54 protein-coding genes, 2 tRNA genes and 1 pseudogene (2 of these 57 running past the window's edge) are annotated in these 54,674 nt (G+C 65.3%); 31 read left to right on the forward strand and 26 right to left on the reverse strand.

Annotated elements, in window-relative coordinates:
• The 4 genes and pseudogenes from I6F21_RS16240 to adhP form a co-directional block, all read left to right on the forward strand.
• Positions 1-1,478, forward strand: the 3' portion of a protein-coding gene (locus I6F21_RS16240) for a molybdopterin-binding/glycosyltransferase family 2 protein (protein WP_225139791.1). The gene continues 127 nt to the left of window position 1, outside the view; the window shows 1,478 of its 1,605 coding nt (coding positions 128-1,605); its start codon lies beyond the left edge, outside the window; the stop codon is at positions 1,476-1,478.
• Between the two features lie 203 nt (positions 1,479-1,681).
• Positions 1,682-2,071 (forward strand): DUF4189 domain-containing protein, encoded by a 390-nt coding sequence (locus I6F21_RS16245; protein WP_057029515.1) that lies wholly within the window; start codon positions 1,682-1,684, stop codon positions 2,069-2,071.
• Positions 2,072-2,137: 66 nt separating this feature from the next.
• Positions 2,138-2,548 carry a DUF2000 family protein gene (locus tag I6F21_RS16250; protein ID WP_057029516.1) on the forward strand — a complete coding sequence of 137 codons (411 nt, stop codon included), beginning with the start codon at positions 2,138-2,140 and terminating at the stop codon, positions 2,546-2,548.
• 139 nt (positions 2,549-2,687) lie between these two features.
• A pseudogene (adhP, locus tag I6F21_RS16255) lies at positions 2,688-3,712 on the forward strand (alcohol dehydrogenase AdhP).
• A gap of 67 nt (positions 3,713-3,779) precedes the next feature.
• Here the strand turns inward: adhP and I6F21_RS16260 are convergent.
• Genes I6F21_RS16260 through I6F21_RS16270 form a run of 3 tightly spaced genes read right to left on the reverse strand, consistent with a single transcriptional unit; the run spans position 3,780 to position 5,002 of the window.
• Positions 3,780-4,193, reverse strand: a complete 414-nt coding sequence (locus I6F21_RS16260; protein ID WP_036012827.1) for a GFA family protein — start codon at positions 4,191-4,193, stop codon at positions 3,780-3,782.
• Positions 4,194-4,208: 15 nt separating this feature from the next.
• Entirely contained in the window at positions 4,209-4,670 is a 462-nt protein-coding gene (locus I6F21_RS16265; protein ID WP_036027779.1) for an SRPBCC domain-containing protein, read from the reverse strand.
• Entirely contained in the window at positions 4,667-5,002 is a 336-nt protein-coding gene (locus I6F21_RS16270; RefSeq protein ID WP_036012825.1) for a metalloregulator ArsR/SmtB family transcription factor, read from the reverse strand. The genes I6F21_RS16265 and I6F21_RS16270 overlap by 4 nt, the downstream gene beginning before the upstream one ends.
• A gap of 108 nt (positions 5,003-5,110) precedes the next feature.
• On the opposite strand from I6F21_RS16270, the gene I6F21_RS16275 reads away from it, so the two are divergent.
• The 6 genes from I6F21_RS16275 to I6F21_RS16300 all read left to right on the forward strand — a co-directional run bounded on the left by I6F21_RS16275 (position 5,111) and on the right by I6F21_RS16300 (position 11,099).
• The gene (locus tag I6F21_RS16275) at positions 5,111-5,806 is read left to right on the forward strand and encodes a TetR/AcrR family transcriptional regulator (protein WP_225124775.1); all 696 of its coding nucleotides are present in this window, start codon (positions 5,111-5,113) and stop codon (positions 5,804-5,806) included.
• Positions 5,803-6,606 carry an efflux RND transporter periplasmic adaptor subunit gene (locus I6F21_RS16280; protein WP_036027776.1) on the forward strand — a complete coding sequence of 268 codons (804 nt, stop codon included), beginning with the start codon at positions 5,803-5,805 and terminating at the stop codon, positions 6,604-6,606. Before I6F21_RS16275 ends, I6F21_RS16280 begins: the two co-directional genes overlap by 4 nt.
• Complete coding sequence (locus tag I6F21_RS16285) at positions 6,603-7,535, forward strand: ABC transporter ATP-binding protein (protein WP_036027774.1); 933 nt, start codon at positions 6,603-6,605, stop codon at positions 7,533-7,535. Before I6F21_RS16280 ends, I6F21_RS16285 begins: the two co-directional genes overlap by 4 nt.
• Positions 7,532-8,695 (forward strand): ABC transporter permease, encoded by a 1,164-nt coding sequence (locus tag I6F21_RS16290; protein WP_036027772.1) that lies wholly within the window; start codon positions 7,532-7,534, stop codon positions 8,693-8,695. Before I6F21_RS16285 ends, I6F21_RS16290 begins: the two co-directional genes overlap by 4 nt.
• A gap of 29 nt (positions 8,696-8,724) precedes the next feature.
• Positions 8,725-10,032, forward strand: a complete 1,308-nt coding sequence (locus I6F21_RS16295) for an adenylate/guanylate cyclase domain-containing protein (protein ID WP_036027770.1) — start codon at positions 8,725-8,727, stop codon at positions 10,030-10,032.
• Between the two features lie 152 nt (positions 10,033-10,184).
• Positions 10,185-11,099 (forward strand): PhzF family phenazine biosynthesis protein, encoded by a 915-nt coding sequence (locus I6F21_RS16300; RefSeq protein WP_036027795.1) that lies wholly within the window; start codon positions 10,185-10,187, stop codon positions 11,097-11,099.
• A gap of 139 nt (positions 11,100-11,238) precedes the next feature.
• Here I6F21_RS16300 and I6F21_RS16305 read toward each other — a convergent pair whose 3' ends face one another.
• Positions 11,239-11,694, reverse strand: coding sequence for a DUF488 domain-containing protein (locus I6F21_RS16305; protein WP_036027769.1), 456 nt, complete (start codon positions 11,692-11,694; stop codon positions 11,239-11,241).
• Positions 11,695-11,701: 7 nt separating this feature from the next.
• Positions 11,702-12,538: a DUF72 domain-containing protein gene (locus I6F21_RS16310; RefSeq protein ID WP_085972302.1), complete on the reverse strand. Its 837-nt coding sequence runs from the start codon at positions 12,536-12,538 to the stop codon at positions 11,702-11,704.
• A 98-nt stretch (positions 12,539-12,636) separates the two neighbouring features.
• Here I6F21_RS16310 and I6F21_RS16315 point away from each other — a divergent pair, with 98 nt between their 5' ends.
• The 4 genes from I6F21_RS16315 to I6F21_RS16330 all read left to right on the forward strand — a co-directional run bounded on the left by I6F21_RS16315 (position 12,637) and on the right by I6F21_RS16330 (position 16,231).
• Complete coding sequence (locus I6F21_RS16315; RefSeq protein WP_225139792.1) at positions 12,637-13,017, forward strand: hypothetical protein; 381 nt, start codon at positions 12,637-12,639, stop codon at positions 13,015-13,017.
• Between the two features lie 135 nt (positions 13,018-13,152).
• Positions 13,153-13,353: a hypothetical protein gene (locus I6F21_RS16320; protein WP_036027765.1), complete on the forward strand. Its 201-nt coding sequence runs from the start codon at positions 13,153-13,155 to the stop codon at positions 13,351-13,353.
• A 241-nt stretch (positions 13,354-13,594) separates the two neighbouring features.
• Positions 13,595-14,722, forward strand: coding sequence for a glycosyltransferase family 2 protein (locus I6F21_RS16325; RefSeq protein WP_036027763.1), 1,128 nt, complete (start codon positions 13,595-13,597; stop codon positions 14,720-14,722).
• A gap of 6 nt (positions 14,723-14,728) precedes the next feature.
• Entirely contained in the window at positions 14,729-16,231 is a 1,503-nt protein-coding gene (locus tag I6F21_RS16330; RefSeq protein WP_036027762.1) for a glycosyltransferase family 39 protein, read from the forward strand.
• A 4-nt stretch (positions 16,232-16,235) separates the two neighbouring features.
• Here I6F21_RS16330 and I6F21_RS16335 read toward each other — a convergent pair whose 3' ends face one another.
• Entirely contained in the window at positions 16,236-18,125 is a 1,890-nt protein-coding gene (locus I6F21_RS16335; protein ID WP_225124783.1) for an adenylate/guanylate cyclase domain-containing protein, read from the reverse strand.
• A gap of 56 nt (positions 18,126-18,181) precedes the next feature.
• Positions 18,182-18,706: a FecR family protein gene (locus I6F21_RS16340; RefSeq protein WP_036012807.1), complete on the reverse strand. Its 525-nt coding sequence runs from the start codon at positions 18,704-18,706 to the stop codon at positions 18,182-18,184.
• A gap of 658 nt (positions 18,707-19,364) precedes the next feature.
• Between I6F21_RS16340 and I6F21_RS16345 the strand changes: the two genes are divergently transcribed.
• Positions 19,365-20,444, forward strand: a complete 1,080-nt coding sequence (locus tag I6F21_RS16345; RefSeq protein ID WP_225139793.1) for a tlde1 domain-containing protein — start codon at positions 19,365-19,367, stop codon at positions 20,442-20,444.
• Between the two features lie 7 nt (positions 20,445-20,451).
• Here I6F21_RS16345 and I6F21_RS16350 read toward each other — a convergent pair whose 3' ends face one another.
• Positions 20,452-21,081: a glutathione binding-like protein gene (locus tag I6F21_RS16350; RefSeq protein ID WP_225114395.1), complete on the reverse strand. Its 630-nt coding sequence runs from the start codon at positions 21,079-21,081 to the stop codon at positions 20,452-20,454.
• 13 nt (positions 21,082-21,094) lie between these two features.
• The gene (locus tag I6F21_RS16355) at positions 21,095-21,688 is read right to left on the reverse strand and encodes a cysteine hydrolase family protein (protein ID WP_036012801.1); all 594 of its coding nucleotides are present in this window, start codon (positions 21,686-21,688) and stop codon (positions 21,095-21,097) included.
• Positions 21,689-21,815: 127 nt separating this feature from the next.
• Between I6F21_RS16355 and I6F21_RS16360 the strand changes: the two genes are divergently transcribed.
• The 6 genes from I6F21_RS16360 to I6F21_RS16385 all read left to right on the forward strand — a co-directional run bounded on the left by I6F21_RS16360 (position 21,816) and on the right by I6F21_RS16385 (position 25,757).
• On the forward strand, positions 21,816-22,655 hold the full coding sequence (locus tag I6F21_RS16360) for a LysR family transcriptional regulator (RefSeq protein ID WP_225139950.1): 840 nt from the start codon (positions 21,816-21,818) through the stop codon (positions 22,653-22,655).
• Between the two features lie 196 nt (positions 22,656-22,851).
• Positions 22,852-22,921: transfer RNA gene (locus I6F21_RS16365), tRNA-Phe, on the forward strand.
• Between the two features lie 4 nt (positions 22,922-22,925).
• Positions 22,926-22,991: transfer RNA gene (locus I6F21_RS16370), tRNA-Lys, on the forward strand.
• Positions 22,992-23,329: 338 nt separating this feature from the next.
• The gene (locus I6F21_RS16375; protein ID WP_225139794.1) at positions 23,330-24,493 is read left to right on the forward strand and encodes a slipin family protein; all 1,164 of its coding nucleotides are present in this window, start codon (positions 23,330-23,332) and stop codon (positions 24,491-24,493) included.
• Positions 24,494-24,653: 160 nt separating this feature from the next.
• Positions 24,654-25,400, forward strand: a complete 747-nt coding sequence (lepB, locus tag I6F21_RS16380; protein ID WP_225139795.1) for a signal peptidase I — start codon at positions 24,654-24,656, stop codon at positions 25,398-25,400.
• 69 nt (positions 25,401-25,469) lie between these two features.
• On the forward strand, positions 25,470-25,757 hold the full coding sequence (locus I6F21_RS16385; protein WP_225139796.1) for a GIY-YIG nuclease family protein: 288 nt from the start codon (positions 25,470-25,472) through the stop codon (positions 25,755-25,757).
• Between the two features lie 236 nt (positions 25,758-25,993).
• Here I6F21_RS16385 and groL read toward each other — a convergent pair whose 3' ends face one another.
• The gene (groL, locus tag I6F21_RS16390) at positions 25,994-27,634 is read right to left on the reverse strand and encodes a chaperonin GroEL (RefSeq protein ID WP_057029537.1); all 1,641 of its coding nucleotides are present in this window, start codon (positions 27,632-27,634) and stop codon (positions 25,994-25,996) included.
• A 46-nt stretch (positions 27,635-27,680) separates the two neighbouring features.
• Positions 27,681-27,995 (reverse strand): co-chaperone GroES, encoded by a 315-nt coding sequence (locus I6F21_RS16395; RefSeq protein ID WP_025037205.1) that lies wholly within the window; start codon positions 27,993-27,995, stop codon positions 27,681-27,683.
• A 376-nt stretch (positions 27,996-28,371) separates the two neighbouring features.
• Here I6F21_RS16395 and I6F21_RS16400 point away from each other — a divergent pair, with 376 nt between their 5' ends.
• A complete protein-coding gene (locus I6F21_RS16400; protein ID WP_036015394.1) occupies positions 28,372-28,659 on the forward strand; it encodes an usg protein in 288 nt (95 codons plus the stop codon).
• A 134-nt stretch (positions 28,660-28,793) separates the two neighbouring features.
• Here I6F21_RS16400 and I6F21_RS16405 read toward each other — a convergent pair whose 3' ends face one another.
• The gene (locus I6F21_RS16405; protein WP_225139797.1) at positions 28,794-30,923 is read right to left on the reverse strand and encodes a tetratricopeptide repeat protein; all 2,130 of its coding nucleotides are present in this window, start codon (positions 30,921-30,923) and stop codon (positions 28,794-28,796) included.
• 291 nt (positions 30,924-31,214) lie between these two features.
• On the opposite strand from I6F21_RS16405, the gene I6F21_RS16410 reads away from it, so the two are divergent.
• Together I6F21_RS16410 and I6F21_RS16415 are read left to right on the forward strand one after the other, a co-directional pair.
• Positions 31,215-31,742, forward strand: coding sequence for a cupin domain-containing protein (locus tag I6F21_RS16410; protein ID WP_225139798.1), 528 nt, complete (start codon positions 31,215-31,217; stop codon positions 31,740-31,742).
• A 151-nt stretch (positions 31,743-31,893) separates the two neighbouring features.
• Entirely contained in the window at positions 31,894-33,093 is a 1,200-nt protein-coding gene (locus I6F21_RS16415) for a rhomboid family intramembrane serine protease (RefSeq protein WP_225139799.1), read from the forward strand.
• Between the two features lie 120 nt (positions 33,094-33,213).
• Here I6F21_RS16415 and I6F21_RS16420 read toward each other — a convergent pair whose 3' ends face one another.
• Entirely contained in the window at positions 33,214-34,464 is a 1,251-nt protein-coding gene (locus tag I6F21_RS16420; RefSeq protein ID WP_225183340.1) for a nucleoside transporter C-terminal domain-containing protein, read from the reverse strand.
• A 160-nt stretch (positions 34,465-34,624) separates the two neighbouring features.
• Here I6F21_RS16420 and I6F21_RS16425 point away from each other — a divergent pair, with 160 nt between their 5' ends.
• Positions 34,625-35,863 (forward strand): MFS transporter, encoded by a 1,239-nt coding sequence (locus I6F21_RS16425; RefSeq protein WP_225183345.1) that lies wholly within the window; start codon positions 34,625-34,627, stop codon positions 35,861-35,863.
• 241 nt (positions 35,864-36,104) lie between these two features.
• Here I6F21_RS16425 and I6F21_RS16430 read toward each other — a convergent pair whose 3' ends face one another.
• The 6 genes from I6F21_RS16430 to I6F21_RS16455 form a co-directional block, all read right to left on the reverse strand.
• Positions 36,105-36,863, reverse strand: coding sequence for an SDR family oxidoreductase (locus I6F21_RS16430; RefSeq protein ID WP_008563019.1), 759 nt, complete (start codon positions 36,861-36,863; stop codon positions 36,105-36,107).
• Positions 36,864-36,889: 26 nt separating this feature from the next.
• Entirely contained in the window at positions 36,890-37,648 is a 759-nt protein-coding gene (locus tag I6F21_RS16435; protein ID WP_036015360.1) for a proteasome-type protease, read from the reverse strand.
• Positions 37,649-37,840: 192 nt separating this feature from the next.
• Positions 37,841-38,248 carry a carboxymuconolactone decarboxylase family protein gene (locus tag I6F21_RS16440; protein ID WP_109143279.1) on the reverse strand — a complete coding sequence of 136 codons (408 nt, stop codon included), beginning with the start codon at positions 38,246-38,248 and terminating at the stop codon, positions 37,841-37,843.
• Positions 38,249-38,314: 66 nt separating this feature from the next.
• The gene (locus tag I6F21_RS16445) at positions 38,315-39,163 is read right to left on the reverse strand and encodes a transglutaminase family protein (protein ID WP_036015358.1); all 849 of its coding nucleotides are present in this window, start codon (positions 39,161-39,163) and stop codon (positions 38,315-38,317) included.
• Between the two features lie 197 nt (positions 39,164-39,360).
• Positions 39,361-40,305 carry an alpha-E domain-containing protein gene (locus I6F21_RS16450; protein WP_036015356.1) on the reverse strand — a complete coding sequence of 315 codons (945 nt, stop codon included), beginning with the start codon at positions 40,303-40,305 and terminating at the stop codon, positions 39,361-39,363.
• Between the two features lie 4 nt (positions 40,306-40,309).
• Positions 40,310-41,728 (reverse strand): circularly permuted type 2 ATP-grasp protein, encoded by a 1,419-nt coding sequence (locus tag I6F21_RS16455; protein WP_225183341.1) that lies wholly within the window; start codon positions 41,726-41,728, stop codon positions 40,310-40,312.
• A gap of 278 nt (positions 41,729-42,006) precedes the next feature.
• Between I6F21_RS16455 and I6F21_RS16460 the strand changes: the two genes are divergently transcribed.
• The 3 genes from I6F21_RS16460 to I6F21_RS16470 are packed head-to-tail and all read left to right on the forward strand — an operon-like array spanning position 42,007 to position 43,994.
• Positions 42,007-42,744, forward strand: coding sequence for a molybdopterin-binding protein (locus tag I6F21_RS16460; RefSeq protein ID WP_225139801.1), 738 nt, complete (start codon positions 42,007-42,009; stop codon positions 42,742-42,744).
• A gap of 36 nt (positions 42,745-42,780) precedes the next feature.
• Complete coding sequence (gpt, locus tag I6F21_RS16465; protein WP_036015348.1) at positions 42,781-43,308, forward strand: xanthine phosphoribosyltransferase; 528 nt, start codon at positions 42,781-42,783, stop codon at positions 43,306-43,308.
• A 23-nt stretch (positions 43,309-43,331) separates the two neighbouring features.
• A complete protein-coding gene (locus I6F21_RS16470; RefSeq protein ID WP_225132682.1) occupies positions 43,332-43,994 on the forward strand; it encodes a hypothetical protein in 663 nt (220 codons plus the stop codon).
• A 25-nt stretch (positions 43,995-44,019) separates the two neighbouring features.
• Here I6F21_RS16470 and I6F21_RS16475 read toward each other — a convergent pair whose 3' ends face one another.
• Entirely contained in the window at positions 44,020-45,042 is a 1,023-nt protein-coding gene (locus tag I6F21_RS16475) for a methionine synthase (RefSeq protein ID WP_225139802.1), read from the reverse strand.
• A gap of 118 nt (positions 45,043-45,160) precedes the next feature.
• On the opposite strand from I6F21_RS16475, the gene I6F21_RS16480 reads away from it, so the two are divergent.
• The 3 genes from I6F21_RS16480 (at position 45,161) to I6F21_RS16490 (ending at position 47,571) form a co-directional block, all read left to right on the forward strand.
• Complete coding sequence (locus I6F21_RS16480) at positions 45,161-45,862, forward strand: glutathione S-transferase N-terminal domain-containing protein (protein ID WP_225139803.1); 702 nt, start codon at positions 45,161-45,163, stop codon at positions 45,860-45,862.
• Between the two features lie 126 nt (positions 45,863-45,988).
• On the forward strand, positions 45,989-46,597 hold the full coding sequence (locus I6F21_RS16485) for a 2-hydroxychromene-2-carboxylate isomerase (protein WP_225139804.1): 609 nt from the start codon (positions 45,989-45,991) through the stop codon (positions 46,595-46,597).
• A complete protein-coding gene (locus tag I6F21_RS16490) occupies positions 46,597-47,571 on the forward strand; it encodes an NADPH:quinone oxidoreductase family protein (protein WP_225139805.1) in 975 nt (324 codons plus the stop codon). Before I6F21_RS16485 ends, I6F21_RS16490 begins: the two co-directional genes overlap by 1 nt.
• Here I6F21_RS16490 and I6F21_RS16495 read toward each other — a convergent pair.
• The 6 genes from I6F21_RS16495 to I6F21_RS16520 all read right to left on the reverse strand — a co-directional run.
• On the reverse strand, positions 47,560-48,012 hold the full coding sequence (locus tag I6F21_RS16495) for a hypothetical protein (protein WP_156447196.1): 453 nt from the start codon (positions 48,010-48,012) through the stop codon (positions 47,560-47,562). The two genes, I6F21_RS16490 and I6F21_RS16495, sit on opposite strands and share 12 nt — an antisense overlap.
• Before the next feature lie 131 nt (positions 48,013-48,143).
• Entirely contained in the window at positions 48,144-49,034 is an 891-nt protein-coding gene (locus tag I6F21_RS16500) for a crotonase/enoyl-CoA hydratase family protein (RefSeq protein ID WP_057029550.1), read from the reverse strand.
• 162 nt (positions 49,035-49,196) lie between these two features.
• Entirely contained in the window at positions 49,197-50,615 is a 1,419-nt protein-coding gene (locus I6F21_RS16505) for an amidase (protein ID WP_225139806.1), read from the reverse strand.
• A complete protein-coding gene (locus I6F21_RS16510) occupies positions 50,608-51,780 on the reverse strand; it encodes a M20 aminoacylase family protein (RefSeq protein WP_036015333.1) in 1,173 nt (390 codons plus the stop codon). The genes I6F21_RS16505 and I6F21_RS16510 overlap by 8 nt, the downstream gene beginning before the upstream one ends.
• Positions 51,781-51,794: 14 nt before the next feature.
• Positions 51,795-53,300, reverse strand: coding sequence for a M81 family metallopeptidase (locus tag I6F21_RS16515; RefSeq protein ID WP_225139807.1), 1,506 nt, complete (start codon positions 53,298-53,300; stop codon positions 51,795-51,797).
• Between the two features lie 234 nt (positions 53,301-53,534).
• On the reverse strand, positions 53,535-54,674 hold the 3' portion of the coding sequence (locus tag I6F21_RS16520) for a dipeptide ABC transporter ATP-binding protein (protein ID WP_225139808.1). Its footprint extends 510 nt past the window's final position; only the last 1,140 of its 1,650 coding nucleotides appear in the window; its start codon lies off the right edge, out of view; its stop codon occupies positions 53,535-53,537.

Raw genomic sequence — 54,674 nt, forward strand, 5'->3', positions numbered from 1 at the left:
GCGCCGGCATCAAGGACATCGTCGTGGTGCGCATGGAGGCGGGCGACGTCTCCGAGGACGTTGCCGCCGCCAGCATCGCGCTCGCCATCGGCGGCGAGGGCATCCATGTCGAGCGCGCTTTCACCGGCCGTGCCAATCTGTTCGCCGCGCGAGCGGGCGTGCTGGTGATCGATCGCGCCGCGGTCGACCGCATCAACAACATCGACGAAGCCATCACCTTTGCCACGCTCGCCGCCTACAAGCCGGTGGTCGAGGGCGAGATGGTCGGAACCGTCAAGATCATCCCGTTCGGCGTCGAGGCGAGTTTGCGCGATGCCGCGGTGAAGGCGGCGGGCAAGGACGTGCTGAAGGTCGCGCCTTACGTGATCAAGCGCGTCGGCGTGGTCTCGACGCTGCTGCCGGGCCTGTCCACCAAGGTGATCGACAAGACGCTGCGCGTCACTGCCGAACGGCTGGCGCCAGCCGGCGCCAGCATCATCGCCGAGCGCCGGGTCCCGCACGAGGAGCAGGCGCTGTCGGCCGCGATCAAGGAATTGCTCGGCCTCGGCGCCGAGCTCGTGATCGTTTTCGGTGCATCCGCGATCGCTGACCGCCGCGACGTGATTCCGGCGGCCGTCACCGGAATCGGCGGCGAGATCGAGCATTTCGGCATGCCGGTCGACCCCGGAAATCTCCTGCTGATCGCCCGCGCCGGCGAGGTGCCGGTGATGGGCGCGCCGGGCTGCGCGCGCTCGCCGGTCGAGAACGGTTTTGACTGGGTCTTGATGCGGCTTCTCGCCGGCATCAAGGTGACGCGGTCCGAGCTGATGGGCATGGGCGTCGGCGGCCTCTTGATGGAGATCGTGACGCGGCCGCAGCCGCGCGCCAAGCCGGAGACCGAGGGCAACAGCCAGGTCGCGGCCATCGTGCTCGCGGCGGGACGCTCGACCCGGATGGGCGGGCCGAACAAGCTGCTCGCCAAGCTCGACGGCAAGAAGCTGGTGCGCCTCGCGACCGAGCAGGCGCTGGCCTCCAGGGCATCCGAGGTGATCGTCGTCACCGGCCACCAGGCCGAGCTCATCGAGCAGGCGCTGCAAGGCCTGAAGGTGACATTCGTCCGCAATCCGGACTTCGCCGGCGGCATCGCCAGCTCGGTGAAGGCCGGGATCGCGGCCGTGCCCGAGACCTGCGATGGCGCCGTCGTGTGTCTCGGCGACATGCCGCTGATCGACGCCGGCCTGATCGACCGGCTCATCGACAGTTTTGCGCCCGACCGCGGCAATCTCATCGTCGTTCCCGTCAGCGAGGGCCGGCGCGGCAACCCCGTGCTGTGGTCGCGCCGCTTCTTCAGGGAGCTGATGACGCTCGACGGCGACATCGGCGCGCGGCACTTGATCGCCAAGCACACCGAAGCGGTCGCCGAAGTGCCCGTCGACGGCGAGAGCGCCTTCCTGGACATCGACACGCCGCAGGCGCTGGAGGCGGCACGGCGGGGCTGAAGGTGCGTAGGGCAGATTAGCCGAAGGCGTAATCCGCCGCTGTGTTTCTCCGCGGAAACAAAAGAGGCGGATTACGCTTCGCTAATCCGCCCTACGGGACTACGGCATCCTGCAAGCCTGCCGATTTCAACCCCCCGTTCACCATCTGGAAACGACCGCCGCTTAGAGTTGCCGCCACCTGCCTTGGGGGGAGGGGTTTTTCCATGGCTTCGAACGTCGTCGCGCGCCGTTGCGCGATGTTTTTCCTTGCGCTGTCCGTTTTTGCATCCGGCGCGCGCCATATGACAGAAGCCCAGGCCGCCGGCGCTTTCGCGGTCGGCAAGTGCGGCGCTTATGGCCAGGCCTATGATTATGGCCACGAGGACGAGGCTCGCGCCGCCGCGCAGAAGCAGTGCAAGGGCGATTGCACCACCATGACGATGAAGCGCGCCTGCGCTGCGATGTCGGTCGATATGACCAATCCCTGCGGCGCCTACGGCTATGCCGTCAAGCCGAATATTTCCGCCTCGCTCAACGCCGCTACGCGCGAATGCTACAAATACGGCGGCAAGGAATGCGTGATCCGCGCCTGGGCCTGTGACGCCAAGGGGTGATTTTCTCTTGCTGTCGTGATCGGGCGTTGCGTAGCATCGCCTAGGGAATGACAGTGGAAGGCATACATGCAGTTCGACACCAAGATCGCGGTCGTGATCCGTACCGATCTTCAAGCCTGGCAGAAGCTGAACGTAGCCTCCTTCCTCACCAGCGGCATCGCCGCGGCCTTTCCGGAATGCATCGGCGAAGCCTATGAGGACGCCTCGGGCACGAAGTATCATGCACTGATCGGCCAACCGATCCTGATCTATGGCGCCGACGGTCCGGCGCTGTCGCGCGCGCTGGACCGCGCGCTCGCCCGCAACGTCAAGGCGGCGGTCTATACCGAAGACATGTTCAAGACGACACATGATGCCGCCAACCGCGAGGCGGTGAGGGCGGTTGCGCGTAGCGACCTCAATCTCGTCGGCATTGCGATGCGCGCCGAGCGGAAGGTGATCGACAAGATCGTCGACGGTCTCAAGTTCCATAGTTGACAGATCGAGAGCACCGCGCGGCGTCATCGGGGTGTCATGATGGACCCGCCCTTGCGCAAACATTGTGCTTTTTGACTCTCCTCAAGGGTGCGCCGGGCGGCGTCGCTATTCTGCTTCACAAAGCACAAGGAGCAGACCGATGCCGACCATGAAAGCCGCAATCGTCAAGCAATTCGGCAAGCCGCTGGTGATCGAGGACGTGCCGGTGCCGCAGCCCGGTCCGGGCGAGGTTCTGGTCAAGGTCAAGGCCTGCGGCGTCTGTCACACCGATCTGCACGCCGCCTCCGGCGACTGGCCGGTGAAGCCGGTGCCGCCCTTCATCCCCGGCCATGAAGCCGCCGGCATCGTCGCCGCGCTCGGGCCCGGCGTGAAGAATCTGAAAGTCGCGATGCCGTCGGCGTCGCCTGGCTGCACGACGCCTGCATGTCGTGCGAATATTGCGAGACCGGCTGGGAGACGCTGTGCGAGCACCAGCACAACACCGGCTACAGCGTCAACGGCGGCTTTGCCGAATATGTCATCGCTTCGGCCGCGTTCGCCGCCAAGCTGCCGGCGACGATCGATTTCGCGGCCATCGCGCCGATCCTCTGCGCTGGGGTCACCACCTACAAGGGATTGAAGGAAACCGAGGCCAAGCCCGGCGAGTGGGTCGTGATCTCCGGAATCGGCGGGCTCGGCCATGTCGCGATCCAATACGCCAAGGCGATGGGGCTGAAGGTCGCCGCGGTTGATATCGCCGAGGACAAGTTGGAGCTGGCGCGTGAAACCGGTGCCGATCTCGCGGTCAACGCGCTGGCGGATGGTGCAGTGGAGAAGGTGCTGACGGCGAGTGGGGGAGGCGCGCATGGCGTGCTGGTGACGGCGGTGTCGACTGCTGCATTCGCTCAGGCGCTCAAGATGGTGCGTCGCAAGGGCACTGTCAGCCTCGTCGGCCTGCCGCCGGGCGAATTCCCGACACCGATCTTCGACGTCGTGCTCAAGCGCATCACCGTGCGCGGCTCCATCGTCGGCACGAGGCGTGACCTCGACGAAGCCATCGCGTTCGCCGCCGACGGCAAGGTCAAGGCCGAGGTGACCAAGGTGCCGCTCGCAGCGATCAACGACGTCTTCGACCGGATGAGGGCCGGCAAGATCGACGGTCGCATGGTGCTGGATTTTGGCTAAAGCGTTTTCGAGCGAAGTGGACACCGGTTCGCGTTAAGAAAACGCGTCAAAACAAGAATCTGGCGCTTTACCCTGGCGGCATGCCGTCGAACTTCACCAGGCCAGGGTCGAGAGGATCCCACTCATGACCGCGCGCGGCGAAGGTCACCGCCTGCGGCCTGTAGCGGGCGGGCTCGTCGAGGCTTGCCGCCCGGATCGTGAACACGTCAGGCTGCGCCGCGAAGGTCATGTAGACAGCTACGCCGCATTGTGTGCAGAAGCCGCGGGTCTTCACCTTGCCGTTGTCGGCGACCATGTCCCAGTGCCTGGCATCGCCCGTCAGCGTGACGCCGGCGCGCGCGAAGGTCGCGTACGAGCCATGGCCGCTGCCGCTTTCCCGCTGGCAGTCGCGGCATTGGCAGTGATTGCTGAAGAGGGGCTCCCCTTCAATCGAATAGCGGATCGCGCCGCAGGCGCAGCCGCCGGTATAGGGCTTCTCCACCGCAATATCTCCCACTCAACCTTCGCCGCTGATCTCGTCGAGCTTGCGAACGACCTTCTTCCAGCCGCCGCTCATCACCGTGTAGGCCGACTCGTTCCTGGGCAGGACGAAGCCCGCATGCACGAGGCGGATCCGCGTGCCGGCTTCGACCGGGGTGAGGGACCAGGTCACGACGGTGTCGAGCGGGGCGCCATAGCCGGTGTTGCGCTCGTCGCCGCCTTTCCAGGCGTAGACGAGGCGGCTGAAAGCCACGACCTCCAGAACCCGGCAATGGATCACGCCGTCCCAGTTGCCCCCCGGGGTGGTCTGGAAGGTGAAGGCCTTGCCTTCGACGGCTTCGAAGCCGGTCGGCTGCATCAGCCAGCGCCCGATCAGCTGTCCGCTGGTCAGCGCCTTCCAGATCGTCTGGGCTGTGTGAGGGAAGACCTCGTCGATGACGATGTCTCTTGTGTCGGCTTTCAACGCGGCAGCACTCACGGGTCGATCTCCTTCAAGAGGTCACGCAGGTTCCGGAAACGCTCGCGCCAGAAGACGCCGTAATGGTCCATCCAGGTGACCAGCGGCTCGAGTCCCTGCGGCGCGGCGCGGTAATAGACGTTGCGGCCCTCGGCGCGCTCGGCGACGAGGCCCGCTTGCTTCAACGATTTCAGGTGTTGCGAGACGGCTCCTTGCGTGACGCCGCTGCCGCGCGTCAGCTCGGCGACGCTGATCTCTTTGCTCTCGAACACACGCTCGAACACGGCGCGGCGGGTCGGATCGGCAAGGGCGCGCATCACGGTGGTGACGGGGTTTGGGGTGGCTTCGATCATGCCATCAAATTAGCGGATACTAATGCATTAGTCAACACTAATTCGTCTGGACAGTCGCCGCCCCCGCGCGCTCTTGACTATGACTGACCAGTCAGTCATATATATCGAATGACGAAGAAGCCGACCAAAGCCGCCTTGCCCTCCGCCGCTCCCACCGGAGCGAACGACCCTGGGACTGCTGGCCCCGATGCAGCGCCTGCCTCGAACCGCGCCTCGCGTGCGGCGGAGCGGCGTGCGGCGATCGTGGAGGCGGCGATGGAGGAGTTCATCGCGCGCGGCTTTGCCGCCACCAGGCTCGACGACATCGCCAAGCGCGCCGGCGTCGCCAAGGGCACGATCTACCTGCACTTCAAGGACAAGGAATCGATGTTCGAGGAGCTGGTGCGCATCGTCATCGTTCCCGTGGTCGCACGGCTTACCACGCTGCCGCCGCCGGCAGGCTCGGTGCGCGACCTCATCGAGACGTTCGCCGGCAACTTCCTGAAGGAGGTGATCGGCACGAGACGGGGCGATCTGGTGCGTCTGATCGTGGCGGAGGGGCCGCGCTTTCCCTCCGTCGCCGACTTCTACTACCGCGAGGTGGTCTCGCGCGGGATCACTGCCATGCGCGCGCTGATCGAGCTCGGCATCGCCCGCGGCGAGATCCGGCAGAAGGACCTCGCGCACTATCCACAGATCCTGGTCGCGCCCGCGATGATCGCCGTGATCTGGCAGAGCCTGTTTGCGCGGCATGCGCCGCTCGACGCGCAGGAGATGCTGCGCGTTCATCTCGATTTGATTTTTGGCGAACGGAGGACGACATGAGGTCGTCGCAAGTGATTTCTTTCTTGGCATTGGTCCTTGTGCTCGCAACTGGGCTTGCGGGGTGCAAGGAGAAGCGCGATCCCGGCTTCCAGGGCTGGGTCGAGGCCGACATGATCTTCGTCAGTCCGGACGAAGCCGGGCGCGTCACCAAGCTCAATGTCCGCGAAGGCGACGAGGTCAAGGTCGGCGATCACCTCTATTCCGTCGATGACGATCTCCAGCTTGCCGACCTCAACCAGCAGAAGGCGACGCTTGCGAATGCGCAGCAGACCTATGACCGTGCGGCCTCGCTGAACAAGACCGGTTCGGGCACGCAGGCCAATCTCGATTCCGCCGTGTCCGCCTTGCGCGTCGCGGAGGCGCGGGTGGCGACCTCGGAGACGCGGATGGCGCGGCGCAAGGGCTTTGCGCCGGTCGCCGGCACCATCCAGCAGATCTATTTCCGCGAAGGCGAGATGGTGGCGGCGCAGCGGCCGGTGCTCTCGATCATGCCGCCCGGCAACATGAAGCTGCGCTTCTTCGTGCCGGAGACCGAGCTGCCGAAGCTCGCGATCGGCGACACGGTGCGTGTCTCCTGTGACAATTGCGCCGCCGACCTCACCGCGAAGATCTACTTCATCGCGACCTCGGCCGAATACACGCCGCCCGTCATCTACAGCCTCGAAGAGCGCAACAAGCTGGTCTATCTGATCCAGGCGCGACCCTCGCGGCCCGATGCCTTGCGCGTCGGACAGCCGATCGATATCCACCTCAATCCCAAAACTCCTGAGACCAAGACACCGGTGGCGGACAAGCGATGAGCAACGGCAACGGCATCGCAATCGACGTCAAGGGCCTGACCAAGTCATTCGGCGGCCGCGAGGTCGTGCACGATCTGTCGATGCAGGTGAAGCGCGGCTCGATCTACGGCTTCCTCGGTCCCAACGGCTCGGGCAAGACCACCACCATCCGCATCCTCTGCGGCCTGCTGACGCCCGACAGCGGCGAGGGCACCTGTCTCGGCTATGACATCCGCCGCGATGCCGAGAAGATCAAGCGCCAGGTCGGCTACATGACCCAGCGCTTCAGCCTGTACCAGGACCTCTCGGTGCGTGAGAACCTCGAATTCGTGGCGCGGCTCTATGGCCTCGCTGACGCGCGCGGCGCCGCGCGCGACATGATCAAGCGGCTCGGGCTCTCGGGGCGGGAGGAGCAGCTCGCCGGCGAGCTCTCGGGCGGCTGGAAGCAGCGGCTGGCGCTCGGGGCCTGCACGCTGCCCAATCCACAATTGTTGCTGCTGGACGAGCCGACCGCCGGCGTCGATCCCAAGGCGCGGCGCGATTTCTGGAACGAGATCCATGCGCTGGCCGCCGAGGGCCTCACGGTGCTGGTCTCGACCCATTACATGGACGAGGCCGAGCGCTGCCACGAGATCGCCTACATCGCCTACGGCTATCTGCTGGCGCACGGCACGGTGGAGGAGGTCATCGCGAAATCCGCGCTGACGACCTATACCGTCACGGGCGACGACCTGAACGAGCTTGGCGCGGCGCTCACGGGCAAGCCCGGGATCGACATGGTGGCGCCGTTCGGCACTTCGCTGCATGTTTCCGGCCGCGACGTCCCGGCGCTCGAAGCCAGCATCGCGCCCTGGCGCGAGAGAGGCGGCCTGCACTGGCAGAAGTCCAAGCCCTCGCTCGAAGACGTGTTCATCGAGCTGATGGGACGCTCCAAGGACAATTTCCAATGAGCGCGGTAGAACATCCCGAACCACGGCGCGAAATCCGCGAGCGCTTCGGCTTCCTGCGGCGTTCCTACGCTATGCTGGTCAAGGAGTTCATCCAGCTGAGGCGCGACCGCGTCTCGTTCGCGATGATCGTGATGCTGCCGGTGATGCAGCTGATGCTGTTCGGCTATGCCATCAACACCACGCCGCGTCATCTGCCGAGCGCGGTGCTGCTCCAGGAGGATTCCGATCTCGCCCGCTCGGTGCTGAAGGCGCTGGAGAACACCAAATATTTCCGCTTCCTCTACGAGGTTCACGACGTCGACGATTTCGACAACCTCCTGAAGTCCGGCAAGGTGCTGTTCGGGGTCGAGATCCCGCGCGGCTTCGAGCGGGCGGTGCGGCGCGGCGACAGGCCGGCGCTGCTGGTCGCGGCCGACGCCACCGATCCGGTCGCCGCAAGCGCTGCGCTCGGCTCGCTCGGCATGATCGTGCAGACCGCGCTCGCGCACGATCTCTATATCGGCGAGCCCCCGGAGATGCCGTTCGAGATCCGCGCCCACGCCCGCTACAATCCGGCCGCGAATTCCAGCCTCAATATCGTGCCAGGCCTCGTCGGCACCATCCTCACCATGACCATGCTGATCTTCACCGCGCTCTCGGTCACGCGCGAGGTCGAACGCGGCACCATGGAGAGCCTGTTGTCGATGCCGATCAAGCCGATCGAGGTGATGTTCGGCAAGATCGTGCCCTACGTGCTGGTCGGCTTCGTCCAGGCCTTCCTGATCATCAGCATCGGTGTCGGCCTGTTCGGCGTGCCCGTGCTCGGCAATCTCGTCCTGCTGGCGCTGCTGTCGACGCTGTTCATCACCACCAATCTGGCGGTCGGCTACACCATCTCGACGCTGGTTCAGAACCAGCTCCAGGCCATGCAGATGTCGATGATGTTCTTCCTGCCGAGCATTCTGCTCTCCGGCTTCATGTTCCCGTTCGCAGGCATGCCGGCCTGGGCGCAATATCTCGGCGAATGCCTGCCGCTGACCCATTATTTGCGGATCGTCCGCGCCATCATGCTGAAGGGCGCGACCATGGAGAATTTGCGCTTCGATACGCTGGCTCTGGCGGCCCTGATGCTGCTCGCCATGACCGTCGCGGTGACGCGCTTCCGCCGCACGCTGGATTGAGGCACAATACCCCGGAATCGAGGGGCGGGATGGCCAAGTTTGCGAGCAGGAAAGCGCGGCAGCATGCCGTCTTGTCGGAGGACTTCGAGCGCGAGCTGACGCGGGAGGTGCTGCGCACCGAGCTGTTGCGGGTCCGGGCGCTGATCGCGACCGGCTGCGTCATGACCCTGTTCCTCACCGCAATCTATCTGATCGACCCCGCCGTGGTGAACCGGGTCTGGCGCGGCACCGAAGGGTTCGCCGAAGTCTACGGCCTGCTCGTCGGGTTCATTTTGTTCGAGGTCTGGGTCCACACCCAGATCAGGAAGAACCTCCGCCTCGATCGCGACGTGCCGGTGGCCAGGCGCTATATCGGCACGCTGATCGAGACGTCGCTGCCAACCGTGATCCTCATCCTGCAGATCCGGACCATGGGCGCGACCCAGGCCCTCGGCTTTGCCGTGCCGCTGATGTATTTCATTTTCGTCATCCTCTCGACGCTGCGGCTCGATTTCTGGCTCTCGACCTTCACCGGCTTCGTCGCTGCTGCCGAGCTGTTCGTGGTCGCACTGGTCTACGATCCCTCGAGCAGCGTCGGCGAGCCCCAGCTCTATTTTCACGCGGTCCGCAGCGCCATCATCCTGATCTGCGGCGTGCTCGCCGGCGCCGTCGGCGCGCAATTGCGCCGGCAGTTCGCCGCGAGCATCGCGGCCGCCACCGCGCGTGACCGGGTCACCAATCTGTTCGGCCAGCATGTCTCGCCGCAGGTGGTGGAGCGGCTGATGACGGCGGGAACGGGCGCTAGCGGCGACGTCCGCCGCGTCGCGGTGATGTTCGTCGATTTCCGCGGCTTCACGGCCGGTGCGCAGTCGCGCAGTCCGCAGGAGGTGGTCGACCGGCTCGACGGCGCCTTCGCCGTCCTGGTCGACATTCTCGACCGCCAGGGCGGCATCGTGAACAAGTTTCTCGGTGACGGTTTCCTCGCGCTGTTCGGCGCGCCGCTGGAAGCATCCGACGCCGCGCACCGCGCGGTCGCCGCCGGCCGCGAGATGCTCCGGGCAATGGACCGCATCAACGCAGAGAGCAGCTGGCCGCTGCGGATCGGCATTGGCATCCATTTCGGCGAGGTCGTCGCCGGCAATATCGGCTCGCCCCGGCGCAAGGAATACACGGTCATCGGCGACACCGTGAACTTCGCCTCGCGACTCGAGGCGCTGAACAAGGATTTCGGCTCGCAGCTCTTGATCTCGGCGTCCGTGCGCGAGGCGCTGGGAGCCGACGGCAGCGATGCCGTCGCGCTCGGCGAGGTCGAAGTGCGCGGCTACGAGCAGAAAGTACCGGTGTTTCAGCTGGGATAATGTGCATCACACATCGGTGCGCGCAGTTCTCTTTCATCCAAGCGATTGCTCCGATTGCACTCAATTTTGGGGCATGACGAGCGATGTTTTCGGCTTGTAGAGTGCTGCGCGATGCGGCCGGTCGCGGCCGCGACTTGCATGAGGAAGTGACGATGCAGCGCCGCTACATCACCGTCGACGTGTTCACCGACCGCGCCTTCGGCGGCAACCAGCTCGCGGTGGTGCTCGATGCCGGCGGGCTGACGACGCAGCAGATGCAGGCGATCGCGACCGAGTTCAATTATTCCGAGACCACTTTCGTGCTGCCGCCGCGCGACAGGGCCAACGACGCCGAGGTGCGCATCTTCACGCCGGTGCAGGAGATCGCCTTTGCGGGCCATCCCAATGTCGGCACCGCCTTCGTGCTGGCCTCGATGGCGAAGGAGCCGAAGCTACGCCTGCTGTTCGAGGAGAAGGCCGGGTTGGTCCCGGTCGAGATCGTGCGAGAGCAGGGCAGGGTGATCAGAACCGAGCTCACCGCGCCGCAGCCGCTGCAGCGGCTCTCAACGCTGTCAACAGCGGAAGCCGCGAGCTGCATCTCGCTCGTTGCCGACGACATCAAGACCGACAATCACGAGCCGCAGATTGTCACCGTCGGAAACGCGTTTCTGGTGATGGAGCTGCATTCGCGCGAGGCGCTGAAGCGGGCCCGGCCCGATGCTGCGGCCTTTGGCAAGGTCTTGCCGCGCGATGGTGCCCGCGCGGTGTGGTTCTATACGCGCGATGTGCCGGCGGCGGAGGCGCCTTGCGAGCGACAGGCGCGCATGTTCATGCGCGGTGCCAGCGGCCTCGTCGAGGATCCCGCCACCGGCAGCGCCACGGTTGCCGCCGCCGCGCTGTTCGCCGATCTCGATCCCGCGAGCGACGGCGAGCTGAAGCTGACCGTCGGGCAGGGTTTTGACATGGGTCGTCCAAGCATCCTCTCGACCCGCGTACGCAAGCAGGACGGCAAGATTGTATCCGCTCACATCGGCGGCGCTTGCGTGCAGATGATGGAGGGGACGTTCCGGCTGGCGGGGGAGGGGTAACTTGTCATTCCGGGGCGCGCGTAGCGCGAACCCGGAATCCATCTAGCCGCAGTGTTGGTGGAGGAATGGATTCTCAGGTGCGCAATTGCGCACCCTAGCGCGCGCTGCGCGCGCCCGGGAATGACGGCTGTGGCTACACCTACCGCCCCGCCAAATTCTTCACCGCAACCCCATCGCGCTCCTCGATGATCTCCGCGATCATCTGGCGGTGGCAGTGGGTGTGGTCGCGCTCGTAGCAGAGCAGGCACACCGGGCCGGCCTTTTTCACCAGCGCAGAAAGCTCGTCCATCTCTTCCCTCGCCTGCGGCGTCTTCAGGTGCTTGGAGAAGATCATCTCCAGCACGTCGTATTGACCGCTGCGGGCGGCGAGGCGGCCTTCCTTCGGCGTGCCGAGCGCGGCGAGATGGACATAGCCGATGCCGCGCTCGTCGAGGCCCGCCGAAAGCTGCTTCTTGGAAAAGCCCGGCCGACGCGACGACGTCACCGCGCGCACGTCGACCACGAGCTTGACGCCGGCCTGTTCCAGCTCGTCCAGCACGGCCTTCGGCGGCGTCTGCTCATAGCCGATGGTGAAGAGCTTCTTCGCCTTTGCCAAGGGACCCTCAACTCACCCGTGCGATCAGTTCCATGGCGCCGTGCGGTGCGCGTACCTTGCCCTCGTGGATGACGTAAGCGAACACGTCGCGCGGCTCCTTCTTCGGCTTGGCCTTGTCAACCTTCGGGAGATCGTCGGGTTCACCGCCCGAAGCCCAATCCTGGAAGCGCTGGGCCCAGGCATCGAGCTGCTTCGGCGGATAGCAGGTCTTGATCTCGTCATTGCCCTTCTGCAGCCGCGCATAGACGAAATCGCCGGCGACATCTGCGATGGCGGGATATTTGCCGTGCTCGGCGAAAACCACGGGCGTCTCGAACTCGCGGATCAGCGCCACGAAGTCCGGCGTGCAGAAGCTGTCATGGCGCACTTCCACGACATGGCGCAGCGCGCGCCCCTCGAGCTTGCGCGGCAACAGCTCCAGGAACTTGCCGAAATCGGCGCCATCGAACTTCTTCGTCGGCGCAAACTGCCACAGCACCGGCCCGAGATGATCGCCGAGTTCCAGCACGCCGGAATCGTAGAACCGCTTGATGGAATCACCGGCCTCGGCGAGCACGCGGCGGTTGGTCGCAAAGCGCGGTCCCTTCACCGAGAACACGAAACCGTCAGGCACCTCGCTCGCCCATTTGCGAAAGCTCTCCGGCTTCTGCGAGCCGTAATAGGTGCCGTTGATCTCGATCGAGGTCAGCTTCGAAGCGGCATAGGACAGCTCCTTCGCCTGCGCGAGCTTCTCCGGATAGAACACGCCGCGCCAGGGCTCGAAGGTCCAGCCGCCGATACCGATGAAGATGTTGCCGGAGTTTTTGGAGGCAGTTTTTACTTTGGCCACGGGAGGATCTCGCATCGACGGGGAGGGATCTCATCCTAATCAAACCAGATGTGATTGGCCAGTTGGCCGGTCCGGTCTAAGCTCGCGACGGGCCCGCAAAGAAGGAGAACAAGATGCGGATGCTGCTGGTGGGGGGCGCGCTCGTCATGATGACATCTGCTGCCATGACAAGTTCTGCCGTGGCGGATGACGACGACACGAAGGGCGCGCAGAAGCTCGCTCAGCAGGGCCGCGACGACTATTGGCATTGCCTCGCGCGGGAATATTCGCGCGAGTCCAATCAGGGCCTGTCGGAGCAGGATTTCGGCCGCTCGGTTGCCGGAGCCTGTCCGTCGGAGTGGCAATATTACCGGGTCACGCTGCTCGATTATCTCACCACGCAATATCCTGATATCGATGCCGGCGCTCATCTCGCCACCGCGAACAGAGCGGTGGAGGCGGCGCAGAAGGACATCGTGATGGCCTTCGTCAAGCACCGGCCGCCCCAGAAGTAGGGGAGTGGCGAATCGCGAATAGGGCGACAAGGCATGCCATGCTCATTCGCCACTCGCCATTCGCGATTCGCCCTGGGCCTTCCAGTCGCGCGCTCATCCATGGTATCACTGAGCCCGTCTGGAGCAGGAACTTGCATGTCGTCTGAGTCGGTGGGTGGCATTCTGGGGGCGATCGTCGCGGCGGTCGTCCTTGCGGTTGCCGTCGTGTTCGGGCCGATCGGCCAGTACGGCAAGCCGCCCAAGCCGGCGAAGGCCGAGCCGGCGGCGGCGGCACCCGCAGCCCCGGTCGCGCCCGCGCCGCGCGGGCCGGTCATCCGGGAAGTGCCCAACCAATAGGGTTTGAAAATCGGATTTCCGCCCCCTTGCGGAACGCTTTTGACATTCCCATCTAGCTTCTAACGGCGACGTTGAGCGTAAAGACCTCCGTCGCTGGAACGACCTTGGAATTGCTTAAGGCTTGCGCCGGATGTACGCGCGGCCCGCCGTTCCGGGGTCGTTGGCATTTTAGGCCCCTTTTCGGCCCTTCCCCAGACCCCCGGCTTGGCAGCGCAGGATGCGGCGGATATACGCTGCCGTCATGAACGAAGCGATCAGACCGGGCATCGACAACCAAGCCCACGAGGGGCCGGAACTGTCGGTTATCGTCCCAACTTTCAACGAGCGCGACAACGTCACCGTGCTGTACCGGCGCCTCGAGGCGACGCTCGCCAACGTCGTCTGGGAAGTCGTGTTCGTCGATGACAATTCGCCCGACGGCACCTGGGATGTCGTGCGCGAGTTGGCGCAGCGCGACAGCCGGGTGCGCTGCGTCCGCCGCATCGGCCGCCGCGGCCTGTCGGGCGCCTGCATCGAGGGCATCCTTGCCTCCAGCGCGCCCTATGTGGCCGTGATCGATGCCGACCTCCAGCACGACGAGACGCAGTTGCCCAAGATGCTGCTCTTGCTCGCGAGCGATCAGGCCGACCTCGTCGTCGGCAGCCGCTACATCGAGGGCTACAAGAGCGAAGGCTTCAACAGGCAGCGCGCCGGCGCCAGCGCGCTCGCGACCGAGGTCGCCAAGAAGATGCTGCGGGTCGAGATTGCCGACCCCATGAGCGGCTTCTTCATGATCCGCCGCGACCGCTTCGAGCAGCTCGCGCCAAAACTCTCCGTGCACGGCTTCAAGATCCTGCTCGACATCGTCGCGACCGCGCATGGCAGCTTGCGGGCGGTCGAGATTCCCTACACGTTCGGCGCCCGCCAGCACGGCGAGAGCAAGCTCGATTCCATGGTCGCGCTCGACTTCCTCGGCCTCGTCTTCGCCAAGCTAACCAACGACATCGTCTCGCTGCGCTTCATCCTGTTCGCGATGGTCGGCGGCATCGGCCTCGTCGTGCACCTGACCACGCTGTTCATCGCGCTTCGCCTGTTCAACGCGCCGTTCCCGGAGGCGCAGGCCGCGGGCGCCATCGTCGCCATGACCAGCAATTTCATCCTCAACAACTTTCTCACCTATCGCGACCAGCGGCTGAAGGGCTTTGCGCTGCTGCGCGGGCTGATCGCCTTCTACATCGTGTGCAGCGTCGGCCTGCTCGCCAATGTCGGCGTCGCCTTCTCGGTCTACGACCAGGAGCCGATCTGGTGGCTGGCCGGCCTGGCCGGCGCGTTGATGGGCGTGGTGTGGAACTACGCGATGTCCGGACTGTTCGTCTGGCGCAAGAAATAGCGCGTGATGGGCGGGGCCGACGCGCGGATCGTCCGCAACACCGCGCTGCTGATTGTCGCGCTGGTGGGATTGCGGCTCGTCGCAGCCGCCTTCACGCCGATCACGTTCGACGAAGCCTATTACTGGATGTGGTCGAAGAGCCTCGCCGGGGGCTATTACGACCACCCGCCCATGGTCGCCTATGTGATCCGCGCCGGCACCATGATCGCGGGCGATACCGAGCTCGGCGTCCGCCTCGTCTCGATCCTGCTCGCGCTGCCGATGAGCTATGCGGTCTATCGCTCCGCCGCAATTCTGTTCGGCGGGGTGCGTGTGGCCGCGACCAGCGCCATCCTGCTCAACGTGACGCTGCTGGCTTCCGTCGGCACGCTGATCGTCACGCCCGATGCGCCGCTGCTGGTCGCCTCCAGCTTCGTGCTGTTCTTTCTCGCCAAGGTGCTGGAGACCGGACGCGGCGCCTGGTGGCTCGCGGTCGGCGCCGCCGTCGGCGCGGCGCTATTGTCGAAATACACCGCGATGTTCTTTGGCGCCGCGATCCTGATCTGGCTCGCTTGCGTGCCGAAGCTGCGGCGCTGGTTCCTCTCGCCCTGGCCCTATCTCGGCGGCCTCGTCGCGCTGGCGCTGTTCTCGCCGGTGATCCTCTGGAATGCCGACCATCAATGGGTCTCGTTCGCAAAGCAGCTCGGCCGCGCCAGGATCGAGGACTTCCGCCCCGTCTTCATCGCCGAGCTGATCCCGACCCAGATCGCGTTCGCAACCCCGCTGGTCTTTATCCTCGGCGCCATGGGCCTGCATGCGCTGACCTGGCAGCGCGCCGGCGCGCTGGCCTCGCGCGTGCTGATCGAGACGATGTTCTGGACCATCGTCGCCTATTTCGTCTGGCATTCGCTGCATGCGCGCGTCGAGGCCAACTGGTTCGCGCCGGTGTATCCGCCGTTCGTCATTGCCGCGGCCGCCGCGGCCAATCTTGCGCAATGGAAGCCGCGTCAGCGGCGCCTCGTCGACGTTTGCCAGCGCTGGGCCGCGCCTGTGGGCATCGTCATGTTTGCCGCCTTGATCGTGCAGGCCAATACCGGCTGGTTGTCCGGATATCGCCGCGATGCCACCGTGCGCAGTGTCGGTGTCGGCTGGCGCGAGCTCGCGGCCGGAATCGAAGCGGTGCGCGCGCGCAGTGGCGCCACCTGCGTGCTGGCGCAGGATTACGGCACCACGAGCTGGCTCGCATTCTATCTGCCGCGCGGCACCTGCGTCGCGCAGCAAAATCAGCGCATCCGCTGGGTCAACATGGCCGAACCCGATCCCAAGCTGCTCGCCGGCAAGCTGCTCTATGTCGACGAGCTGCGCGCCGACGGTCATCCTGCCCTCAATGCTCTCTTTGCAAAGGTGACGCAGGTGGCGCAATTGCAGCGCAAGCGCGGGCCGCTCGTGATCGAGACCTACGGCATCGACCTGCTGGAAGTCGCCAAGGGCGAGGTGCTGGACCGCTCGCCGCCGCCGGAAGCGCGGTAGCGCCTTAATCAATCATCTCGGCCTTGTCAGCATCCTGCCCCGGCCCATCGCGATCGCGCCAGAACCAGACGGTCACGACGCCGGAACGGCCGCGGACCCGGGCGAGCAGGGGGCCGGACAGAACACCGTCGGGCGCGCCCTGGAAGTCGGCCGCATCCAGCAGCGTGTCGCTCAGCGCAAGGCGCGCATCGTTCTGGGCGGCAATCTCCATCAGCCGGCTTGCGACGTTGACGGTGTCGCCCGTCGCCGTGATGTGCTGATGGCTTTCGCCGAGTCGCGAGGCGACGATCGGGCCGCAATGCGCGCCGATCTTGTAGCCGAGCTGACCCGCGATCGCCGGCGGAAGCGAGGCGATCCAGCGTGCGAGGCCGCGATGCAGATCGACCGCGCATTTCAGCGCGCGCGCCGAATCGTCGGGCATGGCGCGCGGCAGCCCGAACAGGATCATGGCGCCGTCGCCGAGAAAGCCCGTGATCATGCCGCCGCAATCGATCGCGATCCGGTCGATCAGCGCATGAAACGCCTTCAGAATATCCGTGAGCTCGTCCGGATCGATCCGCTCACTCAAACCGGTGAAACCGGAGAGATCGACGAACACCACGGCTGCATCCTGCCGCACCGGCTTCGACAGGAAGTTCGGATCTCGCGAGAGCCAATCCCGCAGCGCCGGAGCCTGGAATTGCGCAAGCGACCTGCTCTTAGCGGCGAAATATTGCGTGCGGCGGCCTCCGGCCCACAGCTGCACGCCGGCAAAGACCGCAACCGGCGGCACGGCGGCGGCGAGCGTGGTCGCGGCGTTCAGCCAGACGCCGTGCGTGAACGCGAACAGGTTGAGCCCGGCCCAGGCAATCATCACCGCGGCCGCCGCCATGGTGCCGAGCGCGATGCGCCGCCAGGCGAGCAGGCCGACCAGCAGCACCGGCAGCAGGATCGCCGTGAGCGCGTCGGCAATGCGGACCCGGTGGTCACGCAGGATGGCGTCGCCGGCGACGAGATGCGTGATTGCGGTCGAGACCACCTCGACGCCGGGCATGAGGGAATCGAACGGCGTCGGATAGAAGTCGCCGCCGCCGGCGACGGAGGCGCCGATCACGACGATCCGGTTCTCGATGGCCGCGCGATCGAGCGTGCCATCGAAGATGCTCTGTGCGCTGACGGTACGGATGGTGCGGCGCGGGCCGTAATAGGTGATCGGCAATGCCAGATTGCTGTCGGTCGGCACCACGCGATCGCCGAGCATGAGATGGCCCGGCGCGACGGTCAGCGGCTCGTCGAGCGCGCGCGCCGCAACGCGCAACGGAAACGACAGCTCGACCTTGTCGCGGGTCCGGAACAGCATCGGCACCGAGAGCGGCGAGCCCGATTGCCCGGTCGCGACGTTGACGATGCCGACCTCGGCGTGATCGGCGAATGCGGGCAATGGCTGCAGGAAGCGCTCGGCCTCCGGCAGCACGGCCAGCGGACCTTCGCTGCTGGGTGACACGGTTTCGCTGGCCGAGGGGAAGATCGCGGCGGCGGCGAGCACCATGCGGCCGGTGGCCAATGTGTTGGCCAGCGTCGCATCGCCGATCGCGGCGCTGCGGTCGACCAGCAGCAGGTCGATCGCCACGACCTTCGGCTTAAACTGCACGATGGTATCGACCACGCGGGCAAGATCGGCGCGCGGCAGTGGATAGGTGCCGCCGCGCTTCACCACCGTGTCGTCGATCGCAACGATGGTGACGAAATCCGGCGGACGCCGCACGCCGCGCGCCTGCGTCCGCCAATCCGTCAACGTGGCTTCGAGGCGGTCCAGGAAGCGCAGATGGCCGTGGGCGTGCGTGGCATAGATGCCCGCGCCCCACAGCGCGGTGAGGACGAGTGCCACCAGGATCTGAACGCGTCGGCTGCGCATGCGGTCTTGCAATCGTATAATCCAAATCTCATGGGCCGGGCCTTGCCGGCCCCGGCTCATTGCCCGAGTCTGGCCATGAGCGCGTCGACGCGCGGCTGGCCCCAGGTCTTGACGGTCAACGGACCGGTTGGCTCGACATCGACGCCTTCGCCGGGGCCGAGCACGACGCCGCGTCCACGAGCCCTGCGGCTCACGCCGACCCGGCCGTCTGCGACGAACACGGAAGTCTTGGCGTCGGCGGCATCGACCGCCCATTTCGTGCCGCGCACTGCGGCGATCGCTTGCGGCGTCAGCACCTTGAAGGGATTGCCGCGCGGCTTCTTGGGCACCTCGATCAGCAGCGCTTTGCTGCTCAACTCCACGGAGTCTATATGTCCGTCGCGGTTGGCGTCCTTAAGTTCAAATCTGGCGCCGTTTTCCGCAACGATGGTGATGCCGTTGTCGCAGCGCCAGGTCTGCGTCCCGGCAGCCGACGGCGATGCCGTGCAGCCCGCATTCGCCGCAGGCTGCGCAGTCGCAGATCCGATCAACAGAAACGACCCCGCCAGGGCGAAAAACCCCGCGCGCGCAATCCCTCTCATGCCAGCCTCCGTTTGCGTGCTCGGCACAGCTCAGGGCAGGATGATACGGTACCGTATCACGCGCAGAGGCTGCTGAAAAGTGCCGAAGTGGGAGCTATTTTCTCGCACCCGCGATGTCCAGAACCGAGGCGATCAACTTTCAATCACGGCGCCGTGCCGCGGTGCCCGGCGCGTCATGAGCATGCACCGTTGTCGCGCGGCCGACGAGGCCCAATCCGACGCGTCGTCCACCAGCCTCGCGCAACGCTGGCGCGTTACGTTCGGGGGCAGTGGAGGGCCACGAAAATGACGTTCTCAAGTGCGTCATGGATGTGGCCGCAGACGTCCGCAGAGCCTGCTGAACCGGCCGAGAATTATAGTTAACAGACCCGACTAAGTCCGTAGTTCTGCGGGCGTTTTTCTCAAAACGGGACAGCGTTAACGAGTCGCCGCAGATCCGCCCGAACTTAATCCGCATTTAACTAAAAGTCGCCTTAATGACGCTCCGACCCTCTGCGAGATGCTGTTCCCGGATCGTGACCAGCGGCACTTCGAAGGGGGACAGAGTGACACCGTCCTGGACGCAAGGCGAATGAGTACGAGTATCGCTGCGCAGAGTAACGCGGCACGGAAGTCCAAGAATTTCTCGAAGACCAATTCGCGGAAATCTTCCCGGAAAATGACCACGACCAATTGGCTTGGCGCCGCGGCGATCGGCTGCGCCGTGATGGGCGCCGGCTGGACCATCCACAGCAACATCTTCGGCGCGAGCGTCTATCCCTCCGTCGGCAGCGTCGGCTACGACGAGCCGGTGATCAAGCGCGCGCCCAGGGTGGTGCTGCGCGAGGCCGGCGAGGCCATCAAGGAAACCTTCGCGCTGCTGCCCGACCGCCTCCAGGTCGCAGCTCCAATCTCGCGCGAGATGTTCAACGAGCGCTTTGCCGCGGCCGCAACGCAGGGCGTGCCATCGAATGCCACAAGCGCCGCACCCCCGGCGCAGGTCGTTGCGGTGGCCAAAGACGCCCCGAAGCAGGGCGTGATCGCGAAGGTCGCGGAAGCGCTGAAGCCGGCAGCCAAGGGCGCCGACAACGCCGCGGACAAGACCAAGCGCGCGCCGGCTGCCCAGCTGCAACTCGCCTCGGCCGACCCGGCCGAGATCGTGCCGGCGCCCGAAGCCAAGCAAAAATCCTTCGCCGACCGTGCCAAGGCCGCGGTGATGTCGATCACCGCTCCGCGCCAGGCGATGGTGGAAAAGCTGTGGGGCAAGCGCGAAGCGTCCGGCGGGCTGCTCGCCTACGCCTCGGCCGATGCCAGCATCACTGCGTCCATCGCCCCGAAGGAGCAGAACCCGATGTTCGGCGGCGCTCCGCCTTATGAGCGGGACACCGCGGTCTACGACATCACGGCCAAGATGGTGTATCTGCCTGACGGCACCAGGCTCGAGGCGCATTCCGGCCTTGGCGCCAACCGCGACGATCCGGACTCGCGCCGCCTGCGCATGCGCGGCGTGACGCCGCCGCACATCTATACGCTGAAACCGCGCGAGGCGCTGTTCCACGGCGTGCCGGCGCTGCGCCTCACCCCGATCGGCGGCGAGAGCGCGATCTACGGCCGCGACGGCCTGCTCGCCCACACCTTCATGCTCGGGCCGGGCGGCGATTCCAACGGCTGCGTGTCGTTCAAGGATTACTACGCGTTCCTCGACGCCTACCGCAACAAGGGCATCCGCAAGCTCGCGGTGCTGGCGCGGGTGGAGTGAGGCGAGCTCAGGCCGCAACGGTCTTGCGCAGCGCCATCTCGGTCGCGATCGCGCGCCGGACCGCGGGGCGGGCCTGCATGCGTTCGAGATAGGCCGCGAGCGGTGGCCATTGCGCGATGTCGATCCCTGCCGGACGGAGCAGAAGCAAGGTCCAGGTGAGATGGGCATCGGCCACGGTGAAGGCGTCGCCGACGAGGAATTCGCGGCCCGCCAGATGCGCTGCCGGCACCGACAATGTCTGCATGATCCTCGCGCGCGGCTTGGCCAGCGAGCCGTCGTCCTTGTACCAGAAGGTTGGAAACAGGAACGCCTTGTGGATCTCGGCGCCGACGAAGCTCAGCCATTCCTGCAGGCGATAACGATCGATGTCGCCGGGCCGCGGCGCAAGGCGTGCCTCCGGCTTCACATCGGCGATGTATTGCAGCACCGCTGCGCTTTCCGTCAGCCGCTCGCCGTTCTCCAGCACCAGGACCGGCACCGCGCCCTTCGGTGACACCTCACGGAAGTCGCGGCCGTCGTCCACGAGCCGCTTGGTCCAGATATGGGCGAGGTGATACTGCGCCTCGATTCCGGCCTCCAGCAACGCGATGTGGCTCGAGAGCGAGCAGGCCATCGGAAAGAAATAGAGCTGCAGCATCGGGAAGGTCTCCTCAGGTCAGCACGTCGCTCTGCGCGATGATCGCGAACCGGTCGGACAATTCGGCCAGAGCGACCTCGTGAACAATTCTCGCCGGCAGCGTGCCGCCGCGCCCATCGGGAAGATCGCGCGTGGCGCAGGCATCCGCCGCGATCGTCGTGCGCAGGCCGAGATCGAGCGCGGCGCGCGCGGTCGAAGACACGCACATATGCGTCATGAACCCCGCGAGCACGATGTTCTTGCGTCCGGTCGCGGCCAGCCGGGCCTGCAGGTCGGTGCCGGCGAAGGCATTCGGCAGCGCCTTCTCGATCACGGGCTCGGTCGCGAGTGGCGTCAGGCGTTCGACGATCGCGCCGCGCGCCGCCTCGCGGTCGAACAGGCCGCCGGCGCGGCCCTTGTGCGCGACGTGGAAGATCGCAGCTCCGCTCTCCCGTGCGCGCGCGAGCAGGCGCGCAGCCGCGGCGATCGCCGCTTGCGCCTCGGGCAGGGCGATGGGGCCGGCGCAATATTCGTTCTGGATGTCGATCAGAACGAGGCATGTCTCGTTGAGCTTGGGCGGATCGAGATCGGCGCCGGCGAGTTCGAGCAGCGTCTTTGGAGCGGTCATGCCGTCAGGCTTTCGTGAATTCGGATGCTTCGACACTAGCGCAGCAGCAGCCTGCCATTGTGCAGGACTATTGCAGCTGATGGCTGCGAATTTGCAGGTAGCGGCGGCGCCTGCTAGGCTCGCCCCGATGAATTGGGACGATCTGCGCATCATCGCCGCGGTCAGGGACGAGGGCACCTATGCCGGCGCCAGCGCGCGGCTGCGCATCGACGAGACCACCGTCGGCCGCAGGCTTGCGCGCATCCAGCGCGATCTCGGCGTGAAGCTGTTCGATGCGGTGGACGGCGTGCGGCGGCCGACGCGCCAGTGCGAGGCGGTGCTCGCGCATGTCGGTGCGATGGCCGCGCATGCGGCGGCGATCGACCGCATCAAGGAGGGCCAGGCCGGCCCGGTCGGGCGGCTGCGCATCGCCTCGACAAATGCGGTCGCCGAGGAGCTGCTGGCGCCGCATGCGAGCAGCTTCCTGCGCGATCATCCGGGGCTGACGCTGCAATTCCTCACCGCGAGCGGCAACGTCAAGTTCTCGCGCTGGCAGGCCGATCTCGCCATCCGCCTGCGCAAGCCGGAGAAGGGCGACTTCACCATCTCCAAGCTCGGCGACGTCAGGCTGTACTTCTTCGAGCCCGCGGACCGCGGCGGCGGCGAGCCCGTTGCGTGCGTCTATCCGGACGAGCTCGACGCGATCCCGGAAGCGCAGTTCTTGCGTGCGAAGCGGCTGACGAACGTGCGCTGCGTCACCGACAATATCCGCATCATCCGCACCATGATTCAGTCGCATCAGGCCATCGGCGTGCTGCCCGAGCACAGCTGCTTAGCCCTGCTCGCCGACCGCAGCCTGCGCGCCACCCTGCTGCCGAAGCGCCGCGACGTCTGGCTGCTCGTGCAGAACCACCTCAAGCGCGATCCGGCGACACGCGTGACGATCGCGTGGGTGAGGGCGTGCTTCCAGGACATCTCGCGCAATTGATGTCGCATATCGCCGCAATCATCGCGCCACGCTGCGCACGCTGCGACGAAAAAACTTCACCCGCCCCCTTGCAACCCGAACGTGCCTGGTCTATTAGCGCCGTCCTTCGCTAGGCCATGGGTTCGGGCTCGCTGAGATCCCGACTGGCGCGGGCCGGGTCTTGCCGGTTTCGTGTTCCGCCGAATGAAGGAGAAACGCAGGACGTAGCTCATGGAGAGCGTCGGGTTGAACACCCGAAGGCATCGGTTCGATTCCGGTCTCTTGCACAAAGGATAGCTCAGTTTGGTAGAGCAGATGACTTTTACTCATCGGGTCGCGGGTTCGAATCCCGCTCCAGCGCTCCGTTTCAGCCTGAAACGCTGATACCTCTGACGAGGACCGGACGCGCGCTTCAGTCGCGGTCCGGCCGTTTTGCCGCAAGGCTTTCCGTCCGAACCTAGACACTGTGAGACCGGCTTTGCGCCGCGGGTAGATGCCGCTTGCGCTGATGCCGGGTGGCTCCGCACGGCCGCGCGACACGTCTCGCGCGATCGCGCGCGTGCGCCCGTCGTCATGCAAGCTCAAGCCCCGGCCCGCCGATTTCGCGGGAAGCGTCGTCCGCGTCCTCACGTCCTTTGCAGGTGTAACCCGCTATCCGGCCGCGCTCGGCAGGAGGCAACTGAAGGAGGCGTGCCATGACTTTGAACAAGACTTGGCATTTGCTGATGCTGAACGTGACGGTGAAGGATGGCGAGCGTGCGTTGCTGACGCGCAACGGGCAGCTCGTGCGCGTGCTCGCGCCCGGCAAGCATCGCCTGTTCGATCCCCTGCACGAGCTGAAGGCCGAGGTGCTCGACGTGGTCCGCAGCGAATTTCCTGCGGAGCGCTACGCAGTGCTGAAGGCCGCGCGGCCTGATCTTGCCGCCGAGCTGTTCGAGGCGGTCGAGACCAAGGCGGACGAGATCGCCATCGTCAGCCTCGACGGCCGGCCCGTGCATCTGATGACGCCTTGGCAGGTGCGCGTCTACTGGAAGGTCGCAACGCGCATCGATGTCGAGCGCATCGATGTGTCCAGCGACGTCAGGGTCGACGCGCGGCACCTCACCATGATCGAGCGCAGCCGCTCGACCGTCATGAGCGAGACTGTGGTCGAGAACCACGAAGCGGGCCTGCTCTATGTCGAGGGCCGGCTCGTGGAGCGGCTCGCGCCCGGCCGGCACGCCTTCTGGACCGTCGGCCGCAAGATCGAGGTGAAGCGCCTCGACCTGCGGCCCCAGGCGGTCGAGATCACCGCGCAGGAGATGCTGACCAAGGATCGCATCGCGCTGCGGGTGACGCTGACGGCGTTCCGCCGCATCGTCGATCCCGAGCGCACGGTGGCGACCGTGCCCGACGTGGATGCGTGGCTGTACCGCCTGGTGCAGTTCGCGATCCGCGAGGCGGTGGCGGGCCGGACGCTGGACGAGGTGCTGTCTGCGAAGGCGGTGCTGGATGCGGAGCTGCGCGACTATGTGCGTGCACGCGTCGCAGAGTCCGGCGTGGAGGTGACCGAGCTCGGCGTCAAGGACGTGATCCTGCCCGGCGAGATCCGGGAGCTGGTGAACAAGGTGGTGGAGGCGGAGCGGGTCGCGAAGGCGAACCTGATCCGCCGGCAGGAGGAGACCGCGGCGACGCGTTCGCTCCTGAACACTGCCCGCCTGATGGAGGAGAACCCCCTGCTGCTTCGGCTCAAGGAGCTGGAGTCGCTGGAGCGGCTGGTCGAGAAGGTCGGCCGCATCGACCTCCATGCCGGTGAAGGCCAGGGCCTCGATGCCCTCCTGACCCGGCTCGTGCGTCTGAAGGCGCCCGAGAGCGCATGAACCGAAGGGCCGCCCACGGGCGGCCCTTCACATCGGCGTTGCCGCCGTCTGCGATGAACGCGATCGGCGCGCAGCGCGACCAATTTGGGCTCGTCGGGGATTGAGCGCGCTCGCAGGTTGCGTCATCTTGGGGCCGCAACGTCTTGATCAGGGAAGGCCCATGACCGTTCTTCAGGAATCGATCCGCCCCGCGGCACGATCCAGCGACTGGAAGGCGATCGTCGTCCTGATCCTCATGATCCCGGTGCTGTGGTCGCCGGTGATCCTGTTTCGCTTCGTTCTGTATCAGCCGTTCAACATTCCGTCCGGTTCGATGACACCGGCGCTGATGGTCGGCGACTACGTCTTCGCCGCGAAATACGCTTACGGGTATGGCCGCTATTCCCTCCCATTCGCGTCGTCCTGGATCTCGGGCCGCATCCTCGCCGCCGATCCCGAATACGGGGATATCGTGGTATTCCGGACGGCGAAGGACAGTTCTGCCGACTACGTCAAACGCGTCGTCGGCCTGCCCGGAGACCGCATCCAGATGCGGCAGGGCCGGCTCATCCTCAACAGCCGCCCGGTGACCCGCGTCGCCCTGGAGGCGACATTTGCCGGCGACGCCTGCGGTGTCGACGACCGCGCCGCCGTCAAGCGCTGGCGCGAGACGCTGCCGAGCGGTGCGTCCTATGTGACCTACGACTGCCTCGACAACGGCTATCTCGACAACACAGACGTCTTCACGGTGCCGCCGGGCCACATCTTCGTGCTCGGCGACAACCGCGACAATTCCACCGACAGCCGCGTGCAGTCGACGTTCGGCTTCGTGCCGATGGACAATCTCATCGGCAAGGTGACGCGGATCTTCTGGTCGCTGGATGAAGACGGCGAGCCGCGCTTCGAGCGGCTCGGGAAGGTGGAGTGAGGCTTGCTCCGTCATTCCGGGGCGGCGCGCAGCGCCGAGCCCGGAATCCATAATCACAGGCGGACGGGAATGGCCTACTATCTCTACATCCTTGCGAGCAAGAAACACGGCACGCTCTACATCGGCGTGACCAACGACCTGGTGCGCCGAGTGTATCAGCACAGAACGAAGACCGTCCCCGGCTTCACGAGCAAGTACGGCGTCGACAAGCTCGTCTTGTTCGAAATCTACGACGATGCCGTGAGCGCCAATGCCCGCGAGAAGGAGCTCAAGAAATGGCGACGTGACTGGAAGACGCGTCTCATCGAGGAGCAGAACCCAAATTGGGATGATCTCTATCCGGGGCTGACCAAATAAGGTTCATCCTGCACTCCTTGTCATTCCGGGGCGCGCCCCCTTGGGCGCGAGCCCGGAATCCATAATCACAGCCAGATGGAGTGGGCCCGCTATGCCCGTCGCCCGTGAGTTTCGTGGTTATGGATTCCGGGCTCGCGCCCAAGAGGGGCGCGCCCCGGAATGACGTGCTCCCCAAAACAAAAACCCCGGCATCGCTGCCGGGGTTTCGCAATTCGTATCGTGCCTGAACGGCTGGATCAGAAGTCCATGCCGCCCATGCCGCCGCCCGGGGGCATCGCCGGGCCGGCGCCGCCCTTCTTCGGCAGCTCGGCGACCATGGCTTCCGTGGTGATCAGGAGCGCGGCCACCGAGGCAGCGTTCTGGATCGCGGTACGGACCACCTTGGTCGGGTCGATGATGCCCTTCTTGACGAGGTCGGCATATTCGCCGGTCTGGGAGTCGAAGCCGTAATTGTAGGCCTTGTTCTCCAGGATCTTGCCGACGATCACCGAGCCGTCTTCACCGGCGTTGATCGCGATCTGGCGAGCGGGGGCCGACAGCGCCTTGCGCACGATCTCGACGCCGGTCTTCTGGTCGTCGTTCTTGGTGCGCAGGCCCTTGAGCTGCTCGGAGGCACGGAGCAGGGCGACGCCGCCGCCCGGGACGATGCCTTCTTCCACGGCCGCGCGGGTCGCATGCATCGCGTCATCAACGCGATCCTTGCGCTCCTTCACCTCGACCTCGGTCGCGCCGCCGACGCGGATCACCGCGACGCCGCCCGCGAGCTTGGCGAGACGCTCCTGGAGCTTCTCACGGTCGTAGTCCGAGGTGGTCTCCTCGATCTGCGCCTTGATCTGCGCCACGCGCGCCTCGATGTCGGCCTTCTTGCCGGCGCCGTTGACGATCGTGGTGTTCTCCTTGTCGATCATCACCTTCTTGGCGCGACCGAGCATGTTGAGCGTGACGTTCTCGAGCTTGATGCCGAGATCTTCCGAGATCGCCTGGCCGCCGGTCAGGATCGCGATGTCCTGCAGCATGGCCTTGCGGCGATCGCCGAAGCCCGGAGCCTTGACGGCCGCGACCTTCAGGCCGCCGCGCAGGCGGTTCACGACGAGGGTCGCAAGCGCTTCGCCTTCGACGTCCTCGGCGACGATGACCAGCGGCTTGCCGGTCTGCACCACGGCCTCGAGCAGCGGCAGCAGCTCGTTCAGCGAGGAGAGCTTCTTCTCGTTGATGAGGATGTAGGCATCGTCCATCTCAACGCGCATCTTGTCGGCGTTGGTGACGAAGTAGGGCGAGATGTAGCCGCGGTCGAACTGCATGCCCTCGACCACGTCGAGCTCGGTCTCGAGCGACTTGGCTTCCTCGACGGTGATGACGCCCTCGTTGCCGACCTTCTTCATGGCGTCGGCGAGGAACTTGCCGATTTCGGCATCGCCGTTGGCCGAGATGGTGCCGACCTGGGCGATCTCGTCGTTCGAGGTGACCTTCTTCGAGTTCTTCTCGAGGTCGGCCACGACGGCTTCGACCGCGAGGTCGATGCCGCGCTTGAGGTCCATCGGGTTCATGCCGGCGGCGACCGACTTGGCGCCTTCCTTCACGATCGCCTGGGCGAGCACGGTGGCGGTGGTGGTGCCGTCGCCGGCCGCGTCAGCGGACTTGGAGGCGACTTCGCGCACCATCTGCGCGCCCATGTTCTCGAACTTGTCGTCGAGCTCGATCTCCTTGGCGACGGTGACGCCGTCCTTGGTGATGCGGGGAGCGCCGAACGACTTGTCGAGCACAACGTTGCGGCCCTTCGGACCGAGCGTGACCTTCACCGCATTGGCGAGAACGTCGACGCCGCGCAGCATCTTGTCGCGCGCTTCAACCGAGAATTTGACTTCTTTGGCTGCCATCTGGATTTTTCCTTGAGGGTTTGACTGGAGGGGAGGAGAGGGGCTCTTAAGCCGCCTTCTTCTTGGACTCGCTGACTTCGAGAACGCCCATCACGTCGCTCTCCTTCATGATCAGCAGGTCCTGGCCGTCGATCTTGACCTCGGTGCCGGACCACTTGCCGAAAAGCACGCGGTCGCCGACCTTCAGGTCGATCGGGATCAGCTTGCCAGCTTCGTCGCGGCCACCGGGGCCAACGGCGACGACTTCGCCCTGGGAGGGCTTTTCCTTGGCAGTGTCGGGAATGATGATGCCGCCAGCGGTCTTCTCTTCGGCGTCGATGCGCTTGACCACGACGCGGTCGTGAAGCGGACGGAATTTCATGCAGTCCTCCTAAGCAATTGCTCGGGTTGAGGTTTTGAGTGTTAGCAATCGTTGCCCGTGAGTGCTAGCACGAGCGCGCCTGAAATAGGACAGGAATTTTGCGGGAGCAAGGGTTTGTAGCAGAAAAAATAGCAGCCGAAAGCGCGGACTGCCAGAAACCCCTCGCCATCGTTAACCGGGCAGCCGTGACCGTATTAGCACGGAGTCGTCTCTGCTGCTAAAGCATTGAATTTCAACAGCTTGTTAAACTTTTGGGCTTGAGATGAGTTGTCAGTTTGCGTCACATTTCTCTCATGTGAGCGCATCGTTTCCGGGTGGCTCCCCGGGGCACGGACCAAGCCACTCGCCGAATGCGCTCCTGCAAAGGAGGTTTGGCATGGGACTGCGCGTTGGGGGCGTTTCCGAGGAATTCCGGAAACAGATGCTGGGCTACGGGCTGACGACGGCACAAATTCTCTATCGGATGCCGGATCATCCCTCGCTGCTCCAGACCTATGTCTGGCAGAACTACGACATGTTTCCGAAATTCCCCGCGCTGACCGATTTCCTGGCGTTCTGGCAGGAGAAGCTCGACGGTCCCCTCCATTCGGTGACGGTGGCGCATTCCAAGCTGATCAAGCCGGCCGAGCTCCGCGCCGTTGACGGCGTGTTCCGCCTGCATTGAGGCCGCGTAGGGTGGATTAGCCTGCGGCGGCGCGACGCGCTGCCGCTGGCGTAATCCACCTCGCTTCTCTCCGCGTGCCGAAACAGAAACGGTGGATTACGCCTTCGGCTAATCCACCCTACGAGATCACGCAATCAGACGCCGCCGCTGCAATAACGCGTCCACATCGCGCGATAGGCCGCGTCCACCGCTCGTGCATATGAGATGGGGTTGGCCGCGGCCGTGGCGTTGATCGTTGCGGGCAGTTCGCGGCGCAATTTGTCGAGCTCGCCGGTCTCGGCCGCGCGACTGGCCGCGATCTCGACATAGGCCTCCTCGCTGTCGGCGACCCAGTCCGGCAGGCCAAGCGCGGTGAGGATGGCGCCGGCGGCGCGGCCGGGCAGGCTGTTGCCGAGCTTCGCCACCACGGGCACGCCCATCTGCAGGGCTTCCCATGTGCTGACGCCGCCGTTCTGCGGGAACGGATCGAGAGCAATATCGATGCGATTGAACGATGCCAGATGCTCGTCCCGCAACGTGGCCCCGAGCAGATCGACGCGTTCGGCCGGCAATCGGCAAGCCGCAAATCGCGCCAGCAGCTTGTCGCGGACGAGTTGATCGTCGAGCGCAACATCCTTGATCAGGAGGCGCGAGCCCGGCACCCGTTCGAGGATACTGGACCAGACTGCCGCGGCCTCGTCCGAGATCTTGCTGATGCGGTTGAAGACACCGAAGGTGACGAAGCCGTTCGAGAGTGCCGGCGTCTTGCCCTGCGCAATCCCGGCCGGCAGCGGCGCCAGCGTCACGAAGCACGGCAGGTCGACCACCGTCTCTGCAAACAGATGCCGAACGTCGTGCGGAATCCCGACCGGATCCGAGAACAGATAATCGATTGTCGGCAACCCGGTGCCGGTGCCATGGCCCCAGCCGTGCGCCTGGATCGGTGCCGGCTTGCGCGCAAATACGCCGAGGCGGTTTCCTCTGGTATGGCCGGACAGATCGATCAGGATATCGATGCGATCGTCGCGAATCTGGGCGGCGAGGCGATCGTCGCTCCATTGCGAGGCGTCACGCCAGCGATCGGCGATGCCTTGAAATTCGCGTGTCGTCGCGTCCACTTTCGCCGAGCACGAGTAGCACACGATCTCGAACTGGGCGCGGTCATGGTGTTGCAGGACGGGCTTGAAGATGAACGCAGCCGAATGCGCGTTGAAGTCCGACGAGACGTAGCCAAGCACCAGGCGGCGATCCGGATCGCGGCCGTTGTCATGCGGTGCCGCCGCTTCTGAAGCGATTTTCGCGCCGATCCGCTCCCACCATACGCGTCGCGCCTGCTGATGCCGCTCGACGCTGGCGTCCGGCACAAAATCGAGCGTGAAGATCTTGCTCGAGATCGCGCTCTCGAGATCGGGCCTGATATCGAGGGCTCTGTCGAAACTGGCGAGGGCTTCGTCTACCCGGCCTAGTCCGGCAAGACAAAGGCCCAGTACCAGATGAGCCTGATCGGAATCGGGCGCGATCGCGAGCGCCTTCTCGCAATCGGATAGTGCCTGGGCCACCTGCCGGCTCTGAAGCAAGACATTGGCGCGCCAAAGCCATCCGTTCACGTCGTCAGGGGCGAGGGCGATTGCCCGGTTGCAATCCGCCATGGCCTCGTCGAATCGCTGCAGCTCCCGGAGTGCCACGGCGCGGTTCGCCAGCGCCGCCGCATAGTCGGGCTTGATCGCGAGCGCGCGGTTCAGGCTTGCAAGAGCCTTGTCGTAGTTGCGCAGACGGCAGAGCGTGGAGCCGCGGCCGTTGTGGGCTTCGGCGAGGTTTGCGTCGACGGCGAGCGCCCGATCGTAGCTGTCGAGCGCTTCCTGGTAGCGATCCAGGGCCGCGCTCGCGTTCCCGAGATTGGAGAGAGCGAGGGCGTAGTTGGGCCGCAAGGCGAGCGCCTTGCGATAGCTCTCGCGGGCATCATTGTGACGTTTCAGCCCGTTCAGCGCGACGCCCAGGCTCATATGGGCTTCGGCCGATCGCGGATCGACGACAACCGCCCGGCTCAGCAGGCTCTCGGCCTGCTGATAATTCCCAGCATCGGACTCCAACGCGCCGAGCATATGCAGCGCGATGAATTGATTGGGCGCGATCTGCAGGAGCTGGCGATAGGCAGCCTTGGCCCCGGGCAAGCGTCCCTTCTTGTGCAACTCGAGCGCTTGCCCGAGCAAGGGCAGCACGTCGGCCTTTTGCCGCTTCTGAAGCCGGGCATTCTGAAATGCACGCTGACCGACATTGCTGCCCATGAATCAATTCCCCCGGATGTCCCGGGCGAGACTAGTTCAGCGCGAGAACGAAGACGAGACGACCCCAGCCCGACGCGCCAGCTTGGGGCAAGCTACGATCCGATACGGTGATCGCGTGATTGGCCTCAGCCTCTTACCCTCCAGGGGAGGGTCCTGGAGGGGGAGGGTGACAGCGCGGATGCGGCACTACTCAACACGACCAGCTCTGCGATTGCTGCCTCGCCCACGACTGGATAAGCTGACCTGCAAGCCATACCGCGCGACGGCGGCTCAGAAACAGGGAGGCAGACAATGGCCAAGCAAAAGGCATCGAGGCCCGCATTGAAGACCGCGGTGAAGAAGTGGAGTGGCGCCAAGGCGGCGGCGCGATCCTCGGCACGCAAGGCCGTGAAGGCGAAGGCGCGCACTGCCGCTGCGAAAAAGCCCGCACGTCCGAAGCAGCGCATCGCCGTCAGCCATCACCGCGAGGAAGACTTCAAGGCCGACGGCCTGCGCGCCTACGCGAAGTATCGCGATCTCGGCATCGGCGAGGCGACCCATGGCCTCGCGCAGGCGCATGTGATCCGCCTGCAAGGTCCCTGCAACCCGGCCGAGGTGTCCAAGCTCCACTATCACGACGTCGAATTCCAGATGGTCTACGTGCTCAAGGGCTGGGTGAAGACCTATATGGACGGGCAGGGCGAGACCTTGATGCAGCAAGGCAGCGCCTGGACCCAGCCGCCGAAGATCAGACACATGATCCTGGACTATTCGGACGACGTGGAGCTGCTGGAGGTGATCCTCCCCGCTGAGTTCAAGACGGTGGAGCTGAAGGCGTAAGCGCAACTCTCGATCGCTAAAATGCGGTCGATCCGAGAAACCGGGCGGTCAGCAATCGGGATGATTTCGGCCGCCCCGCAAGCCTGGTGCTAACCAGTCGAAAATACCTCTCGCGTCAACTCAAGGCTGTGTCAACGCGGGAAATGCTTTCATGGCGACCAACACTTTTGGCCGACGCGGCACCGTAGCGCCAGCTCCAAGAGCATCGTTTCAAGCCGCCGCCGCGCCGGTCGCGATAGAGAAGCCCTCGTCCAGCGAGGAGACGCTTTTTGCCGACAACAAGCTTCTGGCCGACATCCCCTTCCTCACCATAGGCCTGATCTTCGGTCTGGTCCTGATCTTCGTTCTGCAGCGTAGTCTCGCCATCGACATCGCGCGGGACGGCGACATTGATGTGCGCTCGCTGATCGCTCAGGGCGCGTCCGGCTACGATCTCGTCGTCGGACGGGGGGAGTGGTGGCGAATCGGCCTTGCGCCGCTTCTGCATGGCAGCGGGTGGCACCTCGTGAGCAATTGCGTTGCGCTGTTCATCGTCGGCGTCAGGCTGGAGTCGCTGATCGGCCGCGGCTGGTTTGCTTTGATCTTCGTTGCCAGTGCATTGGCCGGAGAGGCCGGCTCGCTGCTGGGCAACGGTCCCGGCACGGTCGGCGTCGGTGCGTCCGGCGCCATCACCGGGCTGATCGCCGCGCTGTTCGTGGCGAGCTTCGATCCCGAAGCGGACGCCGATCAGACCATATCGAGGCTGAAGACGTCGCTGTTCTTCGGTGTTCCCGCACTGCTGCCAATGGCCTTTGGCGCTTCCGGCAACGTCAACTATTACGCCCACGCAGGCGGTGCGGTGGCCGGCGCCGCGCTCGCCGTCACGCCGTGGCTCGCCTTCTGGTCCTATGTCAGCCTGCCGCGGAGTGCGAGCATGACCTTGCTGGCAGGATCCATCGGATCTCTCATCTGCGCCGGCTTCGCCGCCGCGCATTATTCGGCCTACATGGCCGATGCCGCGCACTATATCCGCGCCTCGGAAGTGCCGATGAAGGGCGACGAGATGGCCAGCCGGTCGCTCGATCTCGTTAGCCGCTACCCGAAAGACGCGCGGGCTCACGTCTACCGTGCTGTCTTCTTCCTGGAACAAGCGGATATCAATGCCGCCGAGAGGGAAGCGCAAACCGCCATGTCGCTCGCAGCTTCGGACGTGGCGGGTGGGCCGGTGCGCTCCGGGGCGCAGGGCTTGATAGCGGTGTTGCTGTGGGTGCAGGGGCGAACCAGCGAGGCAAAGGCCATGGCGGCCGAGCCGTGCCGTTCCAAGGTGCCTGAGGTGCGTCGCATCCTGCAGAAGTCGAAATTGTGCGGTTGAGGCAAAGATTCTCGCCGCCGTCATTGCGAGGAGCTCTTGCGACGAAGCAATCCAGACTGTCTCCGCGGACGCATGTCTGGATTGCTTCGCTTCGCTCGCAATGACGCGTGGAAAGAGAGCCTACGCCAACACCCCCACCACCGCTCCCATCAGGCACGTCGTGAGCGTCCCCGACACGATCGACTTCAGCCCCAGCGCATTGATCTCCTCGCGCCGCTCCGGTGCCATCACCCCTAAGCCGCCGATCATGATGCCGAGGCTGGCGAAATTGGCGAAGCCGCACATCGCATAGAGCATGATCAGGCGCGAGCGCGGATCGAGCGTATCGGGCGGCAGCTTCGAGAAGTCGACATAGGCGATCAATTCGTTCAGCACGGTCTTGGTGCCCATCAGGCTGCCGGCGGTGATCGCTTGATCCCACGGCAGCCCCATCAGCCAGCACACCGGCGCCATGACGAGGCCGAGCAGCCGCTGCAGCGAGATCGCGGCGCCGCCGACGTGCGGGAGCAGGTCGAGGATTGCGTTGACGAGATAGACCAGCGCCACCAGCACCAGCAGCATCGCGACGATGTTGATCAGCAGCTCGATGCCTGCGCTGGTGCCTTTCACGATCGCGTCCATCGTGCTGGCGACCTCCATCTGCGGATCCTCCAGCGCGCCGCCGGTGCGCTTGTCGGAGGTTCCAGGGACCATGATCAGGCTGACCAGGATCGCCGCCGGCGCGCCGAGCACCGAGGCGATGACGAAATGCGCGGCGGCGTCGGGAATGAGCGGCGCCAGCAGAGTCGCATAGAGCACCAGCACGGTGCCGGCGATGCCGGCCATGCCGCCGGTCATGACCAGGAACAACTCGCTGCGCGTCATCTGTGCCAGATACGGCCGCACGAACAGCGGTGCCTCGACCATGCCGAGGAAGATGTTGGCGGCGGTCGAAAGCCCGACGGCGCCGCCGACGCCGAGGGTGCGCTCCAAGAGCCAGGCCATGCCGCGGACGATCGGCGGCAGCACGCGCCAATAGAACAACAGCGTCGTGAGCACGCTCATGACCAGCACGATCGGCAGTGCCTGGAACGCCAGGATGAAGTCCGCGCCTGGCGCCTTCAGGTCGAAGGGCAGGGGTCCGCCGCCGATATAGCCGAACACGAAGGCGGAGCCGGCCCGCGAGGCCGCCGAGATCGCGCCGACCGCCTCGTTGATGGCGCCGAAGGCATGGGCGACGACCGGCAGCTTCAGCAGCACGAGGGCGGTGACGAAGGTCGCGGCAAGGCCGATCGCCGCCTGGCGCAGCGACACCGCGCGACGATTTTCCGCCAGCGCGAAGGCGATCAGCAGCAATGCGAAAATGCCGAGTGCAGATTGCAGGCGCAGCATGATGTCTCAAGCCCCTCGATGATTATGGCCGCCCATGCGTTGCAAAGGCAATGCCGGGAGCAGCCGGGAACGACCAGTGTTGACAAGCGGGGCCACCTCGGCCACCCCGGGGGCCTTCGATATCGAGGGAAAGAGCGGTCCGAGCGTGACCGAAGAGGCGATGCCAGAGCAGCCAATATCCGGACATCGACCGGTCACCGCCGGTGAGCTCCTCCGCCATCCCGCTTTCCTGTTCTTCCTGCTCTCGCGCAGCCTGTCGCGCTTCTCCAGCCAGATCGCGGCCGTCGCGATCGGCTGGCAGATCTACGATCTCACCGGCTCGGCGTTCGACCTCGGGATGGTTGGTCTCGTCCAGTTCCTGCCCACCGCGCTTCTGGTGTTCGTCGCCGGCCACGCCGCCGATCGCTACGAGCGCAAGCGCGTCGTCCAGCTCTGCCAGCTGGTGGAGGCCGCGACCGCGCTCTATCTCGGGGCCATCACCTATCTCGGCGCGGTCAGCGAAGTGCAGATCTTCATCGCGACTTTCCTGCTCGGAATCGCCGGCGCGTTCGAGAGCCCGACCACGGCGGCGCTGCTGCCGCTGATCGCGCCGCAGGGCTCGCTCCAGCGCGCCACTGCCGTCTCCAGTGGGGCGGCGCAGGTCGCGACCATCACGGGACCTGCGCTCGGCGGCATCGCCTATGCGGTCGCCCCGCACCTTGCCTATGCCGTGATGGTCCTGTTCTGGGTCTTGGGGATGATCTTGACCGGCTTCATCCGGCCGCGCCCGCAGGCGATCGCGAGGGAGGGGATGGACTCGGACAACATCTTCGCCGGCGTCCGCTTCATTCGCAGCAACCCGGCGATCCTCGGCACCATCTCGCTCGATCTGTTCGCCGTGCTGTTCGGCGGCGTCACGGCGCTGCTGCCGATCTATGCCCGCGACATCCTCCAGACCGGCCCGGTCGGGTTAGGCGTGCTGCACGCCGCGCCTGCGGTCGGTGCCTTGCTGATGACCATGGTGCTGGCGCGCCACGCGATCTCCCGGCATGTGGGCCTTCGCATGTTCCAGGCCGTGATCGTGTTCGGCCTCGCCACCATCGTGTTCGCGCTGTCGTCCTGGATGTGGCTGTCGGTGCTGTCGCTTGCAATCCTCGGTGCGGCCGACACGATCAGCGTCGTGATCCGCTTTTCGCTGGTGCAGCTGTCGACGCCCGATGAGATGCGCGGCCGCGTCGGCGCGGTGAACTTCCTGTTCATCAACGCCTCGAACCAGCTCGGCCAGTTCGAGAGTGGAGTGGCAGCCGCGCTGCTCGGCGCCATGCCTGCCGCCGTGCTCGGCGGCGTCGCCACCGTCGCAGTGGCGCTGCTCTGGATGAAGCTGTTTCCAGCCCTGCGCAAGGTGGAGAGCCTGGAGTAGGCGCTCCGCTCTCTCAACGTCATTGCGAGGAGCTCGCGACAAAATTGCGTAGCAATTTTGCGCTGGTGCGACGAAGCAATCCAGAATCTCACCGCGGCGGCAGCCTGGATTGCTTCGCTGCGCTCGCAATGACGATTGTTGAGATGGCGTGGAGACTTAACTCGCGTCACGCCCGCGGCCCGGCAGCAGCAGGCGCCTCTTGACGCCTACTGTGCATGGGGTTGTTTTCGCGCTTTTTTGTTCAGCCCCGCCCGACGAACGGCATCTTGGTCGCCATAACCGTCATGGTCAGCACGTTGGCATCGAGCGGCAGGCCGGCCATGTAGGCCACGGCATCGCCGACTGCTTTCGCGTCCATGCGCGGCTCGTGCTTGGTGGTGCCGTCGGGCTGCAGCACGCCGGGGCCGTTGACCATGCGGTCGGTCATCGGGGTTGCGGCATTGCCGATGTCGACCTGGCCGACGGCGATGTCATACATGCGGCCGTCGAGATTGCTGGCCTTGGTGAGGCCGGTGATGGCGTGCTTGGTCGAGGTGTAGGCCGCCGAGAATGGCCGCGGCGCGTGCGCCGAGATCGAGCCGTTGTTGATGATGCGGCCGCCGCGCGGGGTCTGATCCTTCATGATGCGGAAGGCGTGCTGGGTGCACAGGAACGGGCCGGTGAGGTTGGTGTTCACCACGGCCTGCCATTGCTCGAGGCTGAGATCCTCGAAGTTGACGGCCGGCGCGCCCATGCCGGCATTGTTGAAGAGCACGTCGAGCCGGCCGTAGGTCGCCTTCACCTTGTCGAACAGCGCGGCGATGGAGTCCGGCTTGGTCATGTCGGCGGTGACGCAGAGGCTTTTTCCCGCGGGACCGAGCTTTGCCGTCTCCTCGAGCATGTCGAGCCGGCGGCCTGTGAGCACCACGGTGAAGCCGGTGTTCATCAGCGCCAGCGACGCCGCGCGCCCGACGCCGGTGCCGGCGCCCGTCACCAATGCGATCTTTTTCGCTTCACTCATCGTTTCCTGCCTTTTCTCTTCTGCTGTCAGGTTTTGGGTTCTTTGTCGTTCTTGTAGGGCGGGCGCGGAATGTTCTGATGCGCCGCGCGCAAGGCCGCCGACCAGCGCGAGCGCAGGTCGTGGAAATAGGGCTCGCCTGCCTCGATGCGGTGGTTGAGATCGGCCTCGCAGGCATCGTTGCGCACCACCAGCACGTCGATCGGCAGGCCGACGCCGAGGTTCGAGCGCATCGTCGAGTCCATCGAGATCAGGCCGGTCTTCAGCGCCTCATAGAGCTCGACGTCGTAATGCATGGCGCGGTCGAGCACCGGCTTGCCGTATTTGTGCTCGCCGATCTGCAGGTACGGCGTGTCGGTGGTGCACTCGATGAAATTGCCGGCGGTGTAGACCATGAACAGGCGCATCCGCGCGCCCTTGATCTGGCCGCCGAACAGAAAGGAGACGTCGAAGGACACGTCCTCGGATTTCAGCGCCGGCCCTTCGGTGGCATGCACCGCCCGGATCGCCCGGCCGATGCGCTGGGCGGCCTGGAACATGGTCGGCGCGTTCATCAGCGTCTCGATCTCGCCCGTATTGGGATCTTCGAGGCCCTCGGTCAGCGTCGACAGCACCGACTGGCTGATGGCGAGGTTGCCGGCGCTGGCGATCGCCATGATGCGCTCGCCGGGCTTGGAGAAGATGTGCAGCTTGCGGAAGGTTGAGACATTGTCGAGGCCGGCATTGGTGCGGGTATCGGCGATCATCACCAGACCGTCCCGAACCAGGATTCCGCAGCAATAGGTCATTTCCAGTCCCCGAACGCGTTTGCGCGGAATTACTAGCCAATTTCAAGGGCCACTCCAACCCCCGATTAAGCCCGTCATTCCGGGGCGCGACGAAGTCGCGAGCCCGGAATCCATTCCTCCACCAACTCTGCGACCAGATGGATTCCGGGTTCGCGCTACGCGCGCCCCGGAATGACGGTGCGAGACGGCAAGCTAGTCAGCTGCGTCGACCAGAAACGCCTCATCAACCGGCACGCCGAGCGCCGTCACCAGCCGGTTGGTCTCCGCGGCCATGCCGACGATGGCGAGCAGCTCCCCATATTCGGCCTCACTCATGCCCTTGGCCCGTGCCGCGGCCGTGTGGGAGTGGATGCAATAGCTGCAGCCATGCGCGATCGACACCGCGACGTAGAGCATTTCCTTGACCTTGGGATCGAGCGCGCCGGGAGCCATCACCTCCTTGATGCTCTCCCAGGTCCGCCGCAGCGTCTTCGGATCATGCGCCAGCGCGCGCCAGAAATTGTTGACGAAGTCCGATTTCCGCACCTTGCGGATATCGTCGAAAACGGCGCGCGCTTCGGCCGAGAGTTCATCATCCGAAAGTAGTTTCACAGTCGCCATGGCTACCTCGCGGGTCTGATCCGATCCCGCGATTGTAGCATGCCGAATGTGTTCGGCTGGCGGCTCCTAGCTCTGCCGCTGGGATTGCGATTGCGACTGCCCGCCGCGGCCGGCCTGTTCGACCTTCACCGCCACCGTCAGCGTTTCCGTGCCGCCGCCGTAGCGCGTGCCGCGCACCGGGGCCGCGCCGAGATAGTCAAGCCCGATCGCGAGGCGGACATGCGCGTCGGTGGCGCAGATGCTGTTGGCGGGATCGAAGCCGACCCAGCCGAGATCGGGCACGTAGGCCTCTGCCCAGGCATGGCCGGCGTCCTGGTGCACCGTGTCGTCCGCACGCAGGAAATGTCCGGAGACGAAGCGCGCCGGCACGCCGCCGGCGCGGGCGCAGGCGATGAAGATGTGCGCGTAGTCCTGGCAGACCCCGCGCTTGAGTGTGAACGCCTCCGCTGCGGACGTGCCGCTGTTGGTGGGGTCCTCGTCGAACGTCATGTGATCGGTCACCTGCGTCATCAGCGTGTGCAGGAAGCCCAGCGTGTCGCTCTCGGCCTCGCTGCGCAACTGGCGCGCGACCGCCGTCATCGCCGGATTGACCGAGGTGAGGTCGGTGACGCGCAGGAACATGCCGGGGGGAAAACGCTCGTCGCTGCCGCGCAGCACGCCGCCGGTGTCGTGAGTCTCGATCAGCCCTTCGGCAATGATCTGGATGTCGCCGACCGGCCCGCAGGACAGCACGTGGGTGACGTTGCCGAACGCGTCCTCATGCATGTCGAGCTTGGTGTCGGTGGAGACGTCGATCTGCCATTCCGCGACGTATTGCCCGTCATGGCTGCCCGGCGTCATGCGCAGGATCTGGATCACGCTGGTGGCCGGCGGCTCGTAGCGATAGGTCGTGGTGTGCTGGATTCGCAGGCGCATGGTGGACCGTGTCGTTTGTTGTAAGGCGTGACTGCCGTCGCAAAGAAGCTCGTCATGCCCGGGCTTGTCCCGGGGCATCCACGTTCTTCCTCGTCGCGCAAAAGCAAGAACGTGGATGGCCGGGACATCTAGCGCGAAGACGCGCTTCGCGCTCTTGCCCGGCCATGACAATATCCCCTGTCGTCAGTCGAGCGACATTAGATCAAATACTGCTTCGTGATGATTTCGCCCAGCCTGGAATTGTCCGCGATGAATTCCTGAATGAATTCATGCACGCCATGCTGGAAAATGTCGTTCATGTTGCTGTGTTCCAGCCGGTTGCGGATGCCGCGGGCGTGGCGCTGGGCCGGGCCCTGGCGGCCATAGGCGACGCCGATCTGGTCGAGGTTGCGCACGAGGTTGCCGTAGCAGCTGGCGAGCGAGCGCGGCAGCGTGTCGTTGAGGATCAGGAGGTCCGCGATCAGCCAGGGCTTCAGCGTCTCGCGATAGACCCAATGATAGGCTGTCAGCGCCGAGACCGAGCGCAGGATCGAGCTCCACTGGTAGAAGTCGAGCGGCCCGCCGACATGCTCCTCCTCGGGCAGCAGCACGTGATACTTCACGTCGAGGATGCGCGCGGTGTTGTCGGCGCGCTCCAGGTGCACGCCCATGCGCGAGAACCAATAGGCGTCGTTGCGCAGCATGGTCCGATAGGCCGAGCCGTCGAAACGCAGCGAGGTCTCCTGCACGAAGCGCAGGAATTTTGCCAGGTCCTCGCGCGTCGAGGTGCCCTTGCTCCACACCGCCTGAAGCTCGATCCAGGCCGAGTTGATGGTGTCCCACATCTCGCTGGTGAGGGCCGTGCGCACCGAGCGCGAGTTCAGCCGCGCCGCTTCGATACAGTTTCGGATCGAGGACGGGTTGTTCTGGGAGAACGAGAGATACTCGACGACGTTGTGCTCGTTGGCTTCCTCATAGGCCTGATAGAAGCTCGCGGCGACCCCGGCCGTGAGCAGCGCCGAATCCCATTCATTGGTCTTGCCGATATAGGCGGCGGGAAGCGCGGTGACGCGCAGCGTCGCATCGATGGTGCGCGCGAGATATTCGGCCCGTTCGACGTAGCGGGCGAGCCAGTAGAGGTTTTCGGCGGTACGCGACAGCATCTCTCTACTCGTCCAGAATCCAGGTGTCCTTGGTGCCGCCGCCCTGGCTCGAGTTCACCACCAGGGAGCCTTCCTTGAGCGCGACGCGGGTGAGCCCGCCCGGCACGATGGTCGTGCTCTTGCTGCCCGTGAGCACGAAGGGGCGAAGATCGACGTGACGTGGAGCGAGGCCCGACGCCGTGCAGGTCGGGCAGGTCGAGAGCGCCAGGGTCGGCTGGGCGATGAAACCTTCCGGCTCGCGCTTGAGCTTGTCGCGGAACGCTTCGATCGTCGCCTTGGTCGCGGCGGGGCCGATCAGCATGCCGTAGCCGCCGGAGCCGTGCACTTCCTTGACGACGAGCTCACTAAGATTGTCCAGCACATAAGCGAGGTCCTTCGGCTCGCGGCAGCGCCAGGTCGGCACGTTCTTTAGGATCGGCTCCTCGCCGAGATAGAATTTCACGATGTCGGGCATGTAGGAGTAGATCGCCTTGTCGTCGGCGATGCCGGTGCCGACGGCGTTGGCGAGCGTGATGTTACCGACCGCGTAGGCCGACATCAGTCCGGGCACGCCGAGCACCGAATCGGGACGGAAGGTGAGGGGATCGAGGAAGTCGTCGTCGACGCGCCGATAGATCACGTCGACCCGCTTCAGCCCTTCCGTCGTCCGCATGAACACTTCGTTGTTCTTGACGACAAGGTCGCGGCCTTCGACCAGCTCGATGCCGAGCTTGTCGGCGAGGAAGGAGTGCTCGTAATAGGCCGAATTGTAGACGCCCGGGGTGAGCAGGGCGACCGTCGGCTCGCCGGAGGCGCTTTGCGGCGCGACCGAGCGGAGCGCTGCGAGCAGCTCGTCCGGATAGCGCTCGACCGGCGCCACCCGGTGGCGGGCGAACAGATCCGGAAACAGCCGCATCATGATCTCGCGGTTTTCCAGCATGTAGGACACGCCCGACGGCGTGCGGGCGTTGTCCTCCAGCACGATGAAGTCCTCGGCGTCGACCCGGACGATGTCGATGCCGGCGATGTGCACGTAGACGTCGTGCGGCACCTGCTGGCCGTTCATCTCGGGCCGGAACACCGGGTTCTGGAAGATCAGATCGTCGGGCACGATGTCGGCGCGGAGGATGTCGCGGCCGTGATAGATGTCGCGCAGGAACATGTTGAGCGCGCGCACGCGCTGCTTCAGGCCCTTCTCCAGCCGCGCCCATTCCTTGCCGGACATGATCCGCGGAATCACATCGAAGGGGATCAGGCGCTCGGTGGACTCGGAATCGCCGTAGACTGCGAAGGTGATGCCGATCCGGCGGAACAGGAGCTCGGCCTCCTGGCGGCGATATTCGAGCGCCTCGGGAGGCGTCTCCTTGAGCCAGCGCGCCAGCTCCTGATAGGCGGGGCGGAGGTCCCCGCCGGGAATGTTCATTTCGTCAAACGCGACTGCCATAGATCCCGACTTGTCTCCCCAGGCGTTGCGCCATGCGCCAGGTCGCGTCAGCCTTGATGAGACCGCAACGTCCTGTGGCCATGCGTCAACAGTGCATGACTTTCATGTGGTAGCAAGGGCCGGGCCAGCGCGATAAGCATGGAGAGGGGGCATTTGCCGGCGACGGCCGGCGGCGTGCCTGAAAAAATGGCTGAAGACTGCTTATTTCAGAAGCAAAACCGCGTGACTTCAACGCGTTACCTCGGCAAAGTCGGCGTCACAGGTGAGGGACTTAAGGCATGAGCGAGATCGTCACGGCGGGCATTCTGGTCATCGGAGACGAAATCCTGTCCGGCCGGACCAAGGACAAGAATATCGGCTTCATCGCCGAATACCTGACCAATATCGGCATCGACCTGAAGGAGGTCCGCATCGTCTCCGACGACGAGCCGGATATCATCGCTGCACTGGATGCATTGCGGCATCGCTACACCTACGTCTTCACCACGGGCGGCATCGGGCCGACCCATGACGATATCACCGCAGATGCCGTCGCCAAGGCGTTCGGCGTCGGGATCGACCATCATCCGGAAGTGGTCGCCCGCTTTCGCGAGCGCTGGAGCGAGCAGGACCTCAACGAGGCCCGACTACGCATGGCCCGCATTCCCGAGGGCGCCGAGCTGATCCAGAGCGCGACCATCCTCGCCCCCGGCTTCAAGATCGGCAACGTCATCGTCATGGCCGGCGTGCCCTCGATCATGCAAGCGATGATGGACATCGTCTCGCCCAAGCTGAAGTCGGGCGTGCGCATGCTGTCGGACTCCGTCCGTGCCAATGCGCGCGAGGGCGACATCGGCGGGCCGCTGCGGGCGATCGCTGCCGCCCATCCCGACACCATCATCGGCAGCTATCCCTTCATGGACGAGGAGCAGAAGCCCAACACCAATCTGGTGGTGCGCTCGCGCGATCCCGAGAAGCTCGCGGCGGCAATGGCCGCGGTGAAGGAAATGCTGGCGGGATTGAACGTCAACCGCTAGCAGGGAATTGCCGGACGAGATTGCAGGAGACAGGCGATGGCTGGTGAAGCACCGGAACTGAGTGCGCAGGAGCGGGCAGGCAAGGCCTTCCCCGTCTCGTGGGACCAGTTCCACCGGGATTGCCGGGCGCTGACCTGGCGGCTCAACGAGGTCGGTCCGTTCCATGCGGTGATTGCGATCACCCGCGGCGGCCTGGTGCCCGCCGCGATCGTGGCGCGCGAGTTAGGGGTGCGCGTCATCGATACGGTCTGCGTCGCCAGCTACGACCACAACAAGCAGGGCGAGCTCCAGGTGCTCAAGGGCATTTCCGAGGCGACAATGACGCTCGGCGGCGGCACCGGCAAGGGCCTGTTGATCGTCGATGACCTCGTCGATACCGGCAAGACCGGCAGGATGGTGCGCGAGATGCTGCCCGATGCGCATTTCGCCACCGTCTACGCCAAGCCGATGGGACGCCCGCTGGTCGACACTTTCATCACCGAAGTCTCGCAGGACACCTGGATCTTCTTCCCCTGGGACACAGCACTGTCCTACCACCCGCCGCTGCGCGACGGCGCGGCGTGACCAGAGCGAATGGCGAGTAGCGAATGGCGAGTAACACCGACCCCATTCGCCATTCGCCATTCGCCACTCGCCCCCTCCAGAACCGAGTCACGCCCACCGGCGACATCATCGCCACCCCACACCGCGGCCTGTTCACCGGCAATCGCGGCATCATCCACGATCCCGCGACGAAGACGCTGTTGAAGAAGCGCTGGTCGACGCCGGCCTGGATCACATGCCTGTGCGAATTCCGCGGCTGGCGGCGGCCGGTGATGGCGCGGCGGAGCTGGACCGAGCTGTTCTTCCTCGACGAAGCCACCGCCTTTGCTGCCGGACATCGCCCATGCTTCTTCTGCCGGCGTGACGATGCCAACCGGTTTCGCGCGGCATGGGAGAGGGGAAACGGCGCAAGCAAGGTGAGCGCAAAGTCGATGGACGCAAAGCTGCACCTGGAGCGTCTGGATCACGGCCGTAAGCGCCTGCACCCACTGCGAGGGCCGCTCGCAGACTTACCCGATGGCGTGATGGTGCAGCAGGGCGAGCAGAGCTATCTTGTGACGAAAGGCCGGCCGCTGCTTTGGTCGCCAGCCGGCTATGCCCGTACCGAGCACGAACTGTCGAGTGCGATGCTGCTGACGCCTCCATCCACATTACGGGCGTTCAGCGCCGGATATCGACCGGCGTTGCATCCGACCGCTCCGGACTAGCCGAGCGACCTGCGGATCACCGCCATCACCCCAGCCTCTCGCGCGCCAGCGCCGCGCCGGCGCCAAGCGCCACCAGCTTGGCTTCGGCGATCTCGCGCCGCATCGGCGCCATGCCGCAATTGGTGGTGGCGATGATGTTGCTCTTGGGCACGAATTGCGACACCGCCTCGATCACCTTCACGACGTCCTCGGCCGTCTCCACCGTGTCGCTGGCGACGTCGATGACACCGGCCTGCACGATCTTGTTCTTCAGCAGCGCGAGCAGGTCGAGCGGCACCTTGGAATTGCGGCACTCGATCGCGACCTGCTGGATCGGGCTTGCGTCGATGGCCGGAAAGATCTGCTCGTATTGCCGCCATTGGCTGCCGAGCGTCTCCTTCCAGTCCGTATTGGCCTTGATGCCGTAGCCATAGCAGATGTGCACGGCGGTGGCGCAGGTGAGGCCCTCCGCGGCGCGCTCCAGCGCCTTGATGCCCCAATCGTTGACCTCGTCCATGTAGACGTTGAAGGCGGGCTCGTCGAACTGCACGAGGTCGACGCCGTCGGCCTGCAAGGCCTTGGCTTCCTCGTTCAAGAGCTCGGCGAAGGCAAAGGCCATCTTGACCCTGTCGCCATAATAGCGGTCGGCAATGGTGTCGATGATCGTCATCGGGCCGGGCAGGGTGAATTTCAGCTGCTTCCTGGTGTGCGTGCGCGCGACGCGCGCCTCGAAGGCATGGACGCGGTCCTTCAGCCGCAGCGGCGCGACCACCTGCGGCACCATCGCCTTGTAGCGGTCTTTCCGGATGCCCATCTCGACCTTGTGGGCGAAATCGATGCCCTCGATCTTCTCCAGAAAGCCGTGCACGAAGTGCTGCCGGGCCTGTTCGCCTTCGGTGACGATGTCGATGCCGGCGTCCTCCTGGATCTTCAGCCAGATCAGCGTCGCATCGCGCTTGGCGCGGGCGAGCTCGTCGCCTTCGGACTTCCAGGGCGCCCAGAGCATGTTCGGCTCGGCGAGCCATTCCGGCTTCGGCAAGGAGCCGGCGATCGTGGTTGGAAACAGCATGGCGGCCCTCCCGGCGGGTTGTTGCGCCCCTTCCTGCCATGTCCTAACGTCGAGGTACAGAACAACAAAAGTCGTCATTGGCTGGCGGCAGCGATAGGGACGGCGCAAGGGAAGGCCCATGATCGACCTCTATTACGCGCCGACGCCGAACGGCTGGAAAATCTCGATCATGCTGGAGGAGCTCGGGCTTCCCTATCGGGTGATCCCCGTGAACATCCGCGCCGGCGAGCAGTTCAATCCTGAGTTCCTGGCGATCTCTCCGAACAACCGCATTCCCGCGATCGTCGACCACGAGCCCGCTGATGGCGGCGCGCCGTTCTCGGCGTTCGAGACCGGCGCGATCCTGATCTATCTCGCGGAGAAGACCAGCCGCTTCCTGCCCGCCGATTGGCGCGGCCGCTCCAGCACGATCCAATGGGTGATGTGGCAGATGGCGGGCCTCGGGCCGATGCTCGGTCAGCACGGCCATTTCGCGCTCTATGCGGCCGAGAAGATCCCTTACGCAATCGAGCGCTATCGCGACGAGGCGGCGCGGCTCTACGGCGTGCTCGATTGCCAATTGGCCAGGACCGGCGCCTATGTCGCCGGCGACTATTCCATCGCCGACATCGCCTGCTTCCCCTGGACCATGACCCACAAGGCGCAGGGTTTTACGCTCGACGACTATCCCAATGTGAAACGCTGGTATGCCGAGGTCCGGGCAAGGCCGCAGGTGCAGGCGGGGCTTGCGATCGGAAAATTCGTGAAAGAGCCGTTCGACGAGGAATCACGCAAGATCATGTTCGGGCAACGGGCTAAGGAAGTGCTGGGAAGGAAGTGACTCGTCATTCCGGGACGCGCGAAGCGCGAACCCGGAATCCACCAGGCAGCGTACCGAGAGGCGAAATGGATTCCGGGCTCGCGCCAAAGGGGGCGCGCCCCGGAATGACAGCAAAAAGGAACCCCCATGATCGAATTCTTCTTCGACTGCTCCAGCCCCTGGACCTATCTCGCCTTCCACAACATCCAACCGCTCGCCAAGGAGTTCGGAGCCGACATCACCTGGCGGCCGATCCTGGTCGGCGGCATCTTCAATTCGGTCAATCCGAGCGTCTACGCGCAGCGCGAGAAGCCGGTGCCGCTGAAGGCGCGCTACATGAAGAAGGACCTCGCCGACTGGGCACGTTCGGCGGGTCTTGCCATCAAGATGCCACCGACGGTGTTCCCGGTGAACAGCGTCAAGGTGATGCGCGGCTGCCTCTGGCTCGGTCAGGACATGGTGCCGTTCGCGACATCAGTGTTCGAGGCCTATTGGGGCGAGGACAAGGACATCTCGCAGGACGCGGTGCTTGCGGAGATCTGCAGGAGGGTCGGCATCGACGAGCAGAAGTTCTTCGCCGGTATTGCCGAGCAGGGCATCAAGGACCAGCTCAAGGCCAATACCGAGGAGGTCATCGCGCGCGGCGGCTTCGGCTCGCCGACGATCTTCGTGAACAAGACCGACATGTATTTCGGCAATGACCGCCTGCCGCTGATCCGCGAAGCGCTTTTGCGCAGCAAGGCGAGCGCGGCCTGATGGTGCGCGCCGTCGTCTGCCGCGAACTCGGCGCGCCCGAGCGTTTGCTGTTGGAGGAGTTTCCGTCGCGCGCGCTGAGGCCGGGCGAGGTGCGCGTCGCCATCCGCGCCGCCGGGCTGAACTTCCCCGACGTGCTGATGGCCGCCGGCGAATACCAGCTCAAGCCGGAGCTGCCGTTCACGCCGGGCATGGAAGCGGCCGGCGACGTCACCGAGGTGGCATCGGAGGCAAGCGGCGTTGCCGTCGGCGACAAGGTCATCGTGAAGATGCGCTTTGGTGCCTTCACGGATGAAGCGGTGGTGATGCCGTCGCAGCTCACTCCCATGCCGTCCACCTTCGACTATGCGGAGGCTGCCACCTATCTCGCCGGCCACGGCACGGCCTATCACGCGTTGATCGATCGCGGCCGGGTCACGCCCGGCGAGGTGCTGCTGGTCCACGGCGCCGGCGGCGGCGTCGGCCTTGCCGCCGTCGAGATCGGCAAGATGCTGGGCGCGACCGTGATCGCGACCGCCTCCAGCGACGAGAAGCTCAGAATCGCGAAATCGCGCGGCGCCGATCATCTCATCCGCTACGACCGCGAGCCGTTCCGCGATGCCGTCAAGCGCATCACCGACGGCCGCGGCGCCGACGTCGTGTTCGACCCCGTCGGTGGCGAGGTCTTTGAAGACTCGATGCGCTGCATCGCCTGGGGCGCGCGGCTCCTGGTGATCGGCTTCACCGGCGGCATCGGCTCGGCCAAGACCAATCTGTTGCTGATCAAGGGCGCCAGCGTGCTCGGCGTACGCGCCGGCGAAGCGGTGCGGAAGAATCCTGCGCTCGGCGAGGTCCGCCTGAAGGCGCTTTTGCAATGGGCGGAGGAGGGCAAGCTGCGCCCCAACGTCTCGCACCGCCTGCCGCTTAAGGACTATGCGAAGGCGATGCGGTTGTTGCTCGACCGCAAGGCGATCGGACGCGTTGCGCTACTGATGTGACGTCCGCGCGACGGTGTCGCGGCCGCCCGGCGCGTAGCCGAGGCAAGTCCGCACGATCTGGCCGCAGACGGCGTCACGCGCATTTCCGATGTCGGTATTCCCGGCATATTGCACCTCGGTGACCTTGCCGCGAGCAAAGCGCAACTGCACGCGACAATAGCCCGAAGGCGCCTGGCCTCCGATATTCAGGCCGGGCGGAAGCGTGAGCGTGGGCGGCGCGATGCCGCCGGGAGGGCTCGCCGCGTGCTCGTACATCCAGATCTCGCCCGAACCGTCCTTGGCGGTTCCGGCCGGCAGGCCGGCGCACATGCGGATCGCCGACTGGTCGAGACCGATCAAGCTGGCTCGTCCGCGCTGCGCCCACTCGGCGTCCTGCTCGGCACAGCCGGCAAGGACGAGTGGCGCGAGAGCCGCCATTCGCAGGCAAAGTTGCATCGGCATCGCTTCCCTGTGCGATGCGAACGATAGCGCAAGGTGGTTTTGCGATGCAGCAGGCCTGTCGACCGACTGTCCATGCGCACTTGGCATGGATCAAACAGCCGAGTTGCGCGTTATGGCGCGCTACGCGCTCGTCACTTGTACTCGCGCTCCGTCCACCACGGGAAGTAATCCGGCATGTCGGTGGACACCTTGTTCTTGAAGTGCGCGGGACGCTTCTCCAGGAACGACACCACGCCTTCCTTGACGTCGTCCGAGCGGCCGCGGGCGTAGATGCCGCGGCTGTCGACCTTGTGGGCTTCCATTGGATCGTCGGCGCCCATCATGCGCCACATCATCTGGCGGATCAGCGCGACCGACACCGGCGCGGTCTTTGCCGCAAACTCCTTGGCGAGCGCTCGGGCGGTCGGCAGCAGATCATCGGGGGCCACGACCTTGCTGACGAGGCGGCCCGCAAGCGCTTCCTGCGCCGGGAAGACACGGCCCGAATAGCACCATTCCAGCGCCTGCGAGATGCCGACGATGCGCGGCAGGAACCAGCTCGAGGCCGCCTCGGGCACGATGCCGCGCTGGGAGAACACGAAGCCGAAGCGCGCGGCCTCTGAGGCGATGCGGATGTCCATCGCGAGCTGCATGGTGACGCCGATGCCGACGGCCGGGCCGTTCACCGCCGCGATCACGGGCTTGAGGCATTTGAAGATGCGCAACGTCACTTGGCCGCCGCCGTCACGCACCTGCGGGTCGCTATAGTCGACCTTGCCGTCGGCAAAACGCTTGACCGGCCCGCGCCGCGCGTCGCGGTCGAACGTGTCGGCACCGGAGGAGAGATCGGCGCCTGCGCAAAAACCGCGCCCGGCGCCGGTGACGATGATGGCGCGGACATTGTCATCCTTGTCGGCAGCGTCGAACGCGTCGATCAGTTCGGCTTGCATCTGCGCGTTGAAGGCGTTGAGCTTGTCGGGCCGGTTCAGCGTGATGGTGAGGATCTGATCGGCGACCTCGTACTTGATGGTCTCATACGCCATGGCTGGTTTCCTTCCCTGTTTCTTTGTCGCTCTCTCTAGCACGTCATTCCGGGGCGCGCGAAGCGCGGGCCCGGAATCCATTTGTCCACATCAGTAATGCGGATGAGTGGATTCCGGGCTTGCGCCAAGAGGGCGCAACCCGGAATGACGAGCGAGCGTTTGTTACGCCGGCGGCTTCGGCCAGGGCCGCTGCGGGCCGCGCAGGCCTTCGAACGCCTTGGCCATGCCGAGCACGCCGATGTCGTCGAAGCGGCGGCCGATGATCTGCACGCCGATGGGAAAACCCCTGGCGTCGAAGCCGCCGTTGAGGGAGATCGCCGGGTTCTCCGACATATTCCACGGCACGGTATAGGCGATGTGCTCGAACGGCTTCATGGGATCGTTGGTCGGCGACGCCCATTCCGCCGGAAAGTTCACGTTCGGCGCGGTCGGCGAGATCACATAGTCCAGCTCGCAAAAGAGCTTCGCCGCAGCCGCGCGGATCGCCATGGTCTGGTTGAAGCCGCGGATGACGTCGACGCCCGAGAGCTTGGCCCCGGACTCGCCCCACTTGAAGATATAGGGCAGCACCTTGGCCTGCTCGGCCGGCGTCAGCTTGGACAGATCGTCCCACATCCGCGCGCGCCAGAAATTGTCGAGGCCGTCGAGCATCTCGCGCGTGAGGATGCCGTCGACCTCGGTGACGACGCTGCCTGCGGACTCGAATGCCTTCGCGGCCTTCACTGCGACCTCGCGCACCGGCTTCTCCAGCGCCAGGCCGCAGCCGGGATCGAGCATCAACCCGATGCGTAGTTTTCGCGGAGATTTCTCCAGCCCCTTCCAGTTCAGCAACTCGGCCGGCAGGCTCATGCCGTCGCGGCGGTCGGGCTTTGCGATCGCGCTCATCATCAGCGCGCAATCGTCGACCGTGCGGGTCATCGGGCCTGCGACACGGCCGACATAGGTGGGGTCGATCGGCACGCGGCCAAAACTCGGCTTCAGGCCGACGAGGCCGCACCAGCCGGCGGGCAGGCGAACCGAGCCGCCGATATCGGTGCCGAGATGCAAGGGCCCGTAGCCGGCCGCGGCGGCGGCGCCTGCGCCGGCGCTGGAGCCGCCCGGGTTCTTGCTGAGATCCCACGGGTTGCGCGCGAGCGCATGGAACGAGGAGAGCCCGGAGGACAGCATGCCGTAATCGGGCATGGTGGTCTTGGCGAAGATGATGCTGCCGGCCTCACGCAGCCGCGCAGCGGGCGGCGCGTCCTTCTCGGCCGGCACGAGCTTGACGCTGGCTGCCCCCAGCGGCACCGGCACGCCTTTGGTCGCGATGTTGTCCTTCACCGTGACGGGTACGCCGTCGAGCGGCCCGGAGGGCTCGCCGCCGGTCCAGCGCGCGGTCGAGGCCTTTGCGGCCTCGCGCGCGCCATCGGGGTCGAACGCATAGAGCGCCTTCAGATGCGGTTCCCACGCCGCGACATGCGCGAGCACGTCCTCCAGCACCTCGCTCGGCGAGAACTGCTTGGCACGATAACCCGCGATCAGGTCGACCGCGGACAGATCGTGCAGCGAGGTGACCGCTTCCTCGACGCTCTTTTTATGCATTGCCACCCACCGGCATGCGCGTCTCGACGATGCGGGCGAACATGCTGGCACCGATCGGCAGGATCTTGTCGTCGAGCACGAAGCCGGGATTGTGCACGGGCACCGAGCCGTCATGGCCGACCCAGAAGTAAGCGCCGGGAATCGTCTCCAGCATGTCGGCGAAATCCTCGCTGCCCATCTTCGGCTGGATGCGGGTGATCACGTTGGCGGGATCGACGATGGTGCGCGCGACCTCCTCGACCACCTTGGACTGCTCGACCTGGTTGACCAGAACGCCGAACGTGTCGCGGATGTCGGCTTCGATCGTGCACTGATAGGCGGCGGCGATGCCGGCGCAGATGGTGCGGATGCGCTCGGCGATCAGGGCGCGGACTTCGTTCGAGAAGGTGCGGATGGTGCCGCACAGATGCGCATCGCCCGGAATGACGTTGTAAGCCGAGCCGGCATGGATCTGGGTGATCGAGATCACCGCGGCTTGCAGCGGGTCGACGTTGCGGCTGACGATGGTCTGGATCGCCTGCGCCAGTGTGGTCGCAATGACAACCGCGTCCTTGGAGCGCTCGGGCATCGCGCCATGCGCGCCGTAGCCGGTGATGCGCAGGTCGAAGAAGTCGGCACTGGCCATGGCCGGGCCCGGCAGGATCGCGATCTCGCCATGGTTGAGGTCGGGCGCGTTGTGCAGGCCGTAGAGCTCGTCGCAGGGAAATTTCTCGAACAGCCCGTCCTTGATCATGGCGCGGGCGCCGCCGAGGCCTTCCTCGGCCGGCTGGAAGATCAGATGCACGGTGCCGTCGAAATTCCGGGTCTCGGCGAGATAGCGCGCGGTGCCGAGCAGCATGGTGGTGTGGCCGTCATGGCCGCAGCCGTGGAAGCGGCCGGGGATCTTCGAGCTCCACTTCAGATTGGTGTTCTCTTCCATCGGCAGCGCGTCCATGTCGGCGCGCAGCCCGATGCGCTTGCTGCCGGTGCCCTTGCCCTTGATGACGCCGATCACGCCGGTGCCGCCGAGGCCGCGATGCACTTCGATGCCCCAGCTCTTCAGCTTGTCGGCGACGATGCCGGAGGTGCGCACTTCCTCGAAGCCGATCTCGGGATGGGCGTGGAGGTCGCGCCTGATTGCGGTGAGCTCGTCGGCGTAGCCGTCGATGCGATCGATCGTGGGCATGTGGTCCTGTCCGGTTAGCGTGAGGGAGGCGTGAATACGGGGCCGTTCGGCTTGATGCGGATGCCCGGGCGCAGGCGCGTCCAGGGTAGCGAAGCGGTGTCGGCCGGCATCGCACCGGGCGCGGCACAGATCATCAGCTTCTCGGCGATCGGCTCGAAATCGGCGCGGAAATGCACCGAGCTCTTGTTGACCAGGATTTTCTGTTCGGTCGGCTCGATGCCGACATAGCGGTACATCGCCTGGTCGGCGAGCTGGGCCTTGTGCGAAGAGACGACGATGCGGACATCGCCGATGCGCAAGGCTGCGGACGGGCCCATCTCCATCTCGCGGCCGCCGTAATAGGGACCGGGCGCGATGAAGCGGCCGTCCGAGAGCTGCTCGACCACGAAGGTCTCGCGATAGGGCTCGTCGCCGGGGATGCCGGACTTGCCGCCGAGCGACAGCGTCACGGTGGCGCCGACGCCGGCTGCGTGCGCGGCCTTGGCCGATTCCGGATCGTAGATCGCGCCGGTTGCGGCACTCGCCTTGTTGCGCACCAGCGCGCGCAGCATGCCCGTGGTGTCGGAATCGCCGCCGGCGCCCGGATTGTCCTGGGTGTCGGCGATGATGATCGGCTTGCGCGCGCCCTTGGCAAGTTCCATGGCGTGGCGCACGCCGTCGTCGGGCGTCCAGATCTTGCCGTCGAAATCGTTCTCGTGGCTTTCGATCAGCTTCAGAAGCGCGTCGGCCGCACGATCGGCGTCGTGTTGCGTCTTGCCGTAGGCGAACACGCTGGGGCCGCAGTCGCGGAAATCGGCGGCGGGAAAGCCGGGCGCGAAAGAGAGGGTGGGAACGGCATCGCTCTCCAGCGCGGCGAGTCTTTCGTAGATGCCTTTGGTGGGCTGGTCGTTGGTGCATTGCCAGCTGATCGGGATCAGGAATGGCAATTGCCGGAAGGCCTTTGCGAAGCGCTGCTTCGTCTGCAGCAGCAGCACGAGATGGCGCGCGCAGGCGCGGCCGGTCTCGGCCATGTCGACATGCGGATAGGTGCGGTAGGCGATCAGCGCGTCGGCATGCTCCATCATCTCGGGCGTGACGTTGGCGTGGAGATCGAGGCTGGTGACCAGCGGAACATCCTTACCGATGACGCGGCGCACGCGCGCCAAGATCTCGCCTTCGCCGTCGTCGAGATGCTCGGTCACCATCGCGCCGTGCAGGTCGAGATAGACGGCGTCGATCGGGCCGGCGGCGGCGATGCCGTCGACCATGACCTTCACGATGCGCTCGAATGCGTCTTCGGTGACATGCGCCGACGGGCTCGCGCCGCAGGCGATGGTCGGAATGAGTTCCCAGCGGTTCGCCTCGGCGCTGTCGACGAAACCGGCGAGCCCGACATTGATGCGGCGCATCACCTTCAACACGTCGGCACCTTCAGTCATCGCCGGCCAGCCGCCGCCATGCTGGAAGTCCGCGAATGTCGCCTTCGTCGGAGCGAAGGTGTTGGTCTCGTGCAGGAAGCCGCCGACGGCGATGCGTGTCATTCAGTTCAGGTCCAGCGTTGAAAAGTGCGCGACGTTAGCCTTGGCTCTGAGGAGAGGGCAAGGTGAGAGGCCATCGTGCCACGCATAGGGTCAGATCGATTTGGGAATGCTGCTCCGCCGTCATTCCGGGGCGCGCGTAGCGCGAGCCCGGAATCCATCGTGCGACAGAGTTCGCAGCCTGATGGATTCCGGGCTCATCGCTTCGCGATGCCCCGGAATGACGAGTGGAGAGACCTAGGCCGTCGCCCCCACGCCCTCGGCCACCGGCCTGAAGTTCGCAAAATCCCAACCCCGCCCGGGCGCCGCATCCAGCAGCGCCTTGGTGTAGGCCTCCTTAGGATGCGTCAGCACTTCGGCGGCCGGTCCCTGTTCGACGACGCGGCCGTGCTGCATCACCACGACCTCGTCGCAGATCTGGGCTGCGACGCGGAGGTCGTGGGTGATGAACAGGATGGCGATGCCGAGCCGCTTCTGGATCTCGTCGAGCAGCTCCAGCACCTGCGCCTGCACCGAGACGTCGAGCGCGGAGACCGCTTCATCCGCGACCAGCACGTCCGGATCGAGCGCGAGTGCCCGGGCGATCGCGATGCGCTGGCGCTGGCCGCCGGAGAATTGGTGCGGATAGCGCGACACCGCATCCGGCGGCAGGCCGACCAGCTCGAGCAACTCGCGCGCCCGCTTCATCGCGTCGGCGTGCGCCACGCCGTAATTGACCGGGCCTTCGGCGATGCTCTCGCCGACGGTGACGCGCGGATTGAGCGAACGATAGGGATCCTGGAATACGATCTGGATCTTCTGCCGATGCGGCTGCAACAGGCGGCGCGAGATGTCGGCGATCTCGCGGCCGGCGAGGCGCACGCCGCCGGAGGTCGGATCGATCAGGCGCACGATGCAGCGCGCAACCGTCGACTTGCCCGAGCCGCTTTCGCCGACGATGCCGAGCGTGCGGCCCTTGCGCAGGGTCAAGGTGACCTTGTCGGCAGCGACGACCTCGCGGCCTTTGCCGAAAAAGGCGCGCTCCTTGTAGACCTTGCTGAGCTCGTTGGCCTCCAGCACCACGGGCTCGCGGGTTTCCTCGCGCGGCGGGCGCGGCACCAGGCTCGGCACCGAGGAGAGCAGGTTGCGGGTGTATTCCATGCTCGGATTGCGCAGCACGGTCTCGAGCGGACCGGTCTCGACCAGCCGGCCCTGCCGCATCACCGCGACGCGGTCGGCGATCTCGGCGACCACGCCCATGTCGTGCGTGATGAACAGCACGGCGGTGCCGTGATCGCGCTGGAGCTCGCGGATCAGCGACAGGATCTGCTTCTGCGTGGTGACGTCGAGCGCGGTGGTCGGCTCGTCGGCAATGAGCAGCTTCGGCTCCAGCACCAG

The sequence above is a fragment of the Bradyrhizobium sp. NBAIM03 genome, assembly GCF_020194055.1.
Classification (GTDB): Bacteria; Pseudomonadota; Alphaproteobacteria; order Rhizobiales; family Xanthobacteraceae; genus Bradyrhizobium; species Bradyrhizobium yuanmingense.

What these genes read in the sequence shown, in the direction of transcription:
- I6F21_RS16425 (WP_225183345.1), top strand. Translation starts at nt 34,625, where the DNA reads ATGCCAGAGCAGCCAATATCCGGACATCGACCGGTCACCGCCGGTGAG.
- I6F21_RS16415 (WP_225139799.1), top strand. Translation starts at nt 31,894, where the DNA reads ATGGCGACCAACACTTTTGGCCGACGCGGCACCGTAGCGCCAGCTCCA.
- I6F21_RS16400 (WP_036015394.1), top strand. Translation starts at nt 28,372, where the DNA reads ATGGGACTGCGCGTTGGGGGCGTTTCCGAGGAATTCCGGAAACAGATG.
- I6F21_RS16350 (WP_225114395.1), bottom strand. Translation starts at nt 21,081, where the DNA reads ATGCTGCAGCTCTATTTCTTTCCGATGGCCTGCTCGCTCTCGAGCCAC.
- I6F21_RS16300 (WP_036027795.1), top strand. Translation starts at nt 10,185, where the DNA reads ATGCAGCGCCGCTACATCACCGTCGACGTGTTCACCGACCGCGCCTTC.
- gpt (WP_036015348.1), top strand. Translation starts at nt 42,781, where the DNA reads ATGGCTGGTGAAGCACCGGAACTGAGTGCGCAGGAGCGGGCAGGCAAG.
- I6F21_RS16410 (WP_225139798.1), top strand. Translation starts at nt 31,215, where the DNA reads ATGGCCAAGCAAAAGGCATCGAGGCCCGCATTGAAGACCGCGGTGAAG.
- I6F21_RS16310 (WP_085972302.1), bottom strand. Translation starts at nt 12,538, where the DNA reads ATGCGAGATCCTCCCGTGGCCAAAGTAAAAACTGCCTCCAAAAACTCC.
- I6F21_RS16480 (WP_225139803.1), top strand. Translation starts at nt 45,161, where the DNA reads ATGATCGACCTCTATTACGCGCCGACGCCGAACGGCTGGAAAATCTCG.
- I6F21_RS16455 (WP_225183341.1), bottom strand. Translation starts at nt 41,728, where the DNA reads ATGGCAGTCGCGTTTGACGAAATGAACATTCCCGGCGGGGACCTCCGC.
- I6F21_RS16275 (WP_225124775.1), top strand. Translation starts at nt 5,111, where the DNA reads ATGACGAAGAAGCCGACCAAAGCCGCCTTGCCCTCCGCCGCTCCCACC.
- I6F21_RS16270 (WP_036012825.1), bottom strand. Translation starts at nt 5,002, where the DNA reads ATGATCGAAGCCACCCCAAACCCCGTCACCACCGTGATGCGCGCCCTT.
- I6F21_RS16440 (WP_109143279.1), bottom strand. Translation starts at nt 38,248, where the DNA reads ATGGCGACTGTGAAACTACTTTCGGATGATGAACTCTCGGCCGAAGCG.
- I6F21_RS16295 (WP_036027770.1), top strand. Translation starts at nt 8,725, where the DNA reads ATGGCCAAGTTTGCGAGCAGGAAAGCGCGGCAGCATGCCGTCTTGTCG.
- I6F21_RS16515 (WP_225139807.1), bottom strand. Translation starts at nt 53,300, where the DNA reads ATGACACGCATCGCCGTCGGCGGCTTCCTGCACGAGACCAACACCTTC.
- I6F21_RS16360 (WP_225139950.1), top strand. Translation starts at nt 21,816, where the DNA reads ATGAATTGGGACGATCTGCGCATCATCGCCGCGGTCAGGGACGAGGGC.
- I6F21_RS16355 (WP_036012801.1), bottom strand. Translation starts at nt 21,688, where the DNA reads ATGACCGCTCCAAAGACGCTGCTCGAACTCGCCGGCGCCGATCTCGAT.
- I6F21_RS16250 (WP_057029516.1), top strand. Translation starts at nt 2,138, where the DNA reads ATGCAGTTCGACACCAAGATCGCGGTCGTGATCCGTACCGATCTTCAA.
- lepB (WP_225139795.1), top strand. Translation starts at nt 24,654, where the DNA reads ATGACCGTTCTTCAGGAATCGATCCGCCCCGCGGCACGATCCAGCGAC.
- I6F21_RS16505 (WP_225139806.1), bottom strand. Translation starts at nt 50,615, where the DNA reads ATGCATAAAAAGAGCGTCGAGGAAGCGGTCACCTCGCTGCACGATCTG.
- I6F21_RS16500 (WP_057029550.1), bottom strand. Translation starts at nt 49,034, where the DNA reads ATGGCGTATGAGACCATCAAGTACGAGGTCGCCGATCAGATCCTCACC.
- I6F21_RS16325 (WP_036027763.1), top strand. Translation starts at nt 13,595, where the DNA reads ATGAACGAAGCGATCAGACCGGGCATCGACAACCAAGCCCACGAGGGG.
- I6F21_RS16340 (WP_036012807.1), bottom strand. Translation starts at nt 18,706, where the DNA reads ATGAGAGGGATTGCGCGCGCGGGGTTTTTCGCCCTGGCGGGGTCGTTT.
- I6F21_RS16495 (WP_156447196.1), bottom strand. Translation starts at nt 48,012, where the DNA reads ATGCCGATGCAACTTTGCCTGCGAATGGCGGCTCTCGCGCCACTCGTC.
- I6F21_RS16445 (WP_036015358.1), bottom strand. Translation starts at nt 39,163, where the DNA reads ATGCGCCTGCGAATCCAGCACACCACGACCTATCGCTACGAGCCGCCG.
- I6F21_RS16405 (WP_225139797.1), bottom strand. Translation starts at nt 30,923, where the DNA reads ATGGGCAGCAATGTCGGTCAGCGTGCATTTCAGAATGCCCGGCTTCAG.
- I6F21_RS16285 (WP_036027774.1), top strand. Translation starts at nt 6,603, where the DNA reads ATGAGCAACGGCAACGGCATCGCAATCGACGTCAAGGGCCTGACCAAG.
- I6F21_RS16430 (WP_008563019.1), bottom strand. Translation starts at nt 36,863, where the DNA reads ATGAGTGAAGCGAAAAAGATCGCATTGGTGACGGGCGCCGGCACCGGC.
- I6F21_RS16395 (WP_025037205.1), bottom strand. Translation starts at nt 27,995, where the DNA reads ATGAAATTCCGTCCGCTTCACGACCGCGTCGTGGTCAAGCGCATCGAC.
- I6F21_RS16485 (WP_225139804.1), top strand. Translation starts at nt 45,989, where the DNA reads ATGATCGAATTCTTCTTCGACTGCTCCAGCCCCTGGACCTATCTCGCC.
- I6F21_RS16375 (WP_225139794.1), top strand. Translation starts at nt 23,330, where the DNA reads ATGACTTTGAACAAGACTTGGCATTTGCTGATGCTGAACGTGACGGTG.
- I6F21_RS16385 (WP_225139796.1), top strand. Translation starts at nt 25,470, where the DNA reads ATGGCCTACTATCTCTACATCCTTGCGAGCAAGAAACACGGCACGCTC.
- I6F21_RS16280 (WP_036027776.1), top strand. Translation starts at nt 5,803, where the DNA reads ATGAGGTCGTCGCAAGTGATTTCTTTCTTGGCATTGGTCCTTGTGCTC.
- I6F21_RS16450 (WP_036015356.1), bottom strand. Translation starts at nt 40,305, where the DNA reads ATGCTGTCGCGTACCGCCGAAAACCTCTACTGGCTCGCCCGCTACGTC.
- I6F21_RS16460 (WP_225139801.1), top strand. Translation starts at nt 42,007, where the DNA reads ATGAGCGAGATCGTCACGGCGGGCATTCTGGTCATCGGAGACGAAATC.
- I6F21_RS16510 (WP_036015333.1), bottom strand. Translation starts at nt 51,780, where the DNA reads ATGCCCACGATCGATCGCATCGACGGCTACGCCGACGAGCTCACCGCA.
- I6F21_RS16420 (WP_225183340.1), bottom strand. Translation starts at nt 34,464, where the DNA reads ATGCTGCGCCTGCAATCTGCACTCGGCATTTTCGCATTGCTGCTGATC.
- I6F21_RS16475 (WP_225139802.1), bottom strand. Translation starts at nt 45,042, where the DNA reads ATGCTGTTTCCAACCACGATCGCCGGCTCCTTGCCGAAGCCGGAATGG.
- I6F21_RS16315 (WP_225139792.1), top strand. Translation starts at nt 12,637, where the DNA reads ATGCGGATGCTGCTGGTGGGGGGCGCGCTCGTCATGATGACATCTGCT.
- I6F21_RS16245 (WP_057029515.1), top strand. Translation starts at nt 1,682, where the DNA reads ATGGCTTCGAACGTCGTCGCGCGCCGTTGCGCGATGTTTTTCCTTGCG.
- I6F21_RS16490 (WP_225139805.1), top strand. Translation starts at nt 46,597, where the DNA reads ATGGTGCGCGCCGTCGTCTGCCGCGAACTCGGCGCGCCCGAGCGTTTG.
- I6F21_RS16320 (WP_036027765.1), top strand. Translation starts at nt 13,153, where the DNA reads ATGTCGTCTGAGTCGGTGGGTGGCATTCTGGGGGCGATCGTCGCGGCG.
- I6F21_RS16345 (WP_225139793.1), top strand. Translation starts at nt 19,365, where the DNA reads ATGACCACGACCAATTGGCTTGGCGCCGCGGCGATCGGCTGCGCCGTG.
- I6F21_RS16330 (WP_036027762.1), top strand. Translation starts at nt 14,729, where the DNA reads ATGGGCGGGGCCGACGCGCGGATCGTCCGCAACACCGCGCTGCTGATT.
- I6F21_RS16435 (WP_036015360.1), bottom strand. Translation starts at nt 37,648, where the DNA reads ATGACCTATTGCTGCGGAATCCTGGTTCGGGACGGTCTGGTGATGATC.
- I6F21_RS16335 (WP_225124783.1), bottom strand. Translation starts at nt 18,125, where the DNA reads ATGCGCAGCCGACGCGTTCAGATCCTGGTGGCACTCGTCCTCACCGCG.
- I6F21_RS16290 (WP_036027772.1), top strand. Translation starts at nt 7,532, where the DNA reads ATGAGCGCGGTAGAACATCCCGAACCACGGCGCGAAATCCGCGAGCGC.
- groL (WP_057029537.1), bottom strand. Translation starts at nt 27,634, where the DNA reads ATGGCAGCCAAAGAAGTCAAATTCTCGGTTGAAGCGCGCGACAAGATG.
- I6F21_RS16470 (WP_225132682.1), top strand. Translation starts at nt 43,332, where the DNA reads ATGGCGAGTAACACCGACCCCATTCGCCATTCGCCATTCGCCACTCGC.